The following is a 55,157-nucleotide window of genomic DNA, read 5'->3' as shown; positions in this document are numbered from 1 at the left end:
CAATCACCACAATTCCATTAATACTTGTCAAATGACTAAAAGTGGTTGTCATTATTCTTTGTTGAAATTTCTGATTATCCTGATTGGTTACTGTTATCAGTATTTCTTTAGCAGGTACATGATCAACGCTCCCCCGAACAAGAATAACGTCTTTGTTTTCAAGTTTTAGAAAAACAGCCAATGCTTTTCCAATTGCTCCCGAACCAACGATATATATTTTATCTTTTTTCATCAAGCTTTACATCCGACCAACTGCAAATTTATAATAATACAATCTTCCATCAAAAAGCATAACAACAAAAGGTAATTAAAGGATCTCTACGTCCGCAGCCAAATCTACGCACGTGTGTAATGAAATTTTCACACACTGTAAGTACTGCTTTCACGGTGCAAAATTTTATTTTCATACTTATGAAAGTTTACGTACGTGCCTCTAAAGATTTACTCCCGCACGTGTGTAAATATATGTCGGCAGGTATACCAGATTGCCAGGCTTCTTTCGGAAAACCCGGAAAGCCAACCCTTTTTAAAAAAGCAGTGAACTCATGCTGTTTTGTGAGCTGTGCCAGGGCGAATGCTTACAGCATACTTTAATGATTGTCGTTGCAAACGACTGCCAGCTCACCCCTTCACCGCTTCGCTAAGACAAGGGGTAGCCCGGAAACCTATCCCAAAGAGCGCGCGCCGCCCGTCAATGTATTGTCAGGAATGTGATAATGCCTGTCATTGTAAGATTTAAATTGATGCGCCAAAGGCGTAAACGGGAAAGCTGTGTCCATAATCAAAGGACCGATGTTTAAAGATGAGTGCCTTTTATCAGAAACACTGCAAAACGTGCTGGGTTACTCCAACGTATACCGGGTTTCTTCGGCCTAGAACCAACCTTCGCATCACGGAAACCCGAAAAATACGCATCGGGGGAATCCCAAAAAACGGATTGAAAACACTATACTCAAACAACTAATCGGCAGGTGGTTGCAAGCAGGCAATGTTTAGTTCAACATACCCTCCAATGCAAAGCGTATGCAAGCAACGCTTGATTAGAGGCTAAGTGTTCAGTTATTTCAATTTTATTTTACCTAAATACATTTCACATTTATCTTTTGACAATATATTATGTTTTTTAAGATAACTACTTTTGCACAACCTTGAAAGCTTTCTTTCTCCCGTTTGTATTAAAACATTCATGTATCTATTATTACTAAATTCTTGTTCTGCTATTTCAAATAAGTGAAAGTGAATCGCTTTAAATAAAAACTCTAATCTATTTGGAAAATCCTGTATCTTATTATCAGAAAGCAATGCAATAGAAAATACAATAATTCCGTGGGCATAATCGTCCTTATACGTTTTTTGAGTAGGTACAATATTTTCTGAAGAGAAATCATTATCAGAAATGTGACCATTTAAATATTCATTCCAAATATTTTGATTTACAGGAATGATATGAGTAAAACCTATATAATTTTGCTCTTTATCTTTTAATAGTAGAATACATCTTTTATTTTTGCACGCATGCTTTGCATTTCTGTTAATCTTATCAATCTCAGAATCTTGCCAAGGGCTATTCTTGAAAGCTTCGTAATTTAATTTTCCAGAAATACTTCCTAAATTTTCAGTTTCTGCAAACTCGTAATAATCATTTCCTTTATGCGGCTTGTCAAGATAATAAATGCCTTTACTACTAGTTGGTGCAATTTTCAGTAAACTTAGCAATGAAATGTCACCATTCTTTAATAGTTTTAAATATGATTTGTTAATCCCTGATTTTCTTATTGAAATTACAATCAAGTAGGCTACGAGATAAACTAATATGAGTAGGGTTAGTGTTACCGAAGATAAAGCTCTGACTAAAATTAATAGGTTTTTACTTTCAACAAATTGGTTAGCATAGAAGATTGTTAATCCTAAAGCACTTATTGTAGGAATGATACTTAATTTTAACCCTACACTTTTTTTAGTTCTAAAAAAAAGGATTATCAATATACTTTTAAATTTTTGTAAATAGCTTTTGTCAATACTCATTTAATAGTTCTGAAATGTTCATATTTAATTTTCTGAATTCAACTAATTGGCCAGCTAATGTTTTCCTATTTTATCCATTATTCAGATAAGCTGCTGTTAAATTTAGAAATAAAATTTAAATGATTCGTGATTACCGAAAACAGCTTGCATAAGAGTACTGTTTCTAAAGTTAAGAGCTCGCTGCTCAAGGTGCTTGAGAGCCTTACTCAAGAGGCTTGAGTGCACTGCTCAAGGTGTTTGAGCACACTGCTCCAGAAGCTTGAGCACACCGCTCAAGCCACCGGAGTAGGTTGCGGTGATTAAAAATCCCCGGTTAAGAGGCCGGAATTGCAAATTCCGGCCAGCCGCCGCCAGCCTTCGACATATCCCAACCAGCTCGGGAACTTGCTAATGAACGTTTCCACTCCCATTCGGATTGAAAATCTCCTGTTAACAAGGACCGGATGGCACCCCGAAATTTCGGGGCGGTCCAGCCGCAAACCGCCTGCTTTAGTGCATATTCCGATGAGCAGGGGGTTCTGCTTCACTCACTAGTTTTTTTCAATAAATATATTATTGCCAAATAACTTCATCTTTCCAATCATCGGGGAAGCCCATTTCTTTACAATCTACCAAGTTACATGCTTCCATTAGCTTTTTTAAATCGGGAACAAAACTGCTATCAGGGCTGATAATGCGGGTAATATAATTCATGCAACAAAGTTGGGCATAAAGTTTATTATCGTAAATAGTTGTATTTTGAATGAATGTATTTGCTGTATTGTATGGCAATTGTGGAACAATTGTAAAACGTCGGTTCCATAAGCGGCTATGGTGCGCACATATATTGCGTAAACCGGCAAAGGCATGCATCCAGCTTTCAAGTATTAAAGGATTAGGCAGCCCAAATTCTTTGGCAACCTTTTTCTTCTCATTTCCTTTCTTGAGATTTCCATAAAGCTTACTTAACAAGCCCATTGTAATTACTTCGAGACTCATCCATGCCGGAGGATACGCAGGAGTTGAATAGGTGTTTATCATGTTCGATAAATGTTTCTGACGAACGGTCAACCTCTTCGTAAAGCGAATTAATGTTTTTATTGAAAAAATAATTGTTGCGATACATATTAGCATCTTCGTGCCAATGGCTGCCTTTGGTTAGCGAAAATTCATATACAATTTTCGTGCGCAAGGCAATTTCTATTTTCTCGATGGCATTGAAAACCAATAATCGCAAACGGCGGTCAAATACATAGAGTTCGATAATGCCTTCGAAACTAATTTCTTTAATAAACGAATGGTTTAGGTCGGAATTATCCTGAAATGGATAGGTGTATGCCCGTAACCTGTAGTAGCTGATATTGGATAAATAATGAGCTATTCAACCAGCAAACCTCCCTTCTTCCATTCGGATTGAAAATCCTGCGTTAATAAGGTGCGGATGACATATCCGCACCAGCCGCTAACAGCTTTCGACAGATCCTGAGGAGCGGGGTGTCAAACGATCCCTCGTCCGGGTGATCCCGACCTTTGCCGGGACCAGTTTTGACGGCCCGCGCACCGCTGAGCAATAACTGTAACCGTATGTTTACTTACTTTAGGATGAGGAGCCGTTCGAAACGAGGCTTTGCGGCTGCCCCAAGCCAGGCCTACAACCGAGACCATATTATTAATGAACCTCCCCGCTTCCATTTATTGTGGCACAATGACACCGAAATACCAGGCTGGCACAACTTCGACCGTTTTATCTAGCGTCATTGCGGTGCAGGCCGGAATCTGCGGGCTGAAAGGCTGCCAGTGAGCGGGTGACTCGAAGTCACCTGCTCACTACATGCTCAGCGCGCAGGCGTGATGCGTTCGGGTACTGAGGATCCCAAATGGGCTGTAGCCGGTATGCTTTCCCAAAGTTTCGAACTTTGGGAAAGCTTAAAAGTCTGAACCAGGATTTGCGGGATGGGTTGGATGAACAGGATTATTCGCGAATGAACAAAATTACCGGGCCGGATCAATTCGCCAAAAAACCAAGGCTTGATCCTTCGGTGATCATCCGCTGATCTACCGCTCATCTATACTCAGGGCTCCATGGGGAGTCAGGTCATTGCCCGACACCTTTCGGAAAATCAAAACCAAGATGAAACGTACCCGATTTTGTACCCTTTGCCAGGCCGACTGCTTACACAAGGGAGAGACGACACACCGCATAAGTTGGGGTGAGGAGACCCTCCGTATTAGGCTTTCAACCGGCACCAGCCACCAAAGCCCCCATATATCCCAAGAGCTGATGACACATAACAGGTATTCTGTTAGCCGAGGCTGTCGTTAGTCAGGAATTCACTCCGGGTGAAGCCCTGACTTCAGATCGTTCTCCGCCATCAACGCAAACGAATCCAGGTAAGCCACTTCCAGCGTTTCACCTTTCATTTTAAAATGATATTTTTTCCCTGTGACGTTTCCGGTAACCATCAGTTCCCCGCTTCCAACATATTGAAACCACTTGGTTTTTTGCATTTTGATACGTGGATCTTCTTCCTGTTCCGGGCGAAGTTCCTTTTCCCGGGCCAGGCTTTCTTTCCAGCCCGACCGCTTGCTTCCGCAACAACTCATATTAAGTACTTTTATCTGTTAGTTTGAATAGTATGGATGCGCCTCCCGAAAGGGCCAGCCAGGTGATAATTCCTTCGGGCCATTCATCGCAAAGGATAAATGCGAAAGGGATGGCCATCCAAATACTTAAACAATAGAAACAATCGAGCAGGTTTCCGAAGAAACCCTGCCCGAAAAGTTTTCTGAATTTAAAAACAAGGCCGAAGGGGCCATCTTCCTGCGACAGGAGGTGTAAAAGCCGCCACACGGCCAGCATGCAGAGGATGAACCCGACGAAATTTACTGAGATCATGGAGTGTAACGTTCCAATGCGATGCTCGAATTTCGCTGGTATTCGCCGCTTACTCCGCTGTTGTACCCGTTGGTCACCCGTTTCCGGGCCCGGAGTGCGAAGGAGTAAACCGTGTAATATTCGCCAGTCTTGATCCAGCCTTCGGTTGCATCGGCCGGCGTTAAGGCCACGGCAATCAGTCCGCCCGAAGCAAATTCCTGAAGGGTGCCGGTGTAACCCGGGCATCCTGCGGCATGCGTGTTGGCCGATGCACTGCCTGCCGAGAGGACAGTATCACCAGCTGACAAGTCTGACAATGGCGGGTTGGGTTCAACATCCAGCCCGATAGTTCCGCCGGGGCACCTGCCGGTGGTCAAAGTGAAATAGTCCACAAACCCGTAAGGATCATTGGCTCTAAAGGTCAGCTCCATGGGCGTGTTTTCCTGGGCTTCAGTTAAACGGTATAGGCCGCAGGGCACTTTCACAATGGAAGGATCGGCCAAAACCGGTCCGGTCATCTGGAACTCGAGTTCGAGGTTGTGGATGTACAAAGCGACCATGTCTGTGCCATTGGGCACCAAGTTTCCGGCTGAATCGTATCCATCCACCCGCACATAAAAAGTTCCGGGCGTACGCACCCCGCTCAGCAGGTCATACAGGTGGGTGTTGAGCCGCATGTACCGATCTGAATTCGAAAATTCCCAGTCGATGCCATCCACATGAATTTCGCGCTGGATGTTTTTGTAGGCCGGAACTTCGATGGCACTGCCCCCGTCAACCTTCAACATCTGCGGGAATGAGCCAACATCATCGCCGGTGTAGTTGGGCAGGTGACGTTTCGAAAAACGCGGATGTTTGTAGTTCTGGCTGACAAATTCCCAACCACTCGTCCCCGCCCGCCTGATGCGGATGGTGTACCACTTGATCTTGTTCTGCGCCGGTGTTTTGCTCACGTCGTACATGCAGCCTTTCATGTCGATGGTACCGCCCCAGGCCGCGCATTCCACATTAAAGCCGGCCAGCGAACTGTGCACGGTGATTTTTCCATCATTGTCGAGGAAATTATTATACCCGTGGCGGTTCAGCGCCGATGCTGCAAACGAGGCCGAACTGTTTTGGTTTCCGCCGATAAAGACATTGCCCAAACTCCCGACCAGGTTCCCGTTAAAACAGGCCGAATTTTCGGGCAGGTTGCAATCGGGAATACACAGGTTGATGCGCCTGAGGTTCGGAATGTTAAAGTAGGGTGCGCTTTCGTACAACACATTTAGGGGTGAATTGGCCGTAATTTTGACGATCACATCGGGATAGGCCACCACATTGATATCTTCTCCGGCAGCGATATCTGTGGAATCCTCGATTCCGGGGAAGGTCATATCGAAGTGGAACCTGAAAATGTAGTTGCCGAACATGTCGGTAATCGTGTCGCCCAAAAGACGGCGGTGTCCGGTGCCCGTGTAGGCCCCGCCAGCCAGTTCGGCGGCTGTCCGGTCGTACTCTTCAAACGTGAGCGTGTAATTGGTCAGCGGCGACTTTTTGCAGGGAAAGATCAGGTGGTCGAGCGCCGATGCCACAGCCACCCGGTCGTAGGCCAACACGTTTTGGGCCGCAAACGACCGGCTTTTTTCTGTCGAAATCAGGTTGAAATTGGACACGACCAAGGGCGATTCTTCCGCTTTTTTCGCTTTCACTTTTTCTTTCGTGTCGGCTAAACGCGCCGCATTTTCATTCCGCTGGTAGGTCAGGACGGTGTTCGGCTGCGTCATTTCATTGTGCAAATCAATGACAATCGGTTTGAAAAGTACAGAATCCGGCGGATTGGGGTCGACCAGCTCATCGGGGATCCTTTCAGGGTACAGCTTTTTTATGATCTCTTTCAGTTTGGGATTTTTCAGCGCTTCCACCAACGACGGCCAGCTTTCAATCACCACCAACGGCCGGCAAGGATTAAAAACGCAGCGGCAGTTGTACTTCGAAACACTTCCGTAAAGAATGAAATCATTGATGGTTCTGGGTGCCGAACAAGACAGGATGAGGTCGTTGAAATCGCTGTCCGCACCGGCATCGTTTGAATAAATATCGAAGACATAGTTCCCACCAATCTGCTGGGGAAACTTAAGTTGCGTTTCAGAGAGCTGAAATCCCGATCCGGGATTATTTTGTATGGCAATGGTCCACTGGCTGCCGACCACGAATACGGACGTGCCGGTTGTGCCGGGGTAAACACCATTTCCAAATACTGCTCCCGCGATGACAAACTGATGCGGAAAAGCAGCGCTTTTTGATTTGACGGCAACCGTCCAGTTGCCTTGCATAGTAATAATCATAACTGATTTTTAAATGTTGACTGTTTCTTTGATTTAGTTGTCAATAAGCATGAGCCGGGCTTTGGCAGAAGAAAACAAGAAGGCACACTGGATTTTTCTGACGAGCTGATGTCAGAATGTCTTCATGCTGTGAATTTGCGGATACCCGGCACTCAAGTCCCTTTAATCTGATTTCATGGAACCATGTGCGTTACCGTTTTCTGTAACGATGATTGGCTTGTTTATGCGGGCTTTTGGCTTAAAGGTCTATACCAGATACTGAACCGGTAAAGTATTCATTCACTCCTGAAAAGCAAATGAGAACGACTTCTAATTGACAGGCAAGAATGGCTTTGTCGCAATATCAAATTCCATCTTCTGTCTTCTTATACCTGAGTCCCCGGCAGGTCATTCAACTTGAATGGAGTGTTTGTAACACCATTGGCGAACCAACTGTGCTTTTTGCTGATACGTCTGTGAAAACGATAGAAAAGATATGAAAATTAATAACGACAAGCAATAATTTGCCGTTAAAACCACTCCACCTAAGAACGAGAATAAATAAACGCAAGCTGTGGCTGGTTGATTCCGCTACAACTTTTTGCGATATTTTGAGGGGCCGTGCGTCACTCTGCCCGATTACTATTTCAATCCGGTATAGTTAGAAATCAAGGTAAACAAAGATCGAAAGGCCTCTCCATCTCCCAAATCACTCAAAGTTCTCAGAACATTTTAGAGAAACTTTGAAAGAGCGACTGCGTTTTATAGGAAACAAGACGTGGTTTGCCGGATGCCGATGAAACTTACCCGTATTTATTCGAAAACTTCTCCGTATTTTTTTAAACTCTTCCCGGTATATGTGTTCCACACTTCTCAGCTTATCTTTCTGAACTTCCCGGTATAAGTTTTTTAACTTCTCTGAAGATATTCCACACCGACCCATATGACCAGCGAATCGCACCGCCGCCATTTATTGTGGCAAAATGACACCGAAATACCAAGCTGGCACAATTTTGACCGTTTTATTTAGCGTCATTCCGGCGCCCGCCTACTGTGTGCATATCTGGAAGAGCGGGTTTTTCCGTTTCACAATTTCTACTCAGCCAGTTTCGCCACTCTTTTCTTGTTTTAAAATAGACTGCAGGTTTTCAATCTTTCACTTCCATTATTCAGATTTTTTTTGGTTCAAAATTTCTAAGTAATGCTTATTTGTCATTATACCCAGAACATTACCAAAAGGGTCGACAACCGAAGCTGTAACGAATGCCATTTTACCTCCACTTCTGTCCGTAATTGGTTCGTATAGTTTTGCTCCTTTTGAAACCAATAAGTCAAGGGTTTCTTGTAAATTATCAACGTGCCAATATGCAATAGCTCCTCCAATCTCCTTTGAAGCGTTTTTAGGAGCATACTTACCATCTATAATTCCAAGTTCATGTTGATAGTCTCCAAGGCGAAACTCTGCATATCCTGGAACATTAAAATACGGCTCTAACCCTAACATTTCACTATACCATTTTTTAGCTCCTTCAAGGTCATTTGCATAAAAGCTAATGGTTGACAGTCCTCTTAAATTGATTTTTTCCATTTTCTACTTTTTAAAATTCACTTTCCTATAAATCTAAATCAACATAGTGACAACCCTATGTCAGTAACCTATTAATTTGTTGCTGACAGTTGGTCGTCGAGTAGGCAAAGGGAGTTTCACCCTAAGCCTCTCATTCACCCGGTGAAACAACATCGGGTTCACCGGGCAGGCCGGACTTGAAAGTCTTCCGTCATCCGGCTCTTGTTATATAAATCTAAACGTTCCAACCAGTTATGCCGACTTGCCAGTGATAAAACAAGCCGGGCAACCTCCCCTCTCCCATTTATTGTGGCACAATGACACCGAAATACCAAGCTGGCACAATTTCGACCGTTTTATCTTGCGTCATTCCGGCACCCGTGAAAAAGGCCGGGCAGGGAGGCCGGTAGCTGCCAGAAGGTACCAAAGAGGCCATAGCTGGTAAACTTTTCCAAAGTTTCGAACTTTGGGAAAGGTCAAAAAGTCTGAACCATGATTTGCTGGATGAGTGGATAAACAGGATTATATGCGAACGAACGAAATTGCCGGGCCGGATCAATTCTCCAAAAAACCAAGGCTTGATCCTTCGTTGATCCTTCGTCGGTCTATACCCGAGGCTCCATAGTACCATAGGGAGCCAGGTCATTGCCAGACCTCTTTCGGAAAAACCCGGAAAGCCAATCCATTTTAAAAACAGAAGTAAACCCAAGCTGTTTTGTGAGCTGTACCGGATCGATTGCTCACCTATCATTAGGCCTGGTAGACTCCCTACCATCAGGCAGGTAGACTCTCTACCATTAGGCTGGTAGGCCCTCTACCATTAGGCAATGAGCCCGCCTACCATTAAGATAGTGGGGCGTTCATCATTAGGCTTTGCGGCTGTCCCAAGCCAGGCGTGCAACCGGCTCCATATTATATCAATGAACGTTCCCACTCCCATGCGGATTGAAAATCCGGCGTTAATAAGGTGCGGATGACATATCCGCACCAGCCGCAAGCCGCCTGCTTTAGTGCATATTCCGATGAGCCGGGGGAAAACCCGAAAGCCATACCCATTTTTGAAACAGCGGTGAACTCATGCGATACTGTGAGCTGTGCCAGGGCAGAAGCGTACTCCATACTTTGATGATTCTCGTTGCAAACGGCTGCCAGCTCACCCCTCACTTTTTTTTCTTTTTGTTTTCCAATTTTTTGAGTCCCTCTTCAAGTTCCTTCATTTGCTGCACATCTTCAATTTCAATTCGGCTTTTGCGGTATTTTTCATATTCCGATTCTGCCAGTTCTTTTGCCATCTTTGCCGAAATTGTCCCTGCGTGTTCCAATATCTCTTTGTCGTTCAATGTCATGAAATCGTTGAGTTTACTAATCCAGTCTTTCATGTACATTGGTTTCCGGTTCCTTGCTTGCAATTCGGCAAACGAAAGGTACTGGTCAACGATTAAATTCAGGTCTTTTAATTCATCTTCAGCCAAGTAGTTTTTTGCAATCGAAACATCGGTTTTCCTAATTTTCCCATGAGGCGCATTTTTCCATGTCGTTAACCCCATGTTTTGTTTTTCTGAATCTATTCGTTTGTAGATTATTTCCGATGCAGTGTGTCCATGAATTGCCCAATGCATTTTGTTTTGCACCGACTTAAAAAACAACTGGCTTTCCTCTGTTGTCGGGTCATAATCGATCGCGGTTGTATAAATATCTTTGATTTTGGCATAGAAAATTTTCTCCGAACTGCGAATGTCCCGGATTCTTTCCAGCAGTTCATCAAAATATGTGTTGGTATGCCCGGTTTCTTTTAATCGTTCATCGTTTAGCACAAAACCTTTTATCAAATATTCACGAAGCTGTGTTGTTGCCCAAATACGAAATTGAGTTCCACGGTGCGACTTTACACGGTAACCAACCGAAATAATTACATCAAGGTTGTAATAGTTTGTTGAATAGTCTTTACCGTCTGCGGCAGTTGTCAAGTAATCCTTGACAACTGAATTTTCAACCAATTCTCCTTCTTTGAAAATGTTTCGAATATGCAGGCTAATATTTTGTTTAGTGGTCTGAAACAATTCAACCATTTGTTTTTGGTTGAGCCAAACCGTTTCTTCTTCCAGCCGGACATCAATCTTTGTTTGTCCGTCTTCGGTTTGATACAGTAGTATTTCTGAATTTCCCATGTTTAACCAGTAAAATATTTCACAAAAATCTTTCGTAGCTCTGTGTTGTGTTGTTTTAAATGGGCTGTTGTCCTATTTTATACCTCATTAGCGGGCACTTAAAACCCGCTGATTGTTAATTGTTTATTTTTTTGTTCTTTGACATTTTTGTAATCGCATTTTGTAAGCACCTCTCTTACAGGAGTTTTGTCGAGTAGAGATATGCTAAGGATTTGTAGAATTTCGTAGATTGAGCGGTCAACTTTCAATCTGTTACCAATTATGGCAACAAGACAGTATGCGATGATCGCACAGTACATCTGGATTTTTACAGCATTAAGAGTCGTTCCCCAAAAGGATTTTATCTTAAGATGTTGTTTCATCCACTTGAAAAAGAGCTCTACTTCCCATCGTTTTTTATACAGATAAGCGACTTCAGTAGGATCAAGGTCCATGTTGTTGGTAAGGAAAATTAGCTCCTTATCCGTTTCACAATCATAGTACTTGATTCGCCGAAGCTTTTCCGAATAGGCCCTGCTTGGGTAGTAAGATTCTAACTTGCCGATTTGATCATATTTCACGCCAGTTGTTTTGTCAACCGAATTGGAATACATCCGGTTAAATCGCATATTATCTTTTGCCCGTGTAACAAAGAAAGCTCGGTGCTGGTGAAGATGATACAGTCTCTTAAAATCGATGTAAGCTTTATCGATCACATAAAAGCTTCCAGGGTGAGAAGCAAATCTCTCATACTGTCTCTTGAAGTAAGCTGCCCAAATACCATACATAGCATTTGATTCCAACAGGTGAATGACCTTACATACTTATTTCCATTGTGTTTGCTGACAATTCTGTCAAACACCCGTCTGGGGATGAAATCTGTAAGTTGAGCGAAGATATATTTGCCTTGGTTCATGGATAATTGCTTGTTTACACGCAAAATATCCATAATTCAATTCAAATCGTCACGCTATCAAAAATCGCCACAAGTACGATTAACAAAGAATTTCAAAGAACGTTTATTAATTTTTAATGCCCACTAGTGTTTATACCTATTAGCAAAACCAGTGGGTTAATGCATTCAATTCACCCTCATTTCGCAACGTAATCTTGTCCATCTTTCAATCTTTTAAATCCTGTTCAGACATTATTCCCGGTTAAGAGGCCGGACTTGCAAATTCCGTCCAGCCGCCGCCAGCTTTGAGCATACCCGGAAGAGCGGGGTAGGCCGGGAAAGCAGGAGGGTTCATATTACTTTTTTTTCTTGCTTTTCAGTTTTTTTGTGGTATCAGTTATTTGCTCCAAAAAATGTTTTTCCACTTCCGACAATTCATTTTGTTTAAGCGCTTTATATTTCTCATATTCCGAATGTGCTTTCTGTAAAGCTTGCTTATGGCTTATTGTTCCGGCGTGGTTCAAAACATCTTTTCTTGTTAATTGCAGAAAACTATCCAATTGCTCAATCCAGTCTTTCATGTACATTGGGGTTTGGTTGAGTGCTTGAATTTCCGCTATTTCAAGATATGCTGTAACAATCCGGTTTAAGATATCCAATTCTTGTTCCGAAAGATAATTCTTTGCAATTTCCGCTTCCTGTTTTGTCGGTTTAGTACCTTTAAAACTACTAAGACCAAGATTGGGCACCGTCGAATCAACTCTTTGGTAAATTACCTCAGCAGCAGTTTGTCCGTGCGCTGCCCAGTGCATTTTATTTTGAACGGTTTTAAAAAATACCATTGACATTTCCAGCGATGGGTCGTAATCGATACTGGTTGCATAAATATCTAAAACTTTGCGCCAAAACACCTTTTCAGACGAACGAATATCCCTGATACGCGCCAGTAGTTCATCGAAATAATTCCCGCCACCTGCTTGTTTTAGCAGATCATCGTTCATTGTAAAACCTTTCACAATGTATTCCTTTAAACGTGCTGTTGCCCATTGTCGGAATTTTGTTCCCTGATGACTTTTTACCCGGTAACCAACCGAAATAATAACATCCAGGTTATAAAGCTTTACATTTTGTGTTTGTGTTTTTCCTTTAATGGCGCCATGTTGGGTGGTGTGTGCAAAATTTGCACATACCAATTCTTCGTCCAGTTCGCCTTCAATAAAAATGTTATTTATATGTTTTGTAATTACCGAACGTTCTTTCTGAAACAATTCGCCCATTTGCGCTTGCGAAAGCCAAACGGTTTCATCTTCCAGCCGAACATCAATCTTGGTTTGTCCGTCTTCGGTTTGATAGAGTAGTATTTCTGAATTTGCCATGTTTAACCAGTAAAATATTTCACAAAAATCTTTGGCAGCTCTGTGCTGTATTGGTTTAAATGAGCTGTTGCCCTATTTATACCCATTAGTCTAACCGCAGTGGTGGGGTAATGCATTCATCTCATCCTCATTTTGTAGTGTAATCTTGTCCATCTTTCAATCTTTTAAATCCTGTTCAGACATTATTCCCCAGTTAAGAGGCCGGAATTGCAAATAACCGGCCAGCCGCCGCCAGCCTTCGACATATCCCAACCGGCTCGCCTATTTCGTTGTACTTGTTGTCCGAAAATTTCAATTCTACCGAATTGCACACCGATCACAGATCGGCGCGAGCGGGTAGAATGCTTACAGCATCGTTTAACGATTGTCGTTGTATACGACGACAGCTTCCCCCTCGTTTCCGCTTCGCTCAAACGAGGGGGAGCAGGGTCTTACCGAATGCTTACATTACTGGATTGTTAATACCTGTTCGGTGGCAATTTTTATATGCACAGGCTTCATCAAGTTCTTTTTTCGTGTCGTCCAATGATGAATTTCTTCTTTGATCTTTTCATATTCTGTCGTACCCGTCTTTTGAACAACAAAATCAACGGTCGCTAAAAGTTCTAGACCGTAAGGAGATTCGAAGCCTTCAATTAACTTCAGCACTTTCTCAACTCTTTGTTTTTGTTCATCGCTGAGCTTTTCTTTGTAAAAATTTTCAACGTTGGGATAGTGTTTTTTATCGATAGAGACTAATGATCCCGGTTTGTTCTCTTCTTCCTTGAACCAAACATAATATCCGTTGAGATGTTTCAACAGATGAAGCAAACGATGAGCGTAAGGGCCATAAAATCCTTTTTCAAAATCCAAATTCAAAGGTTCTCCTAACCGTTGCAGGAAATAGGCTAATTTTTGAACAACCAACAAATTAATAGTGTATCCCAGAACCTGATATTCTTGTAGGAGGTGCAAAAGCATTGCTCTTGGAGGAGTCAACGATACATGATCCTTTTGTATCATTTTCTGATCTGAATAACCTGGCTCGTAGATCACAATATCAACATCATTGGCAATTTCATTTAAATATTTTAGCATGATTGGCTTAACATCTGACCAATTCAGTTTTCCGTTTCCACAGCCCAAAGGAGGTACAGAAACAGATTTTATGTCATTCTCTTTTATGACCTTGACCAAAGACATCATTCCATCTTGTATGTATTCAATTTTAGATGGATGTCTCCAATGCTTCTTCGTTGGGAAATTAATGACATATTTAGGTCTTATCGTTCCTGTACTGACGAGTTGAACCTTTCCGATATCGATAGATTTGTCTTTTACAGATTTCATATATTCCTCGAATACGACGGGAAAAGTTTTCTTAAATCCTAATGCGATTCCTTTGCCCATCACTCCTATTGTATTCACTGTATTGATGAGAGCTTCAGAATTCGATTCTAATATGTTTCCAACTTTAAATGATATCATGCTTTGAATTTAATAAAACCATTTGGAAATTACTACTGTCTTTATGGCAACTCTCTCTTCTTCTAAAAATTGTTGCACTTTTAGTTCAGCCGACTTATTATACGTTCCAATACCGATTATTGCTTCAACAGGAACATCTCCATGAATCAAAAATTCTGCCTGCTTTCTTCGCTTTCTATCCGGATCATTTTCCGTATCAAACCATTGGGATGCTTTCACAACTTCCCAATCGATATTTTCAAGCCCCTCCCTGGTATTAAAGGCTTGGGAAAAGCGATGGTATCCGTGCCCATCAAAATAAACGTAAGGTAGGCCCAATTCTTCTATTTTTTCATAGGATGATACAAGATAGATAATTTCCTCCTGCTTCCTTCTTTGCACTTCATTGTATCCCCGGCATATTTCATAGAGCATTGGGGATCTCATCCCAAAATAAAACGCAACATAGTTACTGAAAGTACCAAAGGGTTCAATAGGAATAGTCCTTTCCCTACGTTCTCGCTTTAATGAACTATCACCAATCCCAACATAATCCGGGTCAGCCACTACTGACGTGGGTGACGTAATTAACCCATGGCGAAGGATATACCGAAGATTATCGATATGAATGATTCTGTATAGATAGATCGAATTAGGAATTGGCATTTCATTGATAATTTTTTTGCAAAAGTACGATATTTAGGCATCTTTCCCATACCTCCCCTCTGGTTCTGCCGCCACATCCATCACCTCATTCTTTGAGTAAGCTTTGTGACCGGCCTCCTCATTAGGCTTTCAACCGGCTCACTCCCTATTCAACCAATGAACCTCCCTCTTCCATTCGGATTGAAAATCCGGCGTTAATAAGGGCCAGATGGCATATCCGGTCCGGCCGCAAACTGCCTGATTTGGTGCATATTCCGATGAGCAGGGGGAATAATCGCGGGGCGCTGCACGCAGCTCATAGCCTATTTATTATACACTGTGGTTTTATTCTCTTAATTGTTTTCTCGCAATTCTTTCTCGTGCTTCAATTAATGTTTGATGAAGTTTTTCTTCCAAAATTTTCTTCGGAGGTAGTTCTGTCCAATATTCAGCAACCATAATCCCATCTTTATGCATTTCGAGAAGTTCTATTTGTTCTTTGCTTGCAATGGCGCAGAGAATTAGTCCAATTGGTGATTTTTCACCTTCTTGTTTTTCATATTTATCCAGCCATTTTAAATACAATTCCATTTGACCTTTGTGTTTGGCTTTGAATTTGTCAATTTTAAGTTCAATTGCTACTAACCTTTTTAATTTCCGATGATAAAACAACAAATCCAGATTGAAGTCGTCTCCGTCAATTATCATCCGTTTTTGTCTTTCCACGAATGTAAATCCATTACCTAATTCTAAAATGAATAATTCGAGTTCTTTCAGAATTGCAGCCTCCAAATCATCTTCCAGATATCCATCTTTTAACTCCAAAAAGTCGAGAAAATATGGGTCTTTAAAAATTCCTTTTTCGATTTTATTACTGTCATAAATTTGGATGTTGGCATTTTCTGTTCTTTCATGAACTTTTTGTTCGATTTGCTTTCTCAATTCTCTTACACCGATTAAACTTCCATAAGCAAGATTTCCATAAAAGTCTCTTGCTCCCTGCTCTTTCAGCGGAATCAGTGCAAGAAAATGCGACCATGACAAATGTCGTGACAGCGTAACGACATTCTCAATGTCCGGATATTTTTCAGCAAATTGGATCATTCGCCGCAAATTCTTTTCTTCATAATTTTTTCCGAATCTTTCAACTAATTCTCGTGACACAGTAACGACAATTTGTTTTCCATATTCTGCTCTTTTGTTTTGTAAATTATCAGTTAAGATTCGGTTTCCTACATGCCAAAACAATACAGTCAATGAGCTATTTACATGAGAAATTACCTGTGTTTTGGTTTTTTCAATCAGAACAACCAACTCATTTAATAAATCTTGATATTCAAATTTTTCAATCGCCATTTCAATATTTTTCAGTTCACACTTACGAAGATACAGTTTTAATTTATGAACAAATCAAACAATGCAGAACCTCTTTTTTCACCATGGTGTATCCCTATTATTGAGCAGGTTATGTTGCGCACCTCTGTTTAGCGTCATTCCGGCGCAGGCCGGAATCTGTTGGCTGGTATCGCCATACCTCAAGCTGCAAAATTTACCATAGAGGAGAGAATACCATATCGGCCAAAGTCGTGGCGCCGAACAGGGAGACATCATTATAACCTCCAAACACCAGAAAAAAAGTCTGAACCAGGATTTGCAGGATGGGTTGGATGAACAGGATTATTTGCGTACGAACGAAATTACCGGGCCGGAACAATTCCCCAAAAAACCAAGGCTTGATCCTATACTGATCCTACACTCATCCTATACTCATCCTATACTCAAACTGCTTTCGACAGATACTGAGGAGCGGGTTGTGGACTTTACCAAATCAAGCTTTCAACTGGCTCCATATTAAACTAATGACCCCCTATCTCGGCCCAATAAATTTATCTCCATTAAAGTGGATCATGTGATCCGGGAAACCGACCACCCAAACTTCAGTTTCCCAGGCAAGATCAGAAGTGTGTTTTTTGAATTCTTTAAAATCAGGGAATGCTGTTACATAGATTTTACCTGCTTGGCAGTTCTTCAACATCTTTTCCATTTCCACAATCCGTTTCGGTGAAACCGGGCCATGTGAAGTGACCGCTTCTATCAGAAACAACCATTTTTTCTTTTTGTCGTAAAGGACTACATCTGGCAACTTACTATGTTCGTCAATCGGTATCCCCAGCTTTTCCAAACCGTTTTTATCCATGTAAAGGTCTTTCTTGGCAGTATCTCCGACATATAATAAGTCACTGCCGGGAGCAAAGCGTGGAGAAAATTCTTCAATGATGGCAATCTGAACTTCATTGTGCTTGCCTGGAGAAAATGTCAGTTCTGTACCGTCTTTCAACTTCAATGGAATTTTTTGCAATTCCCTTTTCTTGTTGTATTTGTCTCTCAACAAGCCTACATTTTCTTTGAAGTACTTGATCTCTTTATTCCAGTTTCTGGTGTTAAACGATTTAATGACCTTAAGTGCTTCCGGTGATAAACGATAATGGTTGTCTTTACTGTTGGTTGGCAACCCGGGGTTTTCCGGATTGTGGTTTACAATTCCAGCGTGGACAAATTGATGAAGCGTTTGCCTGCGAAATGTTTCCCGTGAGTTTTCAGCATACGGTTTGTTGTAATGCTCAGCAATAAAGCGCATGACACCTTCGTATTTGGCATTTTCTTTATTGCCAACCACAGACATACTGACTGACTTGGCCGTGCTCCATTTGTCTTTTTCTTTCAGGTTGCACAAGGCAAGTAGTGTTAATGCAGAACGGTCGTTTTGCTGTCTTTTCGGAAGTCCCATTGCTTCCAAAATCTGTTTTGCTTCTTCAATTTTATTCATATACTGTAAGCTGGTTCAAAATATTCAGTTACAATCCGGTTTGTATTCTCAGCTGAAAAATCGTTGGACAAGATAATTGTATCGCCGATTTCCCGGATGGTATCCTGTGGAGGTAATGACATCTCTCTTAACTCTGTGGCACTCACATTAACATTGCCATTAAAGATCCTGAAATACACATCAAATAAGCTGCTGTTAAGTAATGCACAAAGCCCCACAACTTCATTTCTTTCAAGGTGTCCTTTAGGACGATAGATATAATTCACCTTGTTTTCAACTCCCACATAATCCGATTTAATAAAGTTGCAGAAGTAAGGGGCTGCAATCAATCGGTTTTTGTCATCCTTGCTACTGAAACGTCTCAATAGGACGTAATTTTTGTTGGGAATAAGGAGTGGCACGGACTTTTCCTCAATGTTTATGTATTGCTCTTTTTTGGGCTTAACTATTGGCCATTCCAATATCATCTGTTTCACATTGTGTAACCAGAAAAGTGGAGCTAATTGCACCGTCCCGTTTTCAAAACTATCTCTTAGGTAATCCCTTGCCCTAAAAGCCACTACAGGACCGGTTGAAATCTTGATATTGTATTTGGCTAAATTGCCTGTCCAGTTTTTGAAAATTTCCAATACCGCTTCGTCATAGTCGGTTGTTGGCAGATAGAGGATTTTCTCATTTGAATCCAGATCTATAATGTCTTTTTTCGGGAAAATCTTCACCAACGGGGTTTTTAAGTCTTTCAGCCCGCCTGAAGAAGAAATGGTTACTTGTGACTCAGGCTTGGGTCTTTTGGTTCCCTTAATGATAACCGTTTCCTGCAATACTTTATCCCTGCTAAACGTGTCTTTTCGGGAAATAAACAGATGGACCTTATCTAAATCGATATGCTTGAAGAAATATTCCCGGAAGATTTTGAAATACCCACCTGCTGCATAGCTGCGTGGCGTAATGAAAATGAGTTCTCCATTTTCCTTGAGTAATGTTGCTGACAATGCCATAAAGATGGCATAAATGTTAGGGTGCCCATTCACCACAACTTTAGCCGCTATTGCTCGTTTGTCGTCAATGGAAAGTTTAAAGTAGGGTGGATTAGAAATAACAATATCAAATGGCTCAACCGGTTTGGAAAATAAATTGCCTGTTTCTTTAAAACAGTCTGCATTGTGAAGAATGAAATCTTCTGTGTAAAGTTTGGTTTTAATCTCTATTCCTTTTTCCGCCCCCCATTTTTCCAAATAGCTGAGAGATTGTTCTGAAACAGGAATGAGTTCAGTGTCCGTTTCATAAGCAACCAACTCAACGGTTCTCAGTTTCTTGTCCGAGCTAACAAGCTGCTCAACCAAAGTACATGATAAAATCGCGGAACCACAACCCGGGTCAAGAATGCGGACAGAATTTTCTTCAAACTCAGAATAAGAGGCCATTAAGGAGGCAATTTCAACAGGAGTAAAAAATTGGCCATTTTCTTTCTTATGCTGTTGGCTAACCGAAGAAGCGTAGGCCACGCCTAAGCGATCAGCAAAATGGCTCGGCAATTCTTGTTCCAGGGGTTGTATGGAATTTCTATTTCCCATTTTGGTTTTTGGTCATGTATTTAATTTTCTTTTCCGCCACTTTTAGTACGTCAGTTGCTAAATCTTCATCTTTCAGGTCGTGCAGCACCCGGTCGCTCAGATAATTGATAAGCAACTCTTTCTCGTCCACTTTGAAAATCTTGGCAATCCGAATGATCTGCTCTTTTGAAGCTTTCCGTTCACCGCGTTCTATCTTGCTTAAGATGGATTGGTCAATGTCCAGTTCAGCCGCAACTTTTCGCAAAGGCAATCCTTGGTCTTCTCGCAGCTTTCTTATTTGTTCTCCTATTGACAGCATCTGTTTAGATTCAATTAATTTGGACTTAATCTGTCCAAAAATACTAAATCATTTTCCATTTACACGGATAATCCTTAGTAAAGTTATTAACACGAACGTGTTGGCGGGCAGGCCGGAATCGCCATGCGGTAACTACCAACAACAGGACATGATAACTACCCACAACCAGACACGGAAACAACCTAAGATAAGACACGGAAACTACCGACGGCGGGATACGCTAACTACCAGTAACAGGACACGATAACTAGTTAATCCTTATGAACTAATATTTACTGGAGATAATTGTTTTTCTCTAATGATTATTTCCAGTAAAATTTTAAGCCAAAGAACTTCTTCTTTGATTTTCCGAAGTAATCCTTTGAAGTTGAAGCCTGCGGCGGCCAGGTTGGCATTAATGGAATTACCAGCAATTCCTTTCAGATAATTTTTGATCATTCGGTTTCCATATTTTGTGTGCCCAATAACGGGTTCAACTGTAGCCCTTGATTTACACTTCTTACGCATTGTATTGTTGGTATAAGGCTGCCTCGAAGAAGGTGGCCTTGGTGTGACAATAATTGTATCACGAACCATCTTTTTACCTTTGTATCCTCGATCCACGATCGCATTCTTAAATTTTATTTTGCAGACCTTTTCAATGTTTTCCAGAGCTGGTTCAAGTGTTGATGTATCATTAGGGTTTCCATTAAAATTTTTGATTCCAACGATGATGTTGATCTTTGGTACAACTGCAAAAGAAACTTTTGAGCCAAATTCAAATTTCTTGTGAGCTTTGCCTTTTGCAATGCATGCTGTTTCTGGTTCGTGTAAGCTGTAAATTTTATTACTGTCATTTTTCCTTTGAGTGACAATCTTGTTGCAGTTTTGCAAGACCTCTTCATATTGTTCCAAAGCATCCTGATCCAGCTTTCGTTCCAACTCCCGAACCAACCGTCCTGCAATAGTTCGTAGTTTGCGTAAAGCAGCAGCCGCTTCTTTTTTCCGTTTTGGATGATGTGCAAAGCGTTGCTTTAATAAGAGTTTTTTCATAGTGCTTTTGTAGCTCTGACGCTGTTCTACGCCTTCTGCTTTAGCAATCTTATTACATCGTTTAATTACTTTTATCAGAAGTTTTGCATCAGTTGGGTAGGTGATATTTTTCTCTTGAGCGGTTGTGTCAATCAGCACATCATTGGTGCTTCTAATCTCGTCCCTTCTAGTTTGAATGGAAGCCTCTAATATTTTTTCTGCTCCTTCTTCTCCAATGCGTTTGCGGAAATGAACCATGTCGGATGGATCACACGGCGCTTCCCACTGAAACTCTGCTTCGCCACAAAAGTATTGGAAGTAAGGGTTCTGAACCCATTGCGCCATGACCGTTTCATCTCCTAAGTTGTAGATCCTTTTTAACAACAGTAAGCCGACCATCGTTCGTATAGGCACCCCAGGCTGCCCTGTATGAGAGTAGAGTGGGCTGAAGCTTTCTTCAAAATATTGCCAATCAATACGATGTGCTAATATTGCCAGTTCGTGCTTAGGATTAATGATGTCTTTGAGTATGGAGCGGAATAAATTTCTTTGATCCTGATTAGGCAATTTTCCTTTCATAATTTCTGCAAGGTTTTTCCCTAATTTACTAATAACCTTGCAATTAAACACCTTAAAATCACGGATTTTATTCACACTACCTGTTGATAACCAGTGATTTATTTTGTTTTTAAGGATCGACTAACTATCGGTAGCAATGAGGGAAATGCAAATTATCGATAAAACGGTGCACATGCCCTGCCCACACCAGCCGCTAACTGCCTGCTTTAGTGCATATCCCGATGAGCCGGTAACCGCTTTACTTATCTCTAAGACCGCGCGAAGTCTCGATTTTGACAGTATGTACCGCTTTCTCGATGCCTCATCGGAAGGTTCGCTTTCGCTCATCTCTTTTATCCATACCTGACCAGTAATATTCTGGCCTTTTCTGTTTTCGCTTCACACACTGCAATCACTTACAATGCATTAAAACAGTAGTTTGGAGCCCGCTCCTGTAAGCCGACTCCGGTGGGTCGCCCCGCCGTTGCAGAGTTCCACCATCTTATTTGCAGTTACGAAAAGAGTAACCTTTTCTCACAGCACACCGCGCGGCAGCAGGGGCAGTCTACTCGATTATAACCAGTATTTTATTTTTCATAAATCATCTGTGTCAAAAACGGTTATGTTTGCAAGTTGTGCTTTGTTTTGGAAATTTATATCTGACGAAACAAATATTACATTATCACTTGGTCTAGAAATTTGAAGTTCAAGAGCATTTGCAATAATCCTATCATCATTATTAGTAGAATCAAGCCAACTTAAAGTCTTATTAAAGTTAGGCTCAGTTGCTATCATTTTGACTGTAATAGTTTTGTCAACAGTTACACCTTCTAAAACATCACCTTGTTTACGATATCCTTTTAATCTTTTAATTACTGAAATTACTTTTTTTCGAAAGTCTTCATTTCTATGTGTAATTTTTAATTTGTCAAGTTCAGAAAGGACAGTTGGTAGTACTACGAAATCAAAATCATTTGAAATTGATATAGCTCTGTAAGTACTTGGTTCAGGGAACTGAATTAATGAATTAGTGTCTGGAACTATTATAGTCCTTTTGTTTTGCTCTACAAACAAATTCAAATAGTTTTTTAAAATTGTTGTTTCGTTTCTGAATCTTTTTTTTCCTCCTTCAATCGAACTTGGAGCTTTGATTTGTTGAATGAGATTCAATATTTGAATATTTGATTTTTTAATATTCTTTAAAGTCTGTGGATTGGCTTTATCTAATAATAGTTCAAAATTTTGATAGAATTTTAAATATTTGTCCTTTGCTTTAATTTGATTTTTCTCATCTCTTTTTTCCCAATGATTTACTTCTGCTCCTAAAATGTAGTAACCATTATTTGAAGCATTAGGATCATGAAAATAAATTGAAGAATTATCTAGCATCTCGTCAACAATTGGTTCAATGTCTTCAATTTGTTCAATCAATTTGTCGATATAGGATGTGTCTTTTTTCATATTGGTTACAACGTTCTAGTATTTTATCCACTGTTCAGATAAACTGCTGTTAAATTTAGAAATAAAATTGAAATGATTTGTGATTACGAAAGCTTGCCAATCAAATTCCGACACGCCTGGGTAATGAGTCATTCATTACGAGGGTAACGAGGTCTTCATTACGAAGGTAACGAAGCGTTCACTACCCGGGTAATGAGGTCTTCACCATTAGGCTAATGAACCGTTCATCATTAGGCTACAGTACCATCCCGCATTAGGCTGCAGGGATATCCCGCATAAGCGTGCAACCGACTCCATATTAAATCAATGAACGTTCCCTCTCCCATTCGGATTGAAAATCCGGCGTTAATAAGGTGCGGATGGCATATCCAGTCCAGCCTCAAACCGCCTGCCTTGGTGCATATTCCGATGAGCCGGGGATTTTGATTATCTGCTTAGCATTTTATGCGTCGTTCTATGCTTCCTATACGAATGCTTATTTGCCGCTTAAACCAAAAGGGACATTAGTCCCTTTTGGATAGATTTCATTCCTTCATTTATTCAAAGGTTAATAACCTTTGGATATCTTAATGACGAGCACAATCACTTCTTCGTGCTAGAATTTTTTGAAGGTTTCAACTTACTTGTATTCCCTGGCGTGTTTTTATTGTCACGACGTCTTTGGTCAAGTTTTCCAGTTGACTCTGCTTTTGGTTTTGGTCCTGGTTTTAATCCCATAATATTCTAATATTTAAGTTAATAATATACAAATATAATATATCTATTAAGTAATACTTGTCGCTTTTAGTAATGATTTCGTCTAAAGTTTTAATTATTTCTGGGTTGCTATTTCTTGGTCGTTATAGTGCTTTTTTTGTCGTGTGAAATTTTCTTCGCTTATTGCTAACGTTCTAGTATTTTATCCATTGTTCAGGTAAAATGCTGTTAAATTTAAAAATTAAATTTGAATGAGTTGTGGTTGGGAAAAAGCAAATTGGAATAATGGATAAAACATAGTTGGACGGAGCCCCGTCGCCGCTATGGAAAACCCCCGGAAAGCCAACCGATTTTTAAAAATGCAGTGAAATCATGCTTTTTTGTGAGCTGTGCCAGGCCGGAAGCTTGCAGCAAGTTTCAAAAGTGTCGTTGCAAACGGCTGCCAGCTCACCCCTCGTTTCCGCTTCGCTCAAGGGGTAGGCCGGTTTACCATCAGATGCACTTGTCGCACAATTTGCGATAACTGAAATGGAACGTTACTTTTCGCAAGGAACATTTCTTAGCGTAACCTTGTCCATCCATCTTATAATCTTCTAAATCCTGTTCAGACATTCTCACCAGTTAAGAGTCCGGAATTGCAAATTCCGGCCAGCCGCACGCCTGCTTTGTGCATACCCGGAAGAGCGGGGCTATTTAATTAAGTCTTTAAAATCCATTCTTGTATAAATTCCAGGACTTGCGTGCGAACCAAAATCCATTTCTATTTTAACAAATATGATTAAGTCATTTTCTGTCAATGTGAATACTGTTTCTCCGAGATAGCAATATGCTCCTGTTGTGCCCATTTGTTCTGTCAAGAATTCGTCATTAACAATCTGAATCTTAATTGTGTCCGATTGTATATCAAGATATTCAATTTTAGGCTGTACATTCCTTTTATTCAAAACCTCAATTAGTTTATTTGGTGATTTCCCTAACGAGTCAATTAATCTTCCTTTTATTAAAAACTCTTTATTGTTTATTGTGTCATAGTCTGATTTCCAATAAAAGTCAGAAAGACTGTCATTATTAATTTGATAATATTCTTCACATTCATTCAGTTCATAATTCCATCGACCACCTCTATCAAGACAAGAGTCAATTTCGAAAAAACGATCAATCCATTTTGTCCCCAAAACCAGTGCAATTACGCCTCCAATTATCAATAACCATATTATCAGCTTTTTATTCATTACACTGTCATTTTAAATGCACGCTAACGTTCCAGCGTATTATCCATTGTTCAGGTAAACTGCAGTTAAATTTAAAAATAAAATTGAAATGATTTGTGGTTGGTGAAAAGCCGGTTACTATTTGTTTTTTTAAACGCAAAGACAAAAAGAGGTCACCCCCCCGGGTCACGCTCTGCGCCAGCGTTTGTCGTCATTCCGGCGCAGGTATTGTTTGAACAACCCGCTGCGGTATGCCGACCCGAGCGGGTGTTTGAAACGAGGCGTGCAAACCACCTCCATATTAAATCAATGAACGTTCCCTCTCCCATGCGGATTGAAAATCCGGCATTATTAAGGTGCGGATGACATATCCGCACCAGCCGCTAACTGCCTGCTTTAGTGCATATCCCGATGAGCCGGGTCGTATGCTTTCAGCATACTTTAACGATCGCCGTTGCAAACGGCTAGCAGCTCGCCCCTCCTCACCGCTACGCTAAGACAAGGGGCAGGCCGGGGGAGCAGGGGAATAGCATTAGGCTGTTTCATATTCTACATTAATAACATCTAATTTATCTTTGTCATCTTGATTAATCTCAGGAATACTAATGAGCAGCCTATTCATTGCCCTACTACAACCAACATAGTAAATCCGACAATCATCCTCTATATCGTCAATGTGATTCTGCCCATCAAGTATATAGTTCCTAAATTCATTTATGGTTTCGAAATGAACAAGAGTGTTTTCAAATTCAGTTCCTTTTGCACTGTGGATTGTTCTTACTTGGTCATCGGATTTAGTGTCTACTTTTACATAAGGAAGAATTTCATTTAGGCTATGATTTTCATAAAATGTTTTGGCATTCCCTCGGCTTAAATTACTCCCAATACTAAAACCATATTCAGCTAACACTTCAGTTCTTAATTCTAAATAAAATTCTGCAATGGTTTTAGTTCTATTTATATCACTTTGTAATGAGTCGATTATTTTAATCGCAAGCCTTCTTAGGCTTAGTTTTAAAACGGAAGTACCACTTGCTCTCCGTAAAGACTTATAAATTTCATTTAAAGCATTTTTTAAATGACCTTTTCTATGAAATCTAATGCTCATTAATAAAGAGTGTATAAACCTTACTCTTTGCGGATTTGTATCATTCGAATACAAGTCATTTAAGAGGTTCGTATTAGCTACACCTATTTGATTGTTTATTTCAGAAACGGTAGTGTTTTTTCTAGTCAGAATATAAAGTGGTGAATCGGGGAAATTTCCCTCATACCAAACTTTTGCATCCTGAATTTTTCCAACCAATACTTTAATCGAAACCCCATCAGGTTGCCCCTGACCATATTCTTGATTGATGTCGGGTCTAAGTAAATTAAGGAAATCAATAATACGTTTAGTTGAACGGTGATTATTATTCAATTTAAATTCAGAAATTTCACCTTGTTTAAAATCAATAAAATCAGCTCGTTTAGCACCTGTAAACTTATATATTGATTGTGCAACGTCCCCAACGATTCCTACTTTTGTGTGTTGTTCAGTAATCTTTTCAATAAGCCATGTTTGTATTTCGGTTGTATCTTGAAACTCATCAATAAAAATATATGGGAACTTTGACCTAATAAATTCTGCAACCCTTGGTGAACGGGACAAAATGAGATAAGAAAAATACAATACATCTTCGTGATGCATTATTCCGTCTTTCCAGTATTTTGATTTATAAACCCATAATTCACCATTTGATTTTGCAATCCTAGCGCCACGATTTTGCCTAATAATTAAATTTATTTCACCATTCTCAAACACATAATCAAGACTTGATAATTCAGCAATTACTTTTGGTTTGTTTTGAGGCCAATTGTATGAATTATAGCTTTTACCATTTAATTGTTCTATTGACCTTATCCACCTTCTAAACCTATCTCCATGAACTATGTGCTCATCATGGCCATCCAAGCTAGATGTTTCAAATAAGAGTTCGCCAGTGTCATTCTTTTCAATTAAATAAGAAAATGGTTTGACGATATTACGATATAGAAAACTGTGAATAGTTGATATATCAAATCGACTTTTGTCGCATTTTAATCGATTCAAGATTTCTTCTGCAGCGACATTTGTATATGTGATACAAGCTATTTTGCCTGTTTTGTTTAATCTGTTAGATTCAAACAGCACACGCTCTAAGTGAGAAATTAGCCATCTTGTCTTACCTGCACCAGGGCCAGCGAAGACTTTAAAGTGAGTCTCAATATCACTTAGGGTTGATATATGTGGCAACGAATTAATATCAGGCATCTTTCTTTATAATTTCGGTTAATGCATCAGCAATATAGGTTGGTACATTAAAATCAAGCTTTTCACCACCTTCTTTGATGAAATTATCTCTTAATTTTTTTTCAAAATAGAATGCATGTTGTCCTTTAGCGTCAGATACAATTTTGTAGTAAATTGCAGCAATTAATGCCTTTTTCTTTTCTGTTTCATCTCCCCATGTACAATTCGATATGCTTTCTAAGATTCTATTTTCGTTTAAATTATCTATTTCAAGTTTTGCTTTATATACTTCTATTATGACATTCAAATTGTCTTCATATTTTGAGATTATTGCTGTATAATTTGCAGGAGTATGTGCGCTGTTTTGACTAGGAAAAGCATTTGTAATGAGCAGTGAAGACTTGGGATTTTCCTTACATAATTCATACTCCAATGTTTTACCAGTCCCATTTGGTGGATGGAATACAAATATATTAGCATACTTATCCTCGAACTTTTCTTTTAAATCTGTAACATGTGTAGAAAGCGATTTGCTGTTTGCTGAGCCATCTAATTCAAAAGGAAAAGCTGAAACCCATTTGTTTCCTTTTCTAATTGTGGGGTCTGCATCAGTTATACATACCACTTTTTTATTTATAGCATAAGGGCTAACTGACTTATCATATGCATATAATTTAAGGAAATGCTTGAATGTCCTACTATCTACGCTTATAATTCCAACATGTTCATTTACAAGAGAGTCTTCAATTCCTAAATATTGTGCAAAACTTGGAATCAATAATTGTTCTGCTAATCCTTCTACAAATACAATTCTATCAGCAAAAAGCATATTAGATTTCGTAGCATCTAAAAACCTCTGAACATATATTTTTGAATCATTATCTTCTTTTGAATCAGAAAACACTTTGCCTGGGTAACCAACAGCTAAGTTTCCATCTATATTATCATATAAACAAACAATGCTCTCAAGATTTATAGCAGAGGTAATATGGGTAGAATGCGAGGTTATAAAGATTTGCCGAGCTTGTTCATTTGTATTTAGAAATTTGAGGAATTTTGATTGCATTGAAGGATGCAAATGAGCTTCTGGTTCTTCTATTGCAAGAATTGGAAAAACTTTAGCGTTATCACCCATATAATTAGATGATTCCATTTGCATTTTTGCAAGAATTAGAGCTATGAACAATAAATTATTGTAACCTAATCCATTGTTTTTAATCGGTATTTTAAACCCGTTTTTTTCAACTATCAATCTTAATGCAAATAGTAGTTCCTGCTCTGTTATTTCAGCATCAAATTGCGGTTCACCGCCTTTGTCTGCACCTGTTTCGCTTGAGTATTGAAGTATTTTCTCCCTATCTATACGTCTAATTAATATTTCTAGCAATTCCCTTGACTTTTCACTAAAATCCTCTTCTCGTTTCCTTAATTCCGAAATTTCGTCTTCAGTTAGGTATTCAAATCCTTGTCCTTTAGTTAGGTCATAATCAAGAAAATAATTTAACACATCTCTAAGCAATGTGTTATTCCCATAAAACATCTGCCTTTCGGCATCTCTAATTGCATTAAGAAATTGAAAGTCAAACCTATCAAGATTTTCAGAATCCGCTTTTTCCTGTTTTGTGGGATTTCCTCCATAAATTCGAGAAACATATTTTTGAAAAAATTTCTTACTAATGAGTCTAAGACATTTCTCTTGGTCATAACCATTTTCATCTCTACATCCTGCAATTAGGTTTTTATATTCTTCATGGTTTTTTGTTGGTAACTCAAAAATATATGTTAGTTGCGCTATATATTCTGGATATTCTTTAATTAACCAGTCATAAACAACATTTTTATCATCAGGCTCATCATTACGCTCTTTTATAAAAACCGATATTTCTATAGAGGGTGGTTCTGCATAATCAAGATTAGTTTTACAAAAATCATCAATTGAAGGCTTTTCTTTTAAATCTCTATCTAATACTAGTTGAAGAGCCTTAATTAGATTTGTTTTACCTGAATTATTATGTCCAATTACAACATTTAATCCATGGTTGAATTCAATGTCTAAATTTTTGAAGTTCCTATAATTCTTAATTTTTATTTCTGATACATACATATTTTCAGTTTATCGGTTTGAGGGCAAAAAAATAGCTCTTTTGTAAGCTGAAGCATCAGCTTGTGTGTTGGGGCTTACAAATGTGCTATTTGTGCGTTGGTTTTTCATCATTTTGTCTTTGTCGATTCGGTCTCATTGCATGAACGCAAACGTTCAAACGTTTGTGTATAATCCATCTGTATCTTATTTCTTTATTATCTTAACTAACCTTTCCCAAATCCGGAAAGGTTAAACACTTATTCCGCTGTGCCTTAACATCCCATAAATCTTTGTGCTGTTCATTTCCGGAGAGTATTCAGGTGTCGTTTGCATTGTTAGTTTATTATTTGGTGCCAGAAAGTTACAATAATTCTGAACAAAAACTCGTCGATAATAAAAAATATTGATAAACTGTTTTTTTGAAGGTTTTGCGGACGGAGTCTGCCAGGTCGAGCGGTAATAAAGTGAATAATTTAACTCGTATTCTTGAAATCGTTGCACGGCACGGTTTGTTATCGCGCCACCAAATGGAGGTTTTCCATTCAGCAAATAGTTAATCTTCACCTATTTTTTTTTGAAATTGAATATAGAGTGGAATGAAAATAAGGTAGTATGGCTGATGAGCACGTGGGATTGGATAGATACGAGAAGCCCTAGATCCCTATCATCTTGAAAAACTCGTAAAGTTTTAAATTTCTTGCTTCACAAATCCTCACTATCGTTATTAAAGCTATTTGATAATCCTCATCAATTCTTATTCGACGAACAGTTTTTTCATCGATAGAATGTTCTTTCGCAAAAAGACTGTTATTGTTAGTCGGAATTACCCAGTTGTCTCGGATGAATTTAACAATTTTTCTATTTGCATCTTTCATACAAGCAAATAAAGCCGATATAAGCTAAAATAATTCGGACTGAAATCCGAATTATCAAATATTTGTTTATCTTTGTTCATGATTGTATTGTAATTATATATTTTTGCGAACGCTTCATTAATATTATAAAGCATTCGCACTTGATGTCTCAAATCGAAAACTGGTAATTTTCAACGGAGGAGACGAATAAGTAAAGATGCTCACGTCATATTTAGCGATATTGGCGTGGGCCTGCTTATCCTCCACGGTATACCAGTACCTCGATTTGGTAAGTCAGGTCCACGCCTTTTTTATGGCCACGCCTGAACTTACCGGTTTTGGCACGCGGCTTTGCCGCCTCCCCATCACACGAGACACAAAACAGTTTTTAACCCCAAAACGAATGTATTATGCCTCGTTTTAAACGCTTTTTATTTCCCCGACATGCCCCGTAAACTCAGGGGCAGCAGCATCAATGCCCCCCGTCTGTAAACCTTCAGGGTTTTCCGAAACCCTGGGGGTTTTGGGGAAACACCAACCTTCGGTTAAACACACAAAATTGTAAAAGTATGAATGCTATTTTCTGCTTCATGGGCTTGCCATGCCTATTTCTAACCGGAAGGGACGAATGTACGAAGGTACGAACGCGCGAAGTCACGATGTCACGAGGGTACGAGGGCGCGAACTCACGAACTCACGAGGTGACAAATTCATTAGTCCAATAACAAATCCTTTGTGACTTGGTGTCTTTGTGTTTAATCTGGATTACTGCCTTTTACGAAGATTATACAATTTATAACCAAACAATTTAACACATGAAAAAAATAACCAAAACCCAATCGGGTATTTACATGGTCGCCTTGTGCGTGTGCTTGTTCCTGCTAACTGGCCCGGGCCTGCCTGTACGGGCTGGTGGACAGCCGGTTTTCCCTGCGGGGGATTCCGGCTTGTTCCCGGAAGGGTTCCAGCAAGAACCCCTTACCATTATCGGCAAGGTAACCGATACTTCCGGTGAACCCTTGCCGGGCGTCAGCATCGCCATTAAAGGAACCTTCATCGGCACCATAACCGGTGCCGATGGAACCTATGTATTAAAAAACGCCCCGGAAGGCGCTGTGCTTTCCTTTTCCTTTGTCGGGTTTAAAACCCGGGAAGTCCTCCTTGATGGACAAACGCAATTGGATGTCCAACTAGCCGAAGACATCACCGCCCTCTCGGAAGTAACTATTAATGCGGGTTATTACACCGTCAAAGATCGCGAGCGCACCGGCAGCATTGCCCGGGTCAGGGCCAAAGAGCTGGAAAACCAACCGGTAAGCAATGTGCTCTCCTCGGTACAGGGCCGTATGGCCGGGGTGAACATTACCCAGGGCAGCGGAGTTCCCGGCGGTGGCTACTCGATCCAGATTCGCGGCACCAACAGCCTGCGCCGGGCGGGGAATTACCCCATGTATATTATTGACGGGGTGCCGGTCAGTGCTGATACGCCGGCTCCGTTATCTGGTGGCATTCTGCCCTATACCGAAATCAGCCCGCTGAGCGCCATTAACCCCAATGACATTGAGAGCATCGAGATCCTGAAGGATGCCGATGCCACGGCTATCTATGGTTCGCGCGGCGCCAACGGGGTCATCCTGGTCACCACCAAAAAAGGAAAGGCAGGCCGTAAAACCGCGTTTAGCATCAACAGCAGCTACGGAATCAGCCGGGTGGCCAACCAGATGGAACTGATGAACACGGAGCAATACCTGGACATGCGCCGGCAGGCTTATATTAACGACGGGCTAACCAATTACCCGGCCAACGCCTATGATGTGAACGGCACCTGGGATGAAACCCGTTATACCGACTGGCAGGACGAACTGATTGGCGGAACAGCAGTCAACACCAACGTGCAACTCTCACTGAGCGGGGGCAGCGAAAACACCAGCTTTTTAATCAGTGGAAGCCATAACGAACAAACAACGGTATTCTCTGACGATTTCCGGTACAAAACCGATCATGTATCGGGGAACCTGAGCCATCGCTCTGACGACAAGCGGCTGACGCTAAACGTTTCCGCGCAGTTTTCAGCCCAATCCAATAACCTGGTTGAAACAGACATCACCAGCCAGGCCCTCCGGTTGAGCCCCAATGCCCCGGCATTGTACAACGAAGACGGCAGCCTGAACTGGGAAAACAACACCTTTACCAATCCCGTGGCGGCTTACGAAAGCACCTATTTCAACGAGAATAAAACCGGCAATTCCAACCTGCACCTGAGCTACCAATTGTTGCCTTCCGTAGCTGTCAAGTTCAACGGGGGCATGAGCCACCAGGTTTTTGAAGAACTTGTCCTTCGTCCCCATACCATCTACAACCCGGCCTATGGGATTACCCCGGCCAGTTCGAATGCATCTAAAAACCGGAGCCACCGGTTTTCCTACCTGGCCGAACCCCAGTTGCAGTATAGCCATACGTTTAACGACCATCAGCTGGATGTGCTGGTCGGGGGCACTTACCAGCAAACGACAACTTCAAGCTTGCGCCTGTCCGGTGTTGGTTTTGAAACCAATGCCCTGATCACCAATATGGCGGCCGCAAAACGGGTGACGGTGGCACAGGACCAGGAGACCGAATACAAATATGCCGCGGTGTTCGGGCGGATCAACTACCAGTATAAAAGCCGGTATATCCTGAACCTGACCGGCCGCCGGGACGGTTCCAGCCGCTTCGGGCCCGACAAGCGTTTTGCCAATTTCGGGGCCGTGGGCGCCGCCTGGCTGTTCAGTGAAGAAAACTTCCTTGCCGGCAGCTCCTGGCTGAGCTTCGGCAAACTCAGGGGAAGCTATGGGGTGACCGGCAGCGACCTGATTGGCGACTACCAGCACCTGGACACCTACACGGTAAGCAGCACCAGCTATGGCGGCAGTACCAGCCTGTACCCCTCGCGGCTACACAACCCGTACTTTAGCTGGGAAAAAACAAGCAAGCTGGAAGTGGCTTTGGAACTGGGCTTCCTGGATGACCGGGTGCAGTTGCATACCGCCTGGTACCGCAACCGTTCAGGCAACCAGTTGGTGGGCATCCCGCTGCCGGGCACCACGGGCTTTAGCAGCATCCAGGCCAACCTGCCCGCCACGGTGGAAAACAAGGGGCTGGAACTGGAGCTGAACACCACGCCAATCAGCGGCAGACACTTTCGCTGGAGCAGCAATTTCAACATCAGCTTCCCGGAAAACAAGCTGGTGGAATTTCCCGGGCTGGAAGGCTCTACCTATGCCAACCAATACGTGGTGGGCTACCCGACTTCCATTGTGAAGGTTTACAACTACGAAGGCATCGACCCTGAAACCGGCCGTTATGTATTTACAGATTATAATACCGACGGCGTTATTTCTTCGCCCAACGACAACCAGGTGATTGAAGAAGTGGGGACCAACTTTTTTGGCGGCTGGTCGAACCAGTTCACTTATAAGCAATGGGAGTTTTCGTTTTTGTTCCAGTTTGTCAACCAACGGCAGCAGAACTACAACGCGCTGCTGCCCAACCCCGGGGTGATGTATAACCAACCGGTGGAGTTGCTGGATGTGTGGTCTGAAGACAACCCGGACGGGCGGTACATGCCATACACGACAGGCGCCCATCCGGCGATCTACCAGTTACTGGGCTATTTCCGGGGCAGTACCGCTACCATTGGCGACGCCTCGTTTATCCGGCTAAAAAATGTCCAGCTCGGCTACCGGTTGCCTGTCAACGGCTATTTGCAGGATGTCCGATTCTACGTGCAGGGCCAAAACCTGCTGACGATAACGGATTATTTTGGCGTGGACCCGGAGTTTGTTTTAACCGGTTATTTGCCGCCATTGAAGACATGGGCTTTCGGGGTGCAGTTGAACTTTTAAAAACAAAAAACATGAAAAAACGATATCTCTTTTTCTTCCTCGGGGCGCTGTTACTGGCTTCCTGCGAGGAGTTGGTGGAAGTGGATGATCCCACGAACCAACTGGGCACCGCACAGGTTTTTGAAGATGCCGGGACTGCCAATGCGGCTTTGGCCGGTTTGTATGCCGCCTTGCGCGACCAGTCTGTTGTCTCCGGCGCCGGGTATTATACCCTGAGCACGCTGGCCGGTTCTTATGCCGACAACCTGGAATGCCATAACCACGACCAGAACGGGACCTGGGATTTGTATCAAAACCAGCAACTGGAAACCAATACGTACATCGCGAGTGTATGGAAGACGGCTTACCAGCAAATTTACTATGCCAATGCCATTATTTACGGGACGCAGCACTCAACGGCTTTGTCAGATGGGGATAAAAACCGTATTACCGGAGAAGCGCTGCTTATGCGTTCGCTGATCTACTTTTACCTGCAACAGCTATTTGGCGATATTCCTTACACCACCAGCCTGGACTATGAACACAACCGCAGCTTAAGCAAAACAGAAGCTTCTGCCGTATTGGAGCAACTGGAGATGGATGTAAAAGAAGCCGCCACCCTGCTGGAAGACAACTACCGCAACGCCGAACGCATTTACCCCAACCGTAAGGCAGCCGAACTGTTGCTGTCCCGCATTTATTTGCTTCAGGAAGAATGGGCCCTGGCAGGGCAAACAGCCGAAAGTATCCTGCAATCGCCCCTATACCAGTTTCAGCCCGATCTGGACGAAGTATTTCATAAAAGCGGAACCCATATTCTCTGGCAACTCAAACCGCAAAACAGCGGGGATGCCACCCGGGAAGCTTCTTTTTATTATTTTACAGGTGCCGCGCCCCATGCTTATGCCCTGGCCGAAGATTTGGTTGGCTCCTTTGCCGGGGATGACCTGCGCAAGCAGGCGTGGATGACTCCGGTCAGTTTTAACGACGATTCCTGGTACCGGCCGTTTAAATACAAGAATAACGCAAATGGAACCAATACCAATGAATACTCCATCGTATTCCGTCTCGAAGAGGTGTATTTTATCCTGGCTGAAGCTTTGGCTAAACAAAACCGCGTAGATGAGGCTTTGCCTTATTTGAATGCGACCCGCGAACGGGCCGGGCTGGACGCCTTGGGTTCTTTGTCCGCGGAGGATTTTATTACGGAACTGCTGGCCGAAAAGCGCCACGAATTCTTCGCCGAGTCCGGGCACCGCTTTTTTGATCTGAAACGCCTGGGTCGTCTGGATGAACTAAGCGCCGTAAAACCCAATTGGGAAGATGATGACCAGCTATGGCCCTTACCCCAAAACGAGTTGCTCATGAACCCAAACCTTAACCCGCAAAACCCCGGCTATTAACGATGAGATCCTTCTATTCCTTGTTGGTGTTGTTATTCCTGTGCCTGCTGCTTGCGGCAGGCCGGGAATTAACAGCGCAAAACCAAGCCCCCAGCCCGCAGGGGGGCCTTGCTGAACCCTCGCACAACCTGACCGCCCCACTCCTGTCTGAGGACGGGAACTGGATGACCATACGCAAACAAAGTTGGATTCCTGTCTGGGATCAAAGTGACCTGGACAAGGACACCGTCCTGTTTTTTGACCTTCGAAAATCCGGCAAACCCAAACTGGCAGGATACCGGAAAAAGGTCCGGAATATGGCTTTTGTCGGGAATACCCATCTGTTGTTATCCAACGATCTGCAAACGGAATTACTGAACCTCCGGGAACAAACAAGCCGCTATTTTACTGCCGTGAAACGAATGCAGGCGCTAAAAAGCAATAACCAATTTGTGCTGCATTATAACAAGGAAAAAAACAACCGGCTTGACCTTAGGGAATCGAACGGAACACTGATCAATACCCTGGAGCATGTAAGCCAGTTCTACCTTACCGGAAATGGAAACATCTACGCGGTCACTGAAAACCCGGAACCTGTTTTTGATGTTTTCCGGCTCAACGACAAAACAACAGAAAAGGTGTACACAACGTCCCAAAGAATTACTTCACTGGAAGTCGATGCCCACCAGCAAGGGATGATGGTCCACCAGCAAAACCCGGAAGGTTCGTCCCCTGAAGTACTGTACCTGGACTTCAATACAAAAACCGCCTGGTCCTTAAACGAGATAACGTCCATGCCATTTCAGCGGGCCTTTACTGATGTGATCAGCGAAGGGAGTATTTATTTTTTACGACTGTGGGTACACCAGCCGAAAGATGACACTTCTCCGGTTGACATCTGGTATGGGAACGATAACCGGTTGGAAGAGAAATTTCTTCCGTCTACCCGGGAGGTCTATTGTATCTGGGAACCGAAAAACAAAAAGCTTCAACCGTTGGGAAACAAGCAGCTCACCAAAAGCGCCAACATCGGGAATGAACGTTTTTTCCTGAGCCTTGACCCTTATCTGCTAGAGGATTATACCCGGGAAAAGGCACCGCTGAAAATCTGCCGCTACAACCGGATAAGTGATACTTACACGGTGATTGATACCATCTCCTCCCGGTTATATATTTCCCCCAATGGTCACTATGCCCTGTACTTTAAAAACAACACCTGGCAGGTTTACCACATCCCATCCGGCACCGCAGAGACGGTTGGTGGTGGCCAGCTGAAAACTCCATATTTTACGGCTGATGGCAAAACGGTGCTGTTTGACGGCGATGGCGGGCTGTGGCGTTATAACCCGGAGCAAAAAGAACTTGTCCAATGGAACAGTTTCGAAGGATATCAAACAACAATCCTGAACGGAACTTCACGCACGACCTTGCGGGGGTTTAATTTCTCTGAAAGAACAGTCAGCCCGGATAAGCCTTTGGTGATTAAGCTGTATGAGCCGTTGGAAAACAGGAGCACTTACATCTTATGGAAAGATGGCCAGTATAAGACAATTGTATCCCCGACGGCCAAACGCATCCAATCCCTGAACTACAACCCGGCGTTTACCTGTTTTTCCTGGTTGGAAGAGGATTACAACCTGCCGCCCCGGTTGGTTTATAAAGCGATGGGCAAACCGGAACGGGTGCTGTACCAAAGCAACCGGCAAGACACGGCCATCTTGTCCCTCAAACAGGAGATCATCTCCTATACCAACAGCGACAGCATTCCTTTGAAAGGTATTTTGTATTATCCGTTGAACTTTGATCATTCAAAACAATATCCCATGGTCGTGCATATTTACGAAAAACAAAACCAGGCGCGCAACCGCTACCTCTATCCTTCCTATTACGAAGGTCTGGGTTTTAACATCCGGCTGCTGCTTGAAAACGGGTATTTTGTGTATTTGCCGGATATCCTGATACAGGGAAAAGCGGGACCGGGCATCGATGCTTTGGATTGTGTGAACCATGCCCTGGATGCTTTGGCAGGCAACCCCGTGATTGACCAACACCGGTTCGGCCTGATCGGGCACTCTTTTGGGGGCTATGAAACCAGTTACATTGCTACGCGTTCCAGCCGCTTTGCTGCTTATGTCTCCGGCTCCGGCCACAGCGATATCATTTGGGCTTCCCATGCCTTTAATTATAACTTTCGTTTTCCTGATCATGTGCGGATTGAAGCCAACAACTACAGACTGGGAAAGCCTTTCTCCTCGGATAAAGGCCTGTATTTTAAAAACAACCCGGTTTATCATGCAGAGAAAGTGAATGCACCTGTGCTGCTGTGGTCAGGACTGGAAGATCAGAATGTGACCAGCGATCACTCCATGGCCTTTTACAACGCGTTGCGCAGGAACAGAAAAGAGGTGATCGCGCTGTTTTATAAAAAAGAGGGACATGGTTTGCAACAGCCGCAGAATCAATTTGACCTGACCACCCGGATTCTGGACTGGTTTAATTATTTCTTAAAGGGGGAAGAAACGGAAACCGGGTGGATTGAAAAAGGGATAAAAAGGGAGGGCGCCCCGTAGAACGCCCTCCCTAACTGCTAAGGCATTACCGGTTCGAACAGTAAAGCTCCGCAACTGGTACCATCAAGCTGTCGCAGGTTGTGACTGGTACTGGTTGCAGGGTCTGTCCATGTACAGATATTGCCTGGCTCAGTGCTGCACGCTTTCGGCGATTCGACACATTGGCTGGTAGCGCTGTCGATATAATACCCGGTTTCCAAGGCATCATCCGAACTTTTTGCGCTATGGCTTGCCAAAGCGGCGCCAACTCCCATCAATACAATGGCAGCCGGCAGATAGATACTTCTTAACTTTTTCATAATCAGAAAAAATTAATTTATTGCCTACTCTGTTCAAGGTTTTCGGCTTCCCCTGTTTTGAAATGCCGCGCCACCGCCTGCGCAAAACGGTAACGCACGATTTCACTTCCGGACAAAACAAACACGTGTTTATCCGTGGCAAATAGCCGAGACAGCTTGTTTTTCCCGCGGCCATGTACATAAAAGCTGCCTAGGTATTCCTGTTTTCCGGTCAGGTACATATCGACAACAGTTGCCCGCTTCCACTGCTCGCGCGATTCGAATTTGCCCATGAGCATGGATGCGTTAAACAATATTTGTCCGTGTACCGCCTGCGTTTTATTAACCTGCAATGGGGGCGCATCCATTTTGTGCCTCCCGTCGGAGAGTGCACGCACCTGTACCTGCGCCCGGGAGGTGGTATCAATGGTATGCAGTTTCCGCAACAGGTTCAGCTCCCGGTCCATCACCAGGAACTGGTTGCGGTAGGTATAGACGTAAATAAGTTCCCCGGCCACATCGTCCCGCAGCAACTGCCCGTCGGTGTCGAACATGCCGTCCAACTGCTTTTCCAGCAGCGTTTCATTCAGGCTTACTTTCGGGTTTTGGTGGAGATGAAGCCGCCCCAATACCTGCGATTTGCTTTGGCTGCTTTGGGCCCGGAAAACGAAGTTCAGGGAATCGGTCACCTGCAATTGGGAGAAATAGCAATCTTCCAGACTGATGGTGCGGGCAAGCGAATCGCCCAGCTGCCCCCGGTAAATCACCGGCACCGTGCCATCATACAAATAAAAATGGGGAGGCTTTACCTGTGCCTGGATAAAGCGAAAGGGGTGCCCGGTATTGTCCAAACGGATTTTAATGGACTTTTTTGTCGTTAATGCGGTGTCTACGATCGTAAGGATCAAAGGGGCGGTGGTGTTTCCCAGGTAAATCTGTCCGTCGGCCATTCCGGCAAAATAATACGAATTGGCTCCCAGATCCAGGGATTTTTCATCCCGGATGGGGTGTTGCCCGAACCGGCGGATAAAATTGTTTTCCTGTTTAATGATGTATTCGGACGATAAAAAGAGCCCCACAACTATGCCCGCCGCTGCCAGGGAGGGTAGTACGCTTTTAAACAGCACTACGCCGGCGTGAGTGCCTTTGGCTTTTTCGGCCAGCACAATCGCCACCACGGCCAGCGCGGCAAAAGCCAAATTAAAAACCAGGTGCTCGGTCCATCCCAACTGTTCGATGATACCGCCGCACGAGCAGGGAACAAAATCGCTGAAATTTAAAATCAGGTAGATATAAACCGTAAAGCTTACCATTAAAAAGAAGGAAGCATACAGCCCGGCAAGGCGCGTGGCTTTAAAACACAACAGCAGCACCAGCAGCAGTTCCAGGGCAATCACAGCCGGGGCGATCAACCCGGCATAGGCGCTCAACAAGGGCGACTGGGCCAGCTGCACCCGGAAGTTTTCAAAATCCAGCAGCTTACTGACAGAAGCATGCACGAATAGCAGGATGTACAGGTAACTGGCTGTCCGGATAATTACGGAGCGGTATTTTGGCAGGGACTTTTCCATGGGTTTACTTTTTCAATTTGAGTTTCGGTAGAATAATAGCTTCAAGCTACAAGCTTCAAGCTTCAAGCATCAAGTGTTCAGTCTTAGAATTCAGTCAGTATGCAGGGACAAAGGCTGCAAGCATCCAACATCTAGAATCCAGCATCCAGCGCAGTTCCAAAGTTAGACAAGCGCTTGCTCTTTCTACTGAACCTAAATCAAGAAACACCTGAATATCAGTTAAGAAATGACTTATCCTATGATAAGAATTTATTTATCCTTTGGTAAGAATGAAGCTGCTCAAAGGACCGTGATCCCGGAAGAAATCATGATTGATAAAACGAGGAACTATGAATAAAGACATATACACGGTTAAAGATGCAATCACGGGAAAATAACCTGGCTGCTTAAAACCAGCCATGTCAGGGATGCCCATGCTGTTGCAGCATCCGGCTGAGCGTTTGAGGAGTAACATTCAAATAAGAAGCGATGATTGCCTTGGATACCTTTAATTCGATACCTGGGTGTGTGTCCACCAGGCGCCGGTAACGCTCCCAGGCCGTAGTGCCCACAAGCTCGCGCACCCGTTGCGCATGATAATAGGCGTACTGGAGGGAAATGCATCGGCTGAAAACCTCTGCCTCCGGAAAAGCTTTGTACACATCCTGCAACTGCCTGTATGAGATGGAGATGAGTAGGCTGCCACGCATCACCTCGATATTGACATCCGAAACCTTTCGCTGAAAAAAGCTGACCGGGTCACAGACAATGCTCTGTTCCTTCCAAATAATACCAGTCAGCTCCCGCCCGGCCTTTTTGTCGAAATAAAAACCCCGGGCGATGCCTCGCTCTACAAAATACAGGTAGTCGGAAACATGACCGGCGTTTAACAGCAAATAGCGGTGACGATGTTCCGTGACCGTCAACCGCTCATCAAGGGCTGCGATCAACTCATCAACATATGTTTTGTCAGTGAGTTTTTTGGGCAAGGGCCGCAATTGAAAAACGACATCGTACAGGCTGTGTTTTTTCATCTGATCGTATTTAAAACTTCCAATAGCATCCGATGGAACTCACCATCCGCCAGCTGGCGAATGATCCTTCTCCCGAACTGTCACGGCAAGTCGCTTTTGGAGACTTTCATATGCTTGTTTCATGCCTAAATTAATTATATCAACACCTCAGCCACAACCGAGATCTTATCATCGCTTTTCCAGAGTTGACCGGCTTATATCGACCAGGACGGTATAATTGATGGCCTCCAGCCGGATACCAAACCGTGTTCTTCCATTCTGCTGAATCAGTACGCCTTCATACCCGGCTAAAGGTCCGGATACGATCCTGACGGGTTCCCCTTTGGTGAATGTCGTTTCAACGGTGATCGTTTTATCCATTCCCAACATGCGCTTGACTCCTGCGATATCCTGACTGGAAATCGTAGCTGGTTTCCCATCACTGGAAACACAGGTCGCCACTCTGGGTTGGCATCTGATATTGTACAGTTCATGCGCATAGGTGTATACGAACAGGTAATTGGGGAACAGCGGCAATGTGATCCTCTTCTTCTGCCGGTTTTTCCAAACCCTCAGCGAACGGACGGTTGGAAAAAATACTTCATAACTGAGACTCCGGAGAAGTTTATAGACCAATTTTTCTGAACGGGGACGCAGGTAAAAGATAAACCACTTCATTTCACCAGCATGGTAACGGCTACCCGGAAGAAATCGGCCCTTTTTCGGCTTGATCATCCATCTTCTGCTCATCGTTAAGATTTTTGTGTCCCAAACTCTTCTCCGAATCCAACAGTATCTTCACGGTGATATCAAAGGATTGACCCCTGATTTTTATTACTACAGGTGGGTGTTAAGCTTCCTTTAAAAAGGAATCAATTTAACAAAACTCAATGAAAAAAGACCCACCAAAGGTTGGTCACTTAGCAAAAGCCAGTTCTTAAAATGTCCATTTGCAAAACATACCACATGTACGGTTTTCAAATTTATGAAATAAAATTACATAAACAAATAAAAAAATGAATAGCGATTAAATTTAATTCTTATATACAGACCTTTTTGTTTTCATGTTTTTTCAATTTTCGATAGCGGATCAATTCTCCAATCCGGATACTTCTACTATGGCAAACACCACTCAATGAATACTAAACTTATCGTTCTTTACGCATAAAAGTTTTCCGAATCCATCAGAAAATCAAGCTTTTTACGTAAGTTTGTAATCTATAGATCAATGCTGTTATGACTACAAAAGACCGAATTATTGAAGAAGCTTTCAAATTGTTTTTAAATCACAACTACGAAAAAGTAAGTATCTCGGATTTGGAAGAAGCGGTTGGTAAAACAAGAGGTGCGATATTCTACTTTTTCAAAAACAAGGAAGAGATATTCATCGCCGTTATTGACACCTACATCATTAAAAAGCAGGATCCTGATGAAAAATTTGTCTTCTCAGAAGATCTTACTTTGGAGCAGTTTATCTACCGGTATGTCAAGGGGATAAACACCACCATGTCCAGGATGTTGTCCCTGTCTGTGGTTAATATCTACAAGCAGTATTTCTCTTTATACATACAGGCTTCACGCATCTATCCCAATTTTTCCGAGATCATGACCCAGCATTCGATTGTCGAAATCAATCTTTGGGAAAAAGTAATCAGCCGGGCCATCCAAACCAAAGAAATAAAGAAGGTAGATCCCAGGCATTATGCTGTCCTTTTTCGGAGTTGCTTTCTGGGGCTTGCCTTCGACCGGTGCCTGTCCTACGGGCTGGATACGGAAGAATTGCTCACACTCTACAAGGACCTCTACAACCAATTGAGACTAAAATCTTAGCTGACTTTCTTGCACGCGTATGTAAAACTTATTATTTTTACATACCAATCAGTATAAATTAATCCCATGAAAGTAGAAGTTTTTATTACCTCAGTCAATAAATTCTTACCCAACGCTCCTGTTTCCAACGATGATATGGAACGCTATCTTGGCCTGATCAATGGAAAGCCATCCCGGGTAAAACGTATCGTATTAAAGCAAAATGGCATTCGATCCCGGTATTATGCGTTGGATGAAAATCAAAAGATTACACACACGAACGCAGAATTGGCGTTTCGTTCAATCACAAAACTTTTCCCTGATGAAAAGATACCCGATGATTTGGATGTTCTGGCTTGCGCCACCGGCAACCCAGACCAGCTGCTACCTTCGCATGCCTCTATGGTTCACGGGCTGATGAAAAACAAACCGATGGAAATCTATTCCTGCGCAGGCGTCTGTTTGACCTGTCTGCAAGCGCTGAAAGTGAGCTTTATGAGTATTGCTTCAGGGCTTTCAAAAAAAGCCGTCTGTTCAACTTCAGAATTGGCTTCCCCTACGCTACAGTCCAAAAATTATGAAGAAGAGTACGAACACTGCGCCCAGGTGGGAGAAGATCCCTACATGGCTTTTGAAAAAGGTTTCCTGCGATTCATGTTAAGTGACGGAAGCAGTTCTGTTTTGCTGTCAGACCAGAAAAACCAAACGGGTTTGTCTTTCAAAATTGAATGGATTGAAATGACCTCCTACGCCAATGAGCTTCCAACCTGCATGTTTATGGGTGCCGAGCTCAGGGGTGATGGCGAACTGAAAAGCTGGAAGGAATTTGAAAGTCCGGAGCTGATCAACCGCTCCGTATTTACGGTCAAGCAGGATATTCGGTTACTAAAGCCCAATATTATTCGTTACTGGGTCGACCATCTCGAGCAATGCCTGCAAAAACACGGGGTAGACAGTTCCGAGATAGACTATGTCATCCCCCACGTGTCCTCCATGTTTTTCTATGGCAAGTTAGCCGAAGAAATCGAAGCCAGGGGAATCGATCTGGGCATAGAAAAATGGTTCACCAACCTCACTGAAATTGGAAACATCGCCTCCGCATCTATCTTCGCTGCTCTCAATGACCTATACAAATCCGGCCGACTGAAAGTGAATGACAAGATTCTACTTTTGGTGCCCGAAAGTGGGCGGTTTTCTTATGGGACAGTACTGTTGACGGTGGTGTAGATTAGCCTCTTGCCTTAGTAATCCATATGCCCGCTGTGTTGTCCATGTTTACATTGCTGAAAAGTTCTCATTCGTCCATTAAGGCCAACTACCATGCTGTTAAAACACAAGTTTTACGTATCCAATTTATAGCCGGAGATACTGTAACTGCACGGTATAACCAGCTCTTTTAATGGTAAAAATTAAAAGCCCTCCAGACCGAAAGGCCTTTTTTCAAGTTGAATTGAAGCCATATCACTAATTTATGAAGTGATAGTTAATCGCAACGTTAAAATTACCCATTTTGGCAACAGTCAGGTTTTGTAATCTGTATGAAATATCTAAATTTGTGTTTGTAACATTCATTGGCCATCAATTAAAATCAAAGTAAAATGATCAGTGAATAATACGGTGAGTTCTAAGAAACAGATTGGATTAAGGTGCAGATATACAACAACTTGCTGACTAAGGTTCGAATCCGCCAGAGACCTCTTACAGAAAACGAATCCTTCTATTGATCAATTGATTATGGAAGGATTTTTCTTTTGGGGTAAGTAATGAGTTGCTCAATGCGGATCACGGATCGGATCACCCGTAAAAACCGGTGGATTTTCTAAATATTTACTAAAAGAAAAACCGAACACTGTTAAAGTGTTCGGTTCTAGATGATTGTGTTCTTTTAAGGTGGTGCCACCTGGAATCGAACCAGGGACACACGGATTTTCAGTCCGTTGCTCTACCAACTGAGCTATGGCACCTTTTGCGTTTAGCGGTGGCAAATATAAGGCAAAATATTTAACTACAAAACAATTTTTCAGCGATAAAGACTAAAAAAATTAACCTTCGTTCAGAACCTTTTCTTTTTCATTGATTTATCAATTGAAAATCCGGTTACGTTTTCTACTTTTGCACTCCAAATTTAAGCGAACGTGAAAATAAATACCCATATATTTCCCAATGGTATTCGGTTGATTCACCAACAAGTTGAATCTCCCGCTGCTCATTTTGGCATCATTTTAAATACCGGCTCCCGGGATGAACTAACAAAAGAACAGGGAATCGCCCATTTTATTGAACATGTCATTTTTAAGGGAACGAAGAAACGCAAAGCGTACCACATCATCAGCCGGATTGAAGATGTTGGCGGTGAGATAAATGCCTACACCTCGAAAGAAGAGACAGCGGTTTATGCTTCATTTTTGAACAAATATTACGACCGCAGCATGGAGCTTATTAGTGACATCATTACGAACAGCACCTTTCCAGCTAAAGAACTGGAGCGCGAAAAAGAAGTTGTACTCGAAGAAATCAACTCGTACAAAGACAGCCCAAGTGAATTAATTTTTGACGATTTTGATGAATTACTATTTGACGGACATCCTATTGCCCGCAATATCCTGGGAACTCCCAAGCACGTCAAATCATTTAAACAGGAAGACATCTTTCGCTTTTTGCAGAACAACTACCACACCGATGAAATGGTTTTAGCTTCGGTGGGCAATATTTCGTTTGAAAAGTTCCTGGCATTAGCTGAGAAATATTTCGCTGAAATCCCTACACGCTTGCGCCAAGACAAAAGACTACTTTTTGACCATTACACTCCGGCCGTAAAACAAGTAAAACGCGACACGTTTCAAACCCACTGTGTGATTGGGAATATTGCCTATGATGCGCAAGACGAAAAACGCATGGGCATGGTTTTACTCAATAACATATTAGGAGGGCAATCGATGAATTCACGATTAAACCTGACCTTACGTGAGCGCCATGGAATGGCTTACAACGTTGAATCGAGCTATACAGCTTATTCCGACACCGGCCAGTTTAATGTTTACTTTGGAACCGAACACGAAAACTTAGATCGGGCACTAAAGCTGGTAAACAGAGAGTTTCGTTTGCTGAAGAACAAAAAGCTGGGAACGCTGCAGTTAAGCAAAGCCAAAAGGCAACTGATTGGCCAAATTGCCTTATCGAGCGAAAACCGTGATGATTTGATGCTTACACTCGGGAAAAGCTTTTTACTGTATAATAAAGTGGACAGCCTGCCAAAAATCTATGAAAAGATTGAAGCCATTACTGAAGCACAGCTTTGGGAGATTGCCAATGAAATTTTTGATGAAAACCGTTTAAGTATCCTAACTTACGAATAATGGAAATCGATCTTGAATTGGAAAAATATATTCTGGCTCACATTGATGAGGAAGACCCGGTACTAACAGAGCTGGAACGCGACACCTTCTTGAACGTACTCCAACCACGCATGCTATCCGGACATCTACAGGGGACAATCCTGAACATGTTTAGTCTGATGCTTCAACCCAAACGAATATTGGAAATCGGCACTTTTACCGGCTACTCGGCTATTTGTCTGGCAAAAGGCCTAGCCGAAGGGGGTCAACTACATACCATCGAAATCAATGATGAGTTGGAAAGCATGGCTTTGAGGTACTTTCAAAAAGCCGGGCTGGCGACTAAAATCATCCAACATATTGGCGATGCGGAGATCGTGATTCCATCGCTTAACGAACAATTTGATTTGGTATTTATTGATGGTGATAAACGGGAATATTCCGGCTATTTTGATTTGGTAATCGGTAAAGTACCTTCGGGAGGACTGATCATTGCCGACAATATTTTATGGAATGGAAAAGTTACGGAACAACCAGATCCAAATGATCAGCAGACGATTGGCATTCTTGAGTTCAACCAAAAAGTAAAGAATGACCCACGAGTTAGCCAAACCATCATTCCGTTGCGAGATGGACTATTGCTGATTCGGAAAAACTAATCCAAACACCTGACTAAATATCTTTAATGGTTGTCCGCTTATTTACCCATCTACTCTTTTATGGCTGTCAAGTTTTGTCATCAAGGTCATTCCATTGAAACTTATCGTTTCAAAACAACTTAATGACTATTGAATGACTTTTAATGACATGAGGTAAACATACGGATATTCTCTCTTAACAACAAGACTATTAAGACATCGTTCGTAGCGACTGAATAAAGTACTTTTTGGCTTTTGCTGATTTCACATTGGCTCCGGGACCATTGATACAACCTCCTTCACAAGCCATGACTTCGTAAAACTGAGAATGGTTTTTTCCCTTCGCCATCAATTGAAGTTGCTTGACAGCCTTTTTGTCAATGCCATCAATCTGTTCGTACGAAAAGTCTGCCACCTGCTTCTCGGCTAAAACAGCCTTCAGAACTCCCCCACTCTGCGCGAAACCGCGAGATTCAAGCGTGTAGCTATCCAACTTGGCAGCATCCATTTTATCGGGATGAATTTCCATGCCTTCCATGATAGCATCCAACTCCTCAAAACTCAACACAAAATCCACAGAGCCTAAATCACGAGCTTCCTTTCGTTTAGCTACACAAGGTCCTACAAAAACCAGTTTTGCTTCCGGATACTTTTCACGCAACTCTTCAGCAGTATAAGCCATTGGCGAAGGAGTGTGCGACACATGAGCTTCCAATTCTGGAACGTGTTTGCGAACCGTCTCAACATACGACGGACAGCAAGAAGTGGTCATAAACGATTCATTTCGCTCCAGCTTTTCTTTCAATTCCTCGGCCTCATGACGAGCCGTCTTCTCGGCTCCACGTGCAACTTCAACCACTTCGCTAAAGCCAATTTCCTGAATAGCGGCCAACACTTGTCCCGGTGCTTCCTGATACTGGGCCATAATAGCCGGAGCAACCATGGCAATAACCTGTTGCTTTTGCTCAATCGCCTTCAACACATCAACAATGGCCGACAATTCGAAAATGGCACCAAAAGGACAAGCTGTGATACACTTTCCACAATAGATGCACTTATCCTCGTCAATTTGCTCTATACCATTTTCATTTTTACTGATGGCACCAACCGGACAGGCTTCTTCGCAAGGAATAGGAATATAAACAATGGCATGGTAAGGACAAGCTTTTTGACAGAGACCACAGTTTACGCATTCATCTGCTTTAATCTCCGTTTGACCTGTTGGAGTGAAGCGAATCGCATTCTTTGGACAATTCATGACGCATGGACTTGCCACACAACCGCGGCATAAATTGGTTACCACGTAATTTGCCTGAACACATGAGGTACAGGCTTCATCAACAACCGTTAAAATATTATCTGATAGTTTTTCACGCGACAACGCTTTCTCTGCGTAGTTATTTAATCGGTATGAATCGATATCTCCCTCCGGAACTTCAAAGCCCAAAAGCGGTAGCATTTTATAGCGGGTAATTGCACGCTCTTTATAAATACAGCAGCGCCCACGGGCTTCCCGGCTTTTCGGATACAGCTCCACCGGCATCTCATCGATTTTGGAACTTAACTCATTCTGTTTAAACAATTTTACCAATCTGGCCATCAATTCGTGCCGAATGATCATTACATTGTTTATATACGCCATGTCCTTCGTTTTTAATGCAGACCGCAAATGTAGATATTTTTTATGCTGTAGAACATGATCGATACATTTCATTCACTTAAATTCAGAATTTATTCAGATTCTAAATAGTGAATAAACAAACCCGATAAAAACTTCCATAAACTCAACGAATATTAAGGCTGCCTTCGAGCGTCCAACGGTAAGCGGTAAGAAATAGAATATTCCCATTTTGAGGGATCAAATTTCTTGCCATTTGAGAGGAGCTGCACACCTTTAATTACACCTACAGTGCCAAGTGCAGCAAATGGAACACCTAATAATACAGAAACTAAACACCAAACAGCAATCGCCGAATAAAGTTTTCATAATTGAATTTATTCTCATGACCAAAAGGCAAGAAACAAAAAAGGATGGCATCTTTCAAGAAGATGTCATCCTTTTATCACGATTCAAAATATCATTTTATCGAACAAATACCTCAATTATTCCAATCGAAGTTTTTCATTAAATCACAACATTGATAATCTTCTTGGGAACATAAATCACTTTCTTGGGTGTTTTGCCGTCCAACCATTTCTGAGCCAGTTCATGCTCCAACACTGATTTTTCAACCTCATTCCGAGGCATATCCAGTGACAACTCGATTTTGAAACGCATTTTACCATTGAATGAAACCGGATACTCGTGGCTATCTTCCACCAACAAACTTTCGTCGGCAACAGGCCATGGCTCGTATGCCAATGTTTCTTTGTTGCCATACATACTCCAAAGCTCTTCGGCCAGGTGTGGGGCGTATGGCGCCAAAATAGTTGCAAAAGTTTCCGCTGTTGCTTTGGTCACTTTGCCTTTTTTAATGGCCAGGTTGTTGAAAACCATCAAAGCAGAAATACCGGTATTGAATTTCAGGTTCTCAATATCGTCGCCCACCTTAATAATGGTTTGCTGCAATAATTTCAGGACTTCCTTGTCCTCTTCACCATCCACAATATGATCAGGATTTGCAAAGAAACGATGGGCACGGCTTAGAAATCCAAACACCCCTTTTACACCATTTTCAGCCCACGGTTTGGTGTCATCCAGCGGCCCCATAAACATCTCGTATAGTCGAAGAGCATCAGCTCCATATTTCTCAACCACATCATCCGGATTGATAACGTTTTTCAACGACTTGGACATTTTAGCTACAATCTGCCTCAATTCTTCTCCGGTTTCAGTATGAAAATACTGCCCTTCCTTTTCTTCTACCAAGTCTGAAGTAACTTTAGCTCCGGTTTGTGTTTCGTATGCAAAAGCCAAAATCATTCCCTGATTAAACAGTTTTTTGAAGGGCTCATCAGTGGAAACCACACCTAAATCAAACAGTACTTTGTGCCAAAAACGAGAGTACAATAAGTGAAGTACGGCATGCTCGGCACCTCCAATATACAAGTCAACAGGCATCCAGTAATTTTCCAGTTTCGGATCAAAAATCTGCTCATCATTTTTTGGATCGATGTAGCGTAAAAAATACCAACACGAACCTGCCCATTGAGGCATGGTATTGGTTTCGCGTCGACCTTTCCGGCCATTTTTATCCTCCACGGTTAGCCAGTCTCCGGCATTTGCCAACGGTGACTCACCGCCATCTCCGGGTTCAAATTTTTCCATGTCGGGCAAAGTTACCGGCAGGTCATCCTCTACAACGGTTACCTCTCCATCTTCCCAGTGAATAACGGGGAATGGCTCACCCCAATAACGCTGACGGCTAAACAGCCAATCGCGCAATTTGAAATTGGTCGTAGCACTTCCAATACCTTTCTCTTCAAGCCAGCTGGTTACTTTCGCAATACCATCCTTTTTGCTCAATCCATTAATATCAAGCCCGGTTTTGTCGCTCGATGAATTAACGTAAGCACCATCTTCGGTCCAACAAGCTTTACCTGCCAATACCTTTTCGCGTGTTTCCTCTTCAGCATCTTTCGGATCGAGAATGCAGGTAACAGGAATGTCAAATTTCTCTGCAAATTCAAAGTCACGCGTATCGTGTGCCGGAACAGCCATTATGGCTCCGGTTCCATAGCCCATCAATACATAGTCGGCTACCCAAATCGGCACTTGTGTTCCGGTTACCGGATTAATTGCATAACGCCCGGTAAATACGCCTGTTTTTTCTTTAGCCAACTCAGTTCGGTCTAAGTCCGATTTTAACGAAGCGGCCTGTGAATATTTTTTAACTTCTTCTTTTTTCTCATCAACAACCAACGCATCCAACATCGAATGCTCGGGAGAAACCACCATGTACGTTGCTCCAAATAAGGTGTCCGGACGAGTGGTATAAACACGTAAGCTTTCTGCCAATCCCTCAACAGCAAAATCAACCTCTGCTCCGATTGATTTTCCGATCCAGTTTTTCTGCATGTCTTTTACACCTTCAGGCCAATCTAAATCATCCAGTCCTTCAAGCAAACGCTGTGCATAGTGCGGAATACGAAGCAACCATTGTTTCAGGTTTTTGCGAATCACTTTGTTTCCACATTTCTCATGCGAACCATCAGTTAAAACTTCCTCGTTGGCACAAACCGTTTTACAGTTTTCGCACCACCAAACCTGCGCGTTGTCGTAATATGCCAAACGTTTTTTACCTATGTATTCTTTTACCGCAGCATCTCCTTCAGCTTTCACTTCTTCAGGAATTGGCAGTTCACCAATTGGCCGACCTTTTCCTTGCTCGTAATCAAACCAGGTGTTGTACAGTTTTGTAAAAATCCACTGTGTCCACTTGAAGTATTTGGGGTCCGTTGTATTAATCTCACGATCCCAATCATAACTCAAGCCCAGTGTTTTAATCTGTCGACGGAAATTGTCACAGTTTTTCTGCGTAGTAACTGCCGGGTGTGTTCCTGTTTGAATGGCATACTGTTCAGCCGGTAATCCAAAAGCATCCCACCCCATCGGGTGAAGCACATTAAAACCTTTCATCCGCTTGTAACGGCTGATAATATCGGTGGCTGTATAGCCCTCAGGATGTCCCACATGCAATCCTGCTCCAGATGGATAGGGAAACATGTCGAGAATATAATATTTAGGTTTTGTAAGATCGTTTGGAGTTTTGAAGGTTTTATTTTCCTCCCAGTAGGCTTGCCATTTTGGCTCAATGTCCCCGAATTTGTATTCCATCGTATTGACTGATTAAAAGCATTTTCAATTGAGGCGCAAAGATAGAAAAAAGTGCGGAGAGTTCATGATTAATAGGAAACCCGTATTGGAAGTGAAAAATTTGGGGTTGATAACAGAACATCCCTTCAGGTTTGTCTGGAAATGAAAATAGGATGTTCGAAATAATTTCGGACATCCTATTTGTATCAGTAATTATCTTTTCTTACAAAACAGAATCAACGGCTACAAAAGGCAAGTCGAAAGCATCGGAAACACCTTTGTAAACCACTTTACCTTCCACAACGTTTAGTCCTTTGCGCAACGGACCGTTTTCTTTACACGCTAGTTTCCAGCCTTTATTGGCCAGCTCAATAGCATTTGGCAGGGTTGCATTGGTCAACGCAAGAGTTGATGTGCGCGGAACAGCTCCCGGCATATTTGCCACACAGTAGTGAATCACATCGTCAATCACAAAGTTTGGATTGTCGTGCGTTGTTGGCGTGGTCGTTTCGAAACAGCCCCCCTGATCAACAGCTACATCAACCATTACCGTCCCTGGACGCATTGTTGGCAGCATGTCTCGGGTAATCAGTTTTGGCGCTTTTGTTCCAGGAATCAAAACTGCTCCAATTATCAAAATGTGTGACTGTACCATTTCGCGAATATTAAACTCGTTACTCATCATGGTTTTCACATTCGCCGGCATAATATCATCCAGGTAACGAAGACGTTTTAAACTAACATCCATAATGGTTACATCAGCGCCCAAACCGGCAGCCATCTTGGCCGCTTCGGTACCAACAATCCCTCCGCCAATAATTAGCACTTTAGCTGGGGTAACCCCGGGAACTCCGCCAAGCAGAACTCCATATCCACCATAGGTTTTCTCTAAATACTTGGCCCCTTCCTGTACCGACATGCGACCGGCCACTTCCGACATGGGGATCAACAAAGGCAACGAGCGATCGTCCAACTCTACGGTTTCATATGCCAAACAAACTGCTTCACGCTCAATCATCGCCTGTGTTAAGGTTTCTGAAGATGCAAAATGGAAATAAGTATAAAGAATCTGCCCTTTTCGAATCAGCTTATACTCGGGTTCAATCGGCTCTTTCACCTTAATAATCATCTCAGCGACAGCATAAACTTCTTCAATGGTTGGAAGTAGCTTAGCTCCTGCAAACATATAATCCTCATCAGTAAAACCACTGCCCATACCAGCCAAAGCCTGAACATAGACTTCATGCCCGTTTTTGACCATTTCAGCGGTTCCGGCAGGAGTGAGCGCGACTCTATTCTCGTTATTCTTAATCTCTTTGGGTACTCCAACTATCATCTTATTGTTATTTAAATATGAATTTCTAATAAATCAAAAGTAGGCCATTGCTATTCTCTAAAGTATGACAAAAAACAAGAAAATATACATTCCTACTTCCTTGCTTTCAAAAAATTACAGCGAATTAATAGTCTTTCATGAGAAGCTATCAAAATCGAAGTCATTCCGAATAAAAAACATCAAATTACTGCAAAAAAGTTTGTTTTTATTTAAGATTGTTAATCGTATCTTTGCCGACTTAGCGAAACTATTTTACAACATGCCAACAACATCAATACGAGGAAATAAAATGCCTGACTCCCCTATCAGAAAGCTTGTTCCGCTGTCTGATAAAGCCAAAGAACTTGGGCGCAAGGTGTATCATTTAAATATTGGTCAGCCCGATCTGGAAACTCCCCAAAGAGCATTGGACGCCATTCGGAATATTGATCGAAAAATTCTGGAGTATAGTCCCAGTGAAGGAATTTTAACATTAAGGCAAAAGTTGGCGAATTACTATCACAAGTTTAGCATCTATGTTGATGTAGAGGATATTATTATCACAACTGGTGGAAGCGAAGCAGTTACTTTTGCCTTCATGTCCTGCCTTGATCCCGGCGATGAAATTATTGTGCCTGAGCCAGCTTATGCTAATTACGAAGCATTTGCAATTGTTGCCGGTGCAGAGATTAGATCTGTTCCGGCGAAAATTGAAGAAGGTTTCGCAATGCCTCCGATTGAAGAATTTGAAAAGCTGATCACTCCGAAAACTAAGGGGATTATGATTTGTAATCCCAACAATCCGACGGGCTACTTATATACCCAGCAGGAAATGAACAAGATTCGTGACTTAGTGAAAAAGTACGACCTGTATTTATTTTCGGATGAAGTTTATCGTGAATTTTGCTACACCGGTGCCCCTTACATTTCAGCATTTCATTTGGAAGGCATTGAGCAAAATGTCATTTTGATTGACTCCGTATCTAAACGATACAGTGAGTGCGGCTTGCGAATTGGAGCCTTAATTACAAAAAATGCAGCTGTTCGAAAAAATGTGATGAAATTTTGCCAGGCTCGTTTGAGTCCGCCATTGGTTGGTCAGATTGCTGCTGAAGCCTCTTTGGAATATACGGATGATTATTTGATGGACTCCTACAACGAGTACGTTAGCCGTAGAAAATTCCTAATTGACGGACTAAACCGAATTGACGGCGTATATTCACCCATTCCGATGGGGGCTTTTTATACCGTCGCTCAACTTCCGGTTGATGATGCCGATAAATTTTGTGCCTGGCTACTCAGTGATTTTGAGTATGAAAACCAAACCATTTTTATGGCTCCAGCCTCCGGATTTTATACCACTCCGGGACAAGGGAAAGATCAGGTAAGAATTGCCTACGTGCTTAACAAAGTCGACCTGGGCAAAGCGTTAAAAGTACTTGAGGAAGCATTAAAAGTTTATCCCGGCAGCAAAGTCAAAAAATAAAGACATAACGGGAACACAAATAGAAAGGGCAAGTTTTTAACGAACTTGCCCTTTCTATTCGATCAATAATGTTCACAATCTAATTTCCCATTTCCGACATAAACTTAATCCGCATCAAACGAACATCATCTTCGGAGTATTCATCTTCGCCTAATTCATCCAACGCCGATTCAACCGAATCATCCTCGGCTTCGCGGAAGTAATCGAAAACTTCTTCCTGATGATCTTCATCCAGCACATCATCAATATAATAATCGATATTGATTTTAGTTCCCGAATTAACGATTGCTTCTACCTCTGTAATCAGCTCTTTCAATTCAATGCCTTTTGAGTGTGCGATGTCGTCAAGCGATAACTTTCGATCAATACTCTGTATAATAAAGACTTTAAGTTTTGATTTGTTGGCGACTGTTTTTACAACCAAATCCTGCGGACGCTCAATACCTTTTTCATCAACATACGACTTGATCAATTTGACGAACTCCTTGCCATATCGTCTTGCTTTACCTTCGCCTACACCTTGAATAAATTTCAACTCATCCAATGATATCGGATACTGAATAGACATATCAGCCAACGACGGATCCTGAAAAACAACAAATGGGGGCAGATTATGCTTTTGGGCAATTTTCTTTCTTAAATCTTTAAGCATTTTATACAACTCCATGTCTCCGCCGGTTCCGCCTGAAGGACTTCCACCTGAAGAGCCAGCTTCTTCCTCCTGCTCTTCGTAATTATGATTCCGAACCAATAAAAATGATTCAGGCTTCTCGATAAATTGATGGCCTTTTTCATTTATCCTAAGTAGCCCATAATTCTCAATATCTTTATTAATTAAACCCGCAATCATACTTTGCCGAAACACCGCATTCCAAAAACGGGCACTGTGATCATGTCCTGAGTTAAAAGCTTTCAGGTGATCATGTTTAAATGATCTCACAGCAGCGGAATTTTTACCAATCAGGATATCTGTAATATGTTCGGCTTTATATTTCTCATTGACCTCACGGATCGCCTTTAATGCCCGAACCACTCCATCGCTGGCTTCCACCTGTT

Annotated in this window: 42 protein-coding genes, 1 tRNA gene and 1 pseudogene; 9 read left to right on the top strand and 35 right to left on the bottom strand. The window is 42.3% G+C overall.

Annotation, left to right across the window (positions count from 1 at the left end; all coding sequences use genetic code 11):
- From ACTB00_RS14760 to ACTB00_RS14750, 3 genes and pseudogenes are all read right to left on the bottom strand, one after another.
- On the bottom strand, positions 1-232 hold a 232-nt coding region (locus ACTB00_RS14760), incomplete at its 3' end, for a 2-dehydropantoate 2-reductase N-terminal domain-containing protein (RefSeq protein ID WP_463300686.1).
- An 827-nt stretch (positions 233-1,059) separates the two neighbouring features.
- The gene (locus ACTB00_RS14755; protein WP_463300685.1) at positions 1,060-2,025 is read right to left on the bottom strand and encodes a nuclear hormone receptor DNA binding domain-containing protein; all 966 of its coding nucleotides are present in this window, start codon (positions 2,023-2,025) and stop codon (positions 1,060-1,062) included.
- Between the two features lie 552 nt (positions 2,026-2,577).
- Positions 2,578-3,364: pseudogene (locus ACTB00_RS14750) on the bottom strand (Abi family protein).
- Positions 3,365-3,920: 556 nt separating this feature from the next.
- Here ACTB00_RS14750 and ACTB00_RS14745 point away from each other — a divergent pair.
- Complete coding sequence (locus tag ACTB00_RS14745; protein WP_463300684.1) at positions 3,921-4,058, top strand: hypothetical protein; 138 nt, start codon at positions 3,921-3,923, stop codon at positions 4,056-4,058.
- A 277-nt stretch (positions 4,059-4,335) separates the two neighbouring features.
- On the opposite strand, the gene ACTB00_RS14740 is transcribed toward ACTB00_RS14745, so the two are convergent.
- From ACTB00_RS14740 to ACTB00_RS14630, 23 genes are all read right to left on the bottom strand, one after another.
- Complete coding sequence (locus ACTB00_RS14740) at positions 4,336-4,608, bottom strand: hypothetical protein (RefSeq protein ID WP_463300683.1); 273 nt, start codon at positions 4,606-4,608, stop codon at positions 4,336-4,338.
- Position 4,609: 1 nt separating this feature from the next.
- Positions 4,610-4,900, bottom strand: a complete 291-nt coding sequence (locus ACTB00_RS14735; protein WP_463300682.1) for a DUF1360 domain-containing protein — start codon at positions 4,898-4,900, stop codon at positions 4,610-4,612.
- Entirely contained in the window at positions 4,897-7,206 is a 2,310-nt protein-coding gene (locus ACTB00_RS14730; RefSeq protein WP_463300681.1) for a hypothetical protein, read from the bottom strand. The genes ACTB00_RS14735 and ACTB00_RS14730 overlap by 4 nt, the downstream gene beginning before the upstream one ends.
- A gap of 1,144 nt (positions 7,207-8,350) precedes the next feature.
- Positions 8,351-8,773, bottom strand: a complete 423-nt coding sequence (locus tag ACTB00_RS14725) for a VOC family protein (RefSeq protein WP_463300680.1) — start codon at positions 8,771-8,773, stop codon at positions 8,351-8,353.
- A 283-nt stretch (positions 8,774-9,056) separates the two neighbouring features.
- Positions 9,057-9,527: a hypothetical protein gene (locus tag ACTB00_RS14720; RefSeq protein WP_463300679.1), complete on the bottom strand. Its 471-nt coding sequence runs from the start codon at positions 9,525-9,527 to the stop codon at positions 9,057-9,059.
- Between the two features lie 137 nt (positions 9,528-9,664).
- Positions 9,665-9,871: a hypothetical protein gene (locus ACTB00_RS14715; protein WP_463300678.1), complete on the bottom strand. Its 207-nt coding sequence runs from the start codon at positions 9,869-9,871 to the stop codon at positions 9,665-9,667.
- Between the two features lie 41 nt (positions 9,872-9,912).
- Complete coding sequence (locus ACTB00_RS14710; protein ID WP_463300677.1) at positions 9,913-10,920, bottom strand: virulence RhuM family protein; 1,008 nt, start codon at positions 10,918-10,920, stop codon at positions 9,913-9,915.
- A 98-nt stretch (positions 10,921-11,018) separates the two neighbouring features.
- Positions 11,019-11,687 carry an IS4 family transposase gene (locus ACTB00_RS14705; RefSeq protein ID WP_463300676.1) on the bottom strand — a complete coding sequence of 223 codons (669 nt, stop codon included), beginning with the start codon at positions 11,685-11,687 and terminating at the stop codon, positions 11,019-11,021.
- Entirely contained in the window at positions 11,612-11,815 is a 204-nt protein-coding gene (locus ACTB00_RS14700; RefSeq protein WP_463300687.1) for a DUF4372 domain-containing protein, read from the bottom strand. The genes ACTB00_RS14705 and ACTB00_RS14700 overlap by 76 nt, the downstream gene beginning before the upstream one ends.
- A 335-nt stretch (positions 11,816-12,150) precedes the next feature.
- Entirely contained in the window at positions 12,151-13,170 is a 1,020-nt protein-coding gene (locus ACTB00_RS14695; protein ID WP_463300675.1) for a virulence RhuM family protein, read from the bottom strand.
- A gap of 447 nt (positions 13,171-13,617) precedes the next feature.
- Complete coding sequence (darG, locus tag ACTB00_RS14690; protein WP_463300674.1) at positions 13,618-14,637, bottom strand: type II toxin-antitoxin system antitoxin DNA ADP-ribosyl glycohydrolase DarG; 1,020 nt, start codon at positions 14,635-14,637, stop codon at positions 13,618-13,620.
- A 9-nt stretch (positions 14,638-14,646) separates the two neighbouring features.
- Complete coding sequence (darT, locus tag ACTB00_RS14685; protein ID WP_463300673.1) at positions 14,647-15,282, bottom strand: type II toxin-antitoxin system toxin DNA ADP-ribosyl transferase DarT; 636 nt, start codon at positions 15,280-15,282, stop codon at positions 14,647-14,649.
- Positions 15,283-15,606: 324 nt separating this feature from the next.
- On the bottom strand, positions 15,607-16,617 hold the full coding sequence (locus ACTB00_RS14680; protein ID WP_463300672.1) for a PDDEXK nuclease domain-containing protein: 1,011 nt from the start codon (positions 16,615-16,617) through the stop codon (positions 15,607-15,609).
- A gap of 511 nt (positions 16,618-17,128) precedes the next feature.
- Positions 17,129-18,088, bottom strand: coding sequence for a BsuBI/PstI family type II restriction endonuclease (locus ACTB00_RS14675; RefSeq protein WP_463300671.1), 960 nt, complete (start codon positions 18,086-18,088; stop codon positions 17,129-17,131).
- Positions 18,085-19,662 (bottom strand): Eco57I restriction-modification methylase domain-containing protein, encoded by a 1,578-nt coding sequence (locus ACTB00_RS14670; RefSeq protein ID WP_463300670.1) that lies wholly within the window; start codon positions 19,660-19,662, stop codon positions 18,085-18,087. Before ACTB00_RS14670 ends, ACTB00_RS14675 begins: the two co-directional genes overlap by 4 nt.
- On the bottom strand, positions 19,652-19,960 hold the full coding sequence (locus ACTB00_RS14665) for a helix-turn-helix domain-containing protein (protein WP_463300669.1): 309 nt from the start codon (positions 19,958-19,960) through the stop codon (positions 19,652-19,654). The genes ACTB00_RS14670 and ACTB00_RS14665 overlap by 11 nt, the downstream gene beginning before the upstream one ends.
- Positions 19,961-20,218: 258 nt before the next feature.
- Positions 20,219-21,625, bottom strand: coding sequence for an IS5 family transposase (locus tag ACTB00_RS14660; RefSeq protein WP_463300668.1), 1,407 nt, complete (start codon positions 21,623-21,625; stop codon positions 20,219-20,221).
- Positions 21,626-21,670: 45 nt separating this feature from the next.
- A complete protein-coding gene (locus ACTB00_RS14655) occupies positions 21,671-21,877 on the bottom strand; it encodes a hypothetical protein (protein ID WP_463300667.1) in 207 nt (68 codons plus the stop codon).
- A 246-nt stretch (positions 21,878-22,123) separates the two neighbouring features.
- Complete coding sequence (locus ACTB00_RS14650) at positions 22,124-22,990, bottom strand: PIN domain-containing protein (RefSeq protein WP_463300666.1); 867 nt, start codon at positions 22,988-22,990, stop codon at positions 22,124-22,126.
- 1,385 nt (positions 22,991-24,375) lie between these two features.
- Complete coding sequence (locus tag ACTB00_RS14645; RefSeq protein WP_463300665.1) at positions 24,376-24,918, bottom strand: hypothetical protein; 543 nt, start codon at positions 24,916-24,918, stop codon at positions 24,376-24,378.
- Between the two features lie 511 nt (positions 24,919-25,429).
- Positions 25,430-27,190 (bottom strand): UvrD-helicase domain-containing protein, encoded by a 1,761-nt coding sequence (locus ACTB00_RS14640; RefSeq protein ID WP_463300664.1) that lies wholly within the window; start codon positions 27,188-27,190, stop codon positions 25,430-25,432.
- A complete protein-coding gene (locus ACTB00_RS14635) occupies positions 27,183-29,273 on the bottom strand; it encodes an ATP-dependent nuclease (RefSeq protein ID WP_463300663.1) in 2,091 nt (696 codons plus the stop codon). Before ACTB00_RS14635 ends, ACTB00_RS14640 begins: the two co-directional genes overlap by 8 nt.
- 228 nt (positions 29,274-29,501) lie before the next feature.
- Positions 29,502-29,816, bottom strand: coding sequence for a hypothetical protein (locus ACTB00_RS14630; protein ID WP_463300662.1), 315 nt, complete (start codon positions 29,814-29,816; stop codon positions 29,502-29,504).
- Positions 29,817-30,921: 1,105 nt separating this feature from the next.
- Here ACTB00_RS14630 and ACTB00_RS14625 point away from each other — a divergent pair.
- Genes ACTB00_RS14625 through ACTB00_RS14615 form a run of 3 tightly spaced genes read left to right on the top strand, consistent with a single transcriptional unit; the run spans position 30,922 to position 37,921 of the window.
- Positions 30,922-33,990 (top strand): SusC/RagA family TonB-linked outer membrane protein, encoded by a 3,069-nt coding sequence (locus tag ACTB00_RS14625; RefSeq protein WP_463300661.1) that lies wholly within the window; start codon positions 30,922-30,924, stop codon positions 33,988-33,990.
- 11 nt (positions 33,991-34,001) lie between these two features.
- A complete protein-coding gene (locus tag ACTB00_RS14620; RefSeq protein ID WP_463300660.1) occupies positions 34,002-35,372 on the top strand; it encodes a RagB/SusD family nutrient uptake outer membrane protein in 1,371 nt (456 codons plus the stop codon).
- Between the two features lie 2 nt (positions 35,373-35,374).
- Entirely contained in the window at positions 35,375-37,921 is a 2,547-nt protein-coding gene (locus ACTB00_RS14615) for a S9 family peptidase (RefSeq protein WP_463300659.1), read from the top strand.
- A 17-nt stretch (positions 37,922-37,938) separates the two neighbouring features.
- Here the strand turns inward: ACTB00_RS14615 and ACTB00_RS14610 are convergent, their stop codons facing one another.
- From ACTB00_RS14610 to ACTB00_RS14595, 4 genes are all read right to left on the bottom strand, one after another.
- Positions 37,939-38,220, bottom strand: a complete 282-nt coding sequence (locus ACTB00_RS14610; protein WP_463300658.1) for a DUF6520 family protein — start codon at positions 38,218-38,220, stop codon at positions 37,939-37,941.
- Positions 38,221-38,237: 17 nt separating this feature from the next.
- Complete coding sequence (locus tag ACTB00_RS14605) at positions 38,238-39,770, bottom strand: MauE/DoxX family redox-associated membrane protein (RefSeq protein WP_463300657.1); 1,533 nt, start codon at positions 39,768-39,770, stop codon at positions 38,238-38,240.
- A 401-nt stretch (positions 39,771-40,171) separates the two neighbouring features.
- Positions 40,172-40,783 (bottom strand): Crp/Fnr family transcriptional regulator, encoded by a 612-nt coding sequence (locus tag ACTB00_RS14600; RefSeq protein WP_463300656.1) that lies wholly within the window; start codon positions 40,781-40,783, stop codon positions 40,172-40,174.
- Positions 40,784-40,951: 168 nt separating this feature from the next.
- On the bottom strand, positions 40,952-41,512 hold the full coding sequence (locus ACTB00_RS14595; RefSeq protein ID WP_463300655.1) for a UpxY family transcription antiterminator: 561 nt from the start codon (positions 41,510-41,512) through the stop codon (positions 40,952-40,954).
- 486 nt (positions 41,513-41,998) lie between these two features.
- Here ACTB00_RS14595 and ACTB00_RS14590 point away from each other — a divergent pair, with 486 nt between their 5' ends.
- Both ACTB00_RS14590 and ACTB00_RS14585 read left to right on the top strand, forming a co-directional pair.
- On the top strand, positions 41,999-42,592 hold the full coding sequence (locus tag ACTB00_RS14590) for a TetR/AcrR family transcriptional regulator (protein ID WP_463300654.1): 594 nt from the start codon (positions 41,999-42,001) through the stop codon (positions 42,590-42,592).
- A gap of 66 nt (positions 42,593-42,658) precedes the next feature.
- Entirely contained in the window at positions 42,659-43,798 is a 1,140-nt protein-coding gene (locus tag ACTB00_RS14585; protein ID WP_463300653.1) for a beta-ketoacyl-ACP synthase III, read from the top strand.
- A 664-nt stretch (positions 43,799-44,462) separates the two neighbouring features.
- On the opposite strand, the gene ACTB00_RS14580 is transcribed toward ACTB00_RS14585, so the two are convergent.
- Positions 44,463-44,535 (bottom strand) — tRNA-Phe (locus tag ACTB00_RS14580).
- Positions 44,536-44,706: 171 nt separating this feature from the next.
- On the opposite strand from ACTB00_RS14580, the gene ACTB00_RS14575 reads away from it, so the two are divergent.
- Together ACTB00_RS14575 and ACTB00_RS14570 are read left to right on the top strand one after the other, a co-directional pair.
- Positions 44,707-45,927 (top strand): M16 family metallopeptidase, encoded by a 1,221-nt coding sequence (locus tag ACTB00_RS14575; RefSeq protein WP_463300652.1) that lies wholly within the window; start codon positions 44,707-44,709, stop codon positions 45,925-45,927.
- A complete protein-coding gene (locus tag ACTB00_RS14570) occupies positions 45,927-46,565 on the top strand; it encodes an O-methyltransferase (protein ID WP_463300651.1) in 639 nt (212 codons plus the stop codon). The genes ACTB00_RS14575 and ACTB00_RS14570 overlap by 1 nt, the downstream gene beginning before the upstream one ends.
- Before the next feature lie 190 nt (positions 46,566-46,755).
- Here the strand turns inward: ACTB00_RS14570 and ACTB00_RS14565 are convergent, their stop codons facing one another.
- From ACTB00_RS14565 to ald, 3 genes are all read right to left on the bottom strand, one after another.
- Entirely contained in the window at positions 46,756-48,186 is a 1,431-nt protein-coding gene (locus ACTB00_RS14565) for a monomeric [FeFe] hydrogenase (protein WP_463300650.1), read from the bottom strand.
- Positions 48,187-48,669: 483 nt separating this feature from the next.
- Positions 48,670-51,321, bottom strand: coding sequence for a leucine--tRNA ligase (gene leuS / locus ACTB00_RS14560; RefSeq protein ID WP_463300649.1), 2,652 nt, complete (start codon positions 51,319-51,321; stop codon positions 48,670-48,672).
- Positions 51,322-51,523: 202 nt separating this feature from the next.
- Positions 51,524-52,636, bottom strand: coding sequence for an alanine dehydrogenase (gene ald, locus ACTB00_RS14555; protein WP_463300648.1), 1,113 nt, complete (start codon positions 52,634-52,636; stop codon positions 51,524-51,526).
- Positions 52,637-52,700: 64 nt separating this feature from the next.
- On the opposite strand from ald, the gene ACTB00_RS14550 reads away from it, so the two are divergent.
- The gene (locus tag ACTB00_RS14550; RefSeq protein ID WP_463300647.1) at positions 52,701-54,101 is read left to right on the top strand and encodes a pyridoxal phosphate-dependent aminotransferase; all 1,401 of its coding nucleotides are present in this window, start codon (positions 52,701-52,703) and stop codon (positions 54,099-54,101) included.
- A 79-nt stretch (positions 54,102-54,180) separates the two neighbouring features.
- On the opposite strand, the gene ACTB00_RS14545 is transcribed toward ACTB00_RS14550, so the two are convergent.
- The coding region (locus tag ACTB00_RS14545) for an RQC domain-containing protein (protein ID WP_463300646.1) at positions 54,181-55,157 on the bottom strand (977 nt) is incomplete at its 5' end.

This window comes from Sunxiuqinia sp. (assembly GCF_055140945.1).
The sequence above is the reverse complement of the archived record's forward strand: the minus strand, read 5'-3'. Positions and strand labels throughout refer to the sequence as shown.

Bases quoted from the DNA above. Each gene is read 5' to 3' on its own strand.
- ACTB00_RS14755 (WP_463300685.1), bottom strand. From the start codon at position 2,025: ATGAGTATTGACAAAAGCTATTTACAAAAATTTAAAAGTATATTGATA.
- ACTB00_RS14740 (WP_463300683.1), bottom strand. From the start codon at position 4,608: ATGAGTTGTTGCGGAAGCAAGCGGTCGGGCTGGAAAGAAAGCCTGGCC.
- ACTB00_RS14735 (WP_463300682.1), bottom strand. From the start codon at position 4,900: ATGATCTCAGTAAATTTCGTCGGGTTCATCCTCTGCATGCTGGCCGTG.
- ACTB00_RS14730 (WP_463300681.1), bottom strand. From the start codon at position 7,206: ATGATTATTACTATGCAAGGCAACTGGACGGTTGCCGTCAAATCAAAA.
- ACTB00_RS14725 (WP_463300680.1), bottom strand. From the start codon at position 8,773: ATGGAAAAAATCAATTTAAGAGGACTGTCAACCATTAGCTTTTATGCA.
- ACTB00_RS14720 (WP_463300679.1), bottom strand. From the start codon at position 9,527: ATGGTAGGGAGTCTACCAGGCCTAATGATAGGTGAGCAATCGATCCGG.
- ACTB00_RS14715 (WP_463300678.1), bottom strand. From the start codon at position 9,871: ATGGAGTACGCTTCTGCCCTGGCACAGCTCACAGTATCGCATGAGTTC.
- ACTB00_RS14710 (WP_463300677.1), bottom strand. From the start codon at position 10,920: ATGGGAAATTCAGAAATACTACTGTATCAAACCGAAGACGGACAAACA.
- ACTB00_RS14705 (WP_463300676.1), bottom strand. From the start codon at position 11,687: ATGTATGGTATTTGGGCAGCTTACTTCAAGAGACAGTATGAGAGATTT.
- ACTB00_RS14700 (WP_463300687.1), bottom strand. From the start codon at position 11,815: ATGAACCAAGGCAAATATATCTTCGCTCAACTTACAGATTTCATCCCC.
- ACTB00_RS14695 (WP_463300675.1), bottom strand. From the start codon at position 13,170: ATGGCAAATTCAGAAATACTACTCTATCAAACCGAAGACGGACAAACC.
- darG (WP_463300674.1), bottom strand. From the start codon at position 14,637: ATGATATCATTTAAAGTTGGAAACATATTAGAATCGAATTCTGAAGCT.
- darT (WP_463300673.1), bottom strand. From the start codon at position 15,282: ATGCCAATTCCTAATTCGATCTATCTATACAGAATCATTCATATCGAT.
- ACTB00_RS14680 (WP_463300672.1), bottom strand. From the start codon at position 16,617: ATGGCGATTGAAAAATTTGAATATCAAGATTTATTAAATGAGTTGGTT.
- ACTB00_RS14675 (WP_463300671.1), bottom strand. From the start codon at position 18,088: ATGAATAAAATTGAAGAAGCAAAACAGATTTTGGAAGCAATGGGACTT.
- ACTB00_RS14670 (WP_463300670.1), bottom strand. From the start codon at position 19,662: ATGGGAAATAGAAATTCCATACAACCCCTGGAACAAGAATTGCCGAGC.
- ACTB00_RS14665 (WP_463300669.1), bottom strand. From the start codon at position 19,960: ATGCTGTCAATAGGAGAACAAATAAGAAAGCTGCGAGAAGACCAAGGA.
- ACTB00_RS14655 (WP_463300667.1), bottom strand. From the start codon at position 21,877: ATGAGCGAAAGCGAACCTTCCGATGAGGCATCGAGAAAGCGGTACATA.
- ACTB00_RS14650 (WP_463300666.1), bottom strand. From the start codon at position 22,990: ATGAAAAAAGACACATCCTATATCGACAAATTGATTGAACAAATTGAA.
- ACTB00_RS14645 (WP_463300665.1), bottom strand. From the start codon at position 24,918: ATGAATAAAAAGCTGATAATATGGTTATTGATAATTGGAGGCGTAATT.
- ACTB00_RS14640 (WP_463300664.1), bottom strand. From the start codon at position 27,190: ATGCCTGATATTAATTCGTTGCCACATATATCAACCCTAAGTGATATT.
- ACTB00_RS14635 (WP_463300663.1), bottom strand. From the start codon at position 29,273: ATGTATGTATCAGAAATAAAAATTAAGAATTATAGGAACTTCAAAAAT.
- ACTB00_RS14625 (WP_463300661.1), top strand. From the start codon at position 30,922: ATGAAAAAAATAACCAAAACCCAATCGGGTATTTACATGGTCGCCTTG.
- ACTB00_RS14620 (WP_463300660.1), top strand. From the start codon at position 34,002: ATGAAAAAACGATATCTCTTTTTCTTCCTCGGGGCGCTGTTACTGGCT.
- ACTB00_RS14615 (WP_463300659.1), top strand. From the start codon at position 35,375: ATGAGATCCTTCTATTCCTTGTTGGTGTTGTTATTCCTGTGCCTGCTG.
- ACTB00_RS14610 (WP_463300658.1), bottom strand. From the start codon at position 38,220: ATGAAAAAGTTAAGAAGTATCTATCTGCCGGCTGCCATTGTATTGATG.
- ACTB00_RS14605 (WP_463300657.1), bottom strand. From the start codon at position 39,770: ATGGAAAAGTCCCTGCCAAAATACCGCTCCGTAATTATCCGGACAGCC.
- ACTB00_RS14600 (WP_463300656.1), bottom strand. From the start codon at position 40,783: ATGAAAAAACACAGCCTGTACGATGTCGTTTTTCAATTGCGGCCCTTG.
- ACTB00_RS14595 (WP_463300655.1), bottom strand. From the start codon at position 41,512: ATGAGCAGAAGATGGATGATCAAGCCGAAAAAGGGCCGATTTCTTCCG.
- ACTB00_RS14590 (WP_463300654.1), top strand. From the start codon at position 41,999: ATGACTACAAAAGACCGAATTATTGAAGAAGCTTTCAAATTGTTTTTA.
- ACTB00_RS14585 (WP_463300653.1), top strand. From the start codon at position 42,659: ATGAAAGTAGAAGTTTTTATTACCTCAGTCAATAAATTCTTACCCAAC.
- ACTB00_RS14570 (WP_463300651.1), top strand. From the start codon at position 45,927: ATGGAAATCGATCTTGAATTGGAAAAATATATTCTGGCTCACATTGAT.
- ACTB00_RS14565 (WP_463300650.1), bottom strand. From the start codon at position 48,186: ATGGCGTATATAAACAATGTAATGATCATTCGGCACGAATTGATGGCC.
- leuS (WP_463300649.1), bottom strand. From the start codon at position 51,321: ATGGAATACAAATTCGGGGACATTGAGCCAAAATGGCAAGCCTACTGG.
- ald (WP_463300648.1), bottom strand. From the start codon at position 52,636: ATGATAGTTGGAGTACCCAAAGAGATTAAGAATAACGAGAATAGAGTC.
- ACTB00_RS14550 (WP_463300647.1), top strand. From the start codon at position 52,701: ATGACAAAAAACAAGAAAATATACATTCCTACTTCCTTGCTTTCAAAA.